Annotated in this window: 44 protein-coding genes and 2 pseudogenes (1 of these 46 only partly in view); 33 read left to right on the forward strand and 13 right to left on the reverse strand. The window is 61.6% G+C overall.

The window, feature by feature from the left end; translation table 11 throughout:
- The 4 genes in view from cobJ to cobG are tightly spaced (each overlapping or abutting the next) and all read right to left on the reverse strand, a layout consistent with a single transcriptional unit that may run on beyond the window.
- Window positions 1-1,193 carry the 5' portion of a precorrin-3B C(17)-methyltransferase gene (gene cobJ, locus Q7C20_RS16485; protein WP_375068771.1) on the reverse strand. It extends 445 nt beyond the left edge of the window, so the window shows 1,193 of its 1,638 coding nt (coding positions 1-1,193); it begins with the start codon at window positions 1,191-1,193; its stop codon lies off the left edge, out of view.
- Window positions 1,193-1,924 (reverse strand): precorrin-2 C(20)-methyltransferase, encoded by a 732-nt coding sequence (locus Q7C20_RS16490; protein WP_348061029.1) that lies wholly within the window; start codon window positions 1,922-1,924, stop codon window positions 1,193-1,195. The genes cobJ and Q7C20_RS16490 overlap by 1 nt, the downstream gene beginning before the upstream one ends.
- The gene (locus tag Q7C20_RS16495) at window positions 1,924-2,550 is read right to left on the reverse strand and encodes a precorrin-8X methylmutase (protein WP_116627269.1); all 627 of its coding nucleotides are present in this window, start codon (window positions 2,548-2,550) and stop codon (window positions 1,924-1,926) included. Before Q7C20_RS16495 ends, Q7C20_RS16490 begins: the two co-directional genes overlap by 1 nt.
- A complete protein-coding gene (cobG, locus tag Q7C20_RS16500) occupies window positions 2,543-3,889 on the reverse strand; it encodes a precorrin-3B synthase (RefSeq protein WP_375068773.1) in 1,347 nt (448 codons plus the stop codon). The genes Q7C20_RS16495 and cobG overlap by 8 nt, the downstream gene beginning before the upstream one ends.
- Window positions 3,890-3,927: 38 nt before the next feature.
- Here cobG and cbiE point away from each other — a divergent pair, with 38 nt between their 5' ends.
- Both cbiE and Q7C20_RS16510 read left to right on the forward strand, forming a co-directional pair.
- The gene (cbiE, locus tag Q7C20_RS16505) at window positions 3,928-5,133 is read left to right on the forward strand and encodes a precorrin-6y C5,15-methyltransferase (decarboxylating) subunit CbiE (protein WP_375068774.1); all 1,206 of its coding nucleotides are present in this window, start codon (window positions 3,928-3,930) and stop codon (window positions 5,131-5,133) included.
- Complete coding sequence (locus Q7C20_RS16510; protein ID WP_375068775.1) at window positions 5,130-5,849, forward strand: cobalt-precorrin-6A reductase; 720 nt, start codon at window positions 5,130-5,132, stop codon at window positions 5,847-5,849. The genes cbiE and Q7C20_RS16510 overlap by 4 nt, the downstream gene beginning before the upstream one ends.
- 119 nt (window positions 5,850-5,968) lie before the next feature.
- Here Q7C20_RS16510 and Q7C20_RS16515 read toward each other — a convergent pair whose 3' ends face one another.
- Complete coding sequence (locus Q7C20_RS16515) at window positions 5,969-6,205, reverse strand: DUF6124 family protein (protein ID WP_375068776.1); 237 nt, start codon at window positions 6,203-6,205, stop codon at window positions 5,969-5,971.
- A 598-nt stretch (window positions 6,206-6,803) separates the two neighbouring features.
- Here Q7C20_RS16515 and Q7C20_RS16520 point away from each other — a divergent pair.
- The 11 genes and pseudogenes from Q7C20_RS16520 to Q7C20_RS16570 all read left to right on the forward strand — a co-directional run bounded on the left by Q7C20_RS16520 (window position 6,804) and on the right by Q7C20_RS16570 (window position 15,894).
- Window positions 6,804-7,112 (forward strand): type II toxin-antitoxin system RelE/ParE family toxin, encoded by a 309-nt coding sequence (locus Q7C20_RS16520; protein WP_375068778.1) that lies wholly within the window; start codon window positions 6,804-6,806, stop codon window positions 7,110-7,112.
- Complete coding sequence (locus tag Q7C20_RS16525; RefSeq protein WP_375068780.1) at window positions 7,109-7,396, forward strand: addiction module antidote protein; 288 nt, start codon at window positions 7,109-7,111, stop codon at window positions 7,394-7,396. The genes Q7C20_RS16520 and Q7C20_RS16525 overlap by 4 nt, the downstream gene beginning before the upstream one ends.
- Window positions 7,397-7,493: 97 nt before the next feature.
- Window positions 7,494-7,889, forward strand: coding sequence for a DUF2946 domain-containing protein (locus Q7C20_RS16530; RefSeq protein ID WP_348059971.1), 396 nt, complete (start codon window positions 7,494-7,496; stop codon window positions 7,887-7,889).
- A gap of 46 nt (window positions 7,890-7,935) precedes the next feature.
- Window positions 7,936-8,418, forward strand: a complete 483-nt coding sequence (locus tag Q7C20_RS16535; protein WP_375068782.1) for a copper chaperone PCu(A)C — start codon at window positions 7,936-7,938, stop codon at window positions 8,416-8,418.
- 10 nt (window positions 8,419-8,428) lie between these two features.
- The gene (locus Q7C20_RS16540; RefSeq protein ID WP_375068783.1) at window positions 8,429-8,830 is read left to right on the forward strand and encodes a DUF2946 domain-containing protein; all 402 of its coding nucleotides are present in this window, start codon (window positions 8,429-8,431) and stop codon (window positions 8,828-8,830) included.
- Window positions 8,831-8,923: 93 nt separating this feature from the next.
- A pseudogene (locus Q7C20_RS16545) lies at window positions 8,924-9,172 on the forward strand (hypothetical protein); the annotation flags it as partial.
- Between the two features lie 202 nt (window positions 9,173-9,374).
- Window positions 9,375-10,757, forward strand: coding sequence for a PepSY-associated TM helix domain-containing protein (locus Q7C20_RS16550; protein WP_375068785.1), 1,383 nt, complete (start codon window positions 9,375-9,377; stop codon window positions 10,755-10,757).
- Window positions 10,758-10,907: 150 nt separating this feature from the next.
- Complete coding sequence (locus tag Q7C20_RS16555; protein WP_375068787.1) at window positions 10,908-13,016, forward strand: TonB-dependent receptor; 2,109 nt, start codon at window positions 10,908-10,910, stop codon at window positions 13,014-13,016.
- 138 nt (window positions 13,017-13,154) lie between these two features.
- Entirely contained in the window at window positions 13,155-13,943 is a 789-nt protein-coding gene (locus tag Q7C20_RS16560) for an ABC transporter ATP-binding protein (protein ID WP_375068789.1), read from the forward strand.
- Window positions 13,940-14,887 (forward strand): ABC transporter substrate-binding protein, encoded by a 948-nt coding sequence (locus tag Q7C20_RS16565; protein WP_375068790.1) that lies wholly within the window; start codon window positions 13,940-13,942, stop codon window positions 14,885-14,887. Before Q7C20_RS16560 ends, Q7C20_RS16565 begins: the two co-directional genes overlap by 4 nt.
- Window positions 14,884-15,894, forward strand: coding sequence for a FecCD family ABC transporter permease (locus Q7C20_RS16570; RefSeq protein WP_375068792.1), 1,011 nt, complete (start codon window positions 14,884-14,886; stop codon window positions 15,892-15,894). Before Q7C20_RS16565 ends, Q7C20_RS16570 begins: the two co-directional genes overlap by 4 nt.
- A 10-nt stretch (window positions 15,895-15,904) precedes the next feature.
- Here Q7C20_RS16570 and Q7C20_RS16575 read toward each other — a convergent pair whose 3' ends face one another.
- The gene (locus Q7C20_RS16575; RefSeq protein ID WP_375068794.1) at window positions 15,905-20,464 is read right to left on the reverse strand and encodes a DUF4329 domain-containing protein; all 4,560 of its coding nucleotides are present in this window, start codon (window positions 20,462-20,464) and stop codon (window positions 15,905-15,907) included.
- Between the two features lie 263 nt (window positions 20,465-20,727).
- On the opposite strand from Q7C20_RS16575, the gene urtA reads away from it, so the two are divergent.
- The 11 genes from urtA to ureC all read left to right on the forward strand — a co-directional run bounded on the left by urtA (window position 20,728) and on the right by ureC (window position 30,874).
- On the forward strand, window positions 20,728-21,993 hold the full coding sequence (gene urtA, locus Q7C20_RS16580) for an urea ABC transporter substrate-binding protein (RefSeq protein WP_375068796.1): 1,266 nt from the start codon (window positions 20,728-20,730) through the stop codon (window positions 21,991-21,993).
- A gap of 156 nt (window positions 21,994-22,149) precedes the next feature.
- Window positions 22,150-23,652: an urea ABC transporter permease subunit UrtB gene (gene urtB, locus Q7C20_RS16585; protein WP_375068798.1), complete on the forward strand. Its 1,503-nt coding sequence runs from the start codon at window positions 22,150-22,152 to the stop codon at window positions 23,650-23,652.
- Window positions 23,652-24,719, forward strand: a complete 1,068-nt coding sequence (gene urtC / locus Q7C20_RS16590; protein WP_375068799.1) for an urea ABC transporter permease subunit UrtC — start codon at window positions 23,652-23,654, stop codon at window positions 24,717-24,719. The genes urtB and urtC overlap by 1 nt, the downstream gene beginning before the upstream one ends.
- Window positions 24,716-25,549, forward strand: a complete 834-nt coding sequence (urtD, locus tag Q7C20_RS16595; protein ID WP_375068801.1) for an urea ABC transporter ATP-binding protein UrtD — start codon at window positions 24,716-24,718, stop codon at window positions 25,547-25,549. The genes urtC and urtD overlap by 4 nt, the downstream gene beginning before the upstream one ends.
- Before the next feature lie 132 nt (window positions 25,550-25,681).
- On the forward strand, window positions 25,682-26,380 hold the full coding sequence (gene urtE / locus Q7C20_RS16600) for an urea ABC transporter ATP-binding subunit UrtE (protein ID WP_375068803.1): 699 nt from the start codon (window positions 25,682-25,684) through the stop codon (window positions 26,378-26,380).
- Between the two features lie 31 nt (window positions 26,381-26,411).
- On the forward strand, window positions 26,412-27,251 hold the full coding sequence (locus Q7C20_RS16605) for an urease accessory protein UreD (protein WP_375068804.1): 840 nt from the start codon (window positions 26,412-26,414) through the stop codon (window positions 27,249-27,251).
- Between the two features lie 145 nt (window positions 27,252-27,396).
- Entirely contained in the window at window positions 27,397-27,699 is a 303-nt protein-coding gene (locus Q7C20_RS16610) for an urease subunit gamma (protein ID WP_375068806.1), read from the forward strand.
- 9 nt (window positions 27,700-27,708) lie between these two features.
- Complete coding sequence (locus Q7C20_RS16615) at window positions 27,709-28,221, forward strand: N-acetyltransferase family protein (protein WP_348061986.1); 513 nt, start codon at window positions 27,709-27,711, stop codon at window positions 28,219-28,221.
- Window positions 28,222-28,226: 5 nt separating this feature from the next.
- Window positions 28,227-28,760 carry a GNAT family N-acetyltransferase gene (locus Q7C20_RS16620; RefSeq protein ID WP_375068807.1) on the forward strand — a complete coding sequence of 178 codons (534 nt, stop codon included), beginning with the start codon at window positions 28,227-28,229 and terminating at the stop codon, window positions 28,758-28,760.
- Complete coding sequence (locus tag Q7C20_RS16625) at window positions 28,757-29,062, forward strand: urease subunit beta (protein ID WP_375068808.1); 306 nt, start codon at window positions 28,757-28,759, stop codon at window positions 29,060-29,062. Before Q7C20_RS16620 ends, Q7C20_RS16625 begins: the two co-directional genes overlap by 4 nt.
- 111 nt (window positions 29,063-29,173) lie before the next feature.
- Entirely contained in the window at window positions 29,174-30,874 is a 1,701-nt protein-coding gene (gene ureC / locus Q7C20_RS16630; protein WP_375068811.1) for an urease subunit alpha, read from the forward strand.
- 60 nt (window positions 30,875-30,934) lie between these two features.
- Here ureC and Q7C20_RS16635 read toward each other — a convergent pair whose 3' ends face one another.
- Window positions 30,935-31,876, reverse strand: a complete 942-nt coding sequence (locus Q7C20_RS16635) for a DnaJ C-terminal domain-containing protein (RefSeq protein WP_348062217.1) — start codon at window positions 31,874-31,876, stop codon at window positions 30,935-30,937.
- 239 nt (window positions 31,877-32,115) lie between these two features.
- Here Q7C20_RS16635 and Q7C20_RS16640 point away from each other — a divergent pair, with 239 nt between their 5' ends.
- Window positions 32,116-33,384 (forward strand): Hsp70 family protein, encoded by a 1,269-nt coding sequence (locus tag Q7C20_RS16640; protein WP_375068816.1) that lies wholly within the window; start codon window positions 32,116-32,118, stop codon window positions 33,382-33,384.
- Between the two features lie 133 nt (window positions 33,385-33,517).
- On the opposite strand, the gene Q7C20_RS16645 is transcribed toward Q7C20_RS16640, so the two are convergent.
- The 3 genes and pseudogenes from Q7C20_RS16645 to Q7C20_RS16655 all read right to left on the reverse strand — a co-directional run.
- Window positions 33,518-34,531 carry an AI-2E family transporter gene (locus Q7C20_RS16645; RefSeq protein ID WP_375068818.1) on the reverse strand — a complete coding sequence of 338 codons (1,014 nt, stop codon included), beginning with the start codon at window positions 34,529-34,531 and terminating at the stop codon, window positions 33,518-33,520.
- A gap of 131 nt (window positions 34,532-34,662) precedes the next feature.
- Window positions 34,663-34,965: a PsiF family protein gene (locus Q7C20_RS16650; RefSeq protein ID WP_375068820.1), complete on the reverse strand. Its 303-nt coding sequence runs from the start codon at window positions 34,963-34,965 to the stop codon at window positions 34,663-34,665.
- Window positions 34,966-35,093: 128 nt separating this feature from the next.
- Window positions 35,094-35,231: pseudogene (locus tag Q7C20_RS16655) on the reverse strand (AraC family transcriptional regulator); the annotation flags it as partial.
- Between the two features lie 76 nt (window positions 35,232-35,307).
- On the opposite strand from Q7C20_RS16655, the gene Q7C20_RS16660 reads away from it, so the two are divergent.
- Window positions 35,308-36,195, forward strand: coding sequence for a DMT family transporter (locus Q7C20_RS16660; RefSeq protein WP_348061539.1), 888 nt, complete (start codon window positions 35,308-35,310; stop codon window positions 36,193-36,195).
- A 102-nt stretch (window positions 36,196-36,297) separates the two neighbouring features.
- Here Q7C20_RS16660 and Q7C20_RS16665 read toward each other — a convergent pair whose 3' ends face one another.
- Complete coding sequence (locus tag Q7C20_RS16665; protein ID WP_375068822.1) at window positions 36,298-37,188, reverse strand: esterase/lipase family protein; 891 nt, start codon at window positions 37,186-37,188, stop codon at window positions 36,298-36,300.
- A gap of 176 nt (window positions 37,189-37,364) precedes the next feature.
- Between Q7C20_RS16665 and Q7C20_RS16670 the strand changes: the two genes are divergently transcribed.
- Window positions 37,365-37,895, forward strand: a complete 531-nt coding sequence (locus Q7C20_RS16670; protein WP_348061543.1) for a ferritin-like domain-containing protein — start codon at window positions 37,365-37,367, stop codon at window positions 37,893-37,895.
- Between the two features lie 180 nt (window positions 37,896-38,075).
- On the opposite strand, the gene Q7C20_RS16675 is transcribed toward Q7C20_RS16670, so the two are convergent.
- Window positions 38,076-40,145 (reverse strand): AsmA family protein, encoded by a 2,070-nt coding sequence (locus tag Q7C20_RS16675; protein ID WP_375068824.1) that lies wholly within the window; start codon window positions 40,143-40,145, stop codon window positions 38,076-38,078.
- Window positions 40,146-40,514: 369 nt separating this feature from the next.
- Between Q7C20_RS16675 and Q7C20_RS16680 the strand changes: the two genes are divergently transcribed.
- Both Q7C20_RS16680 and Q7C20_RS16685 read left to right on the forward strand, forming a co-directional pair.
- Window positions 40,515-40,886 carry a hypothetical protein gene (locus Q7C20_RS16680; RefSeq protein WP_348061547.1) on the forward strand — a complete coding sequence of 124 codons (372 nt, stop codon included), beginning with the start codon at window positions 40,515-40,517 and terminating at the stop codon, window positions 40,884-40,886.
- 150 nt (window positions 40,887-41,036) lie between these two features.
- Window positions 41,037-41,669, forward strand: coding sequence for a TetR family transcriptional regulator (locus Q7C20_RS16685; RefSeq protein ID WP_348061548.1), 633 nt, complete (start codon window positions 41,037-41,039; stop codon window positions 41,667-41,669).
- Between the two features lie 5 nt (window positions 41,670-41,674).
- Here Q7C20_RS16685 and Q7C20_RS16690 read toward each other — a convergent pair whose 3' ends face one another.
- Window positions 41,675-42,148: a C40 family peptidase gene (locus Q7C20_RS16690; RefSeq protein ID WP_348061550.1), complete on the reverse strand. Its 474-nt coding sequence runs from the start codon at window positions 42,146-42,148 to the stop codon at window positions 41,675-41,677.
- A 327-nt stretch (window positions 42,149-42,475) separates the two neighbouring features.
- On the opposite strand from Q7C20_RS16690, the gene ureE reads away from it, so the two are divergent.
- Genes ureE through Q7C20_RS16710 form a run of 4 tightly spaced genes read left to right on the forward strand, consistent with a single transcriptional unit; the run spans window position 42,476 to window position 44,871 of the window.
- On the forward strand, window positions 42,476-42,976 hold the full coding sequence (gene ureE / locus Q7C20_RS16695; RefSeq protein WP_078740442.1) for an urease accessory protein UreE: 501 nt from the start codon (window positions 42,476-42,478) through the stop codon (window positions 42,974-42,976).
- Complete coding sequence (locus tag Q7C20_RS16700) at window positions 42,973-43,647, forward strand: urease accessory protein UreF (RefSeq protein ID WP_375068827.1); 675 nt, start codon at window positions 42,973-42,975, stop codon at window positions 43,645-43,647. Before ureE ends, Q7C20_RS16700 begins: the two co-directional genes overlap by 4 nt.
- 11 nt (window positions 43,648-43,658) lie before the next feature.
- The gene (gene ureG, locus Q7C20_RS16705) at window positions 43,659-44,273 is read left to right on the forward strand and encodes an urease accessory protein UreG (protein ID WP_375068829.1); all 615 of its coding nucleotides are present in this window, start codon (window positions 43,659-43,661) and stop codon (window positions 44,271-44,273) included.
- A gap of 25 nt (window positions 44,274-44,298) precedes the next feature.
- Window positions 44,299-44,871: a HupE/UreJ family protein gene (locus Q7C20_RS16710; protein ID WP_375068830.1), complete on the forward strand. Its 573-nt coding sequence runs from the start codon at window positions 44,299-44,301 to the stop codon at window positions 44,869-44,871.
- The last annotated feature ends 143 nt before the right edge of the window (window positions 44,872-45,014 follow it).

A 45,014-nucleotide genomic window follows, 5' to 3' on the forward strand; every position in this document is an offset into this window, starting at 1 on the left:
AGGTCGACCTGATGCCAGGCCGGGTCGCTGGATTCGTGCAGCGCCTCGATCACCGCCGCTGCCATGGCAAACACGCCGGGGTCGCCGGACGACACCACCACCACCGAGCGGCCTTGCGCGGCCAGCTCGAACGCATGGCGCGCGCGTTGCATTTCTTCGCGGTTGTCGGTGCAGTGCTGCACTTGATCGTCACGGAACGGCCCGGCCATGCGCACGTAGGTTTCGTAGCCAAGCACGTCAGTGCAGCGTGCCAGTTCGGCCTTCACCGCCGGCACTATCAGCTCGGCGGCGCCGGGGCCCAGGCCAATTACGGCGAGTCGGCCACGGGCACGGCCGACACGCGACACGTCCAGCGGTTGCTCGGCGACGCTGATCAAGATATCGGCGTCTTGCGCCACCTGAGCAAAACGCAGCGGCACCGCCAACTCCAGCGCGGCTTGCTGCAACGAGGCTTGCGCCATTTGCGTGTCGCTGGCCAACAGGCACGCCAGGGATTGCACAGCAATGCCCGCCTCACGCAGCGCCGTTCGCACCCGCTCGGCCAGATGCTCACCCGGCTTGCAAGTGACGCACACCGTCTTCGGGTAAATCATCAGCTCATTGGCCGCTGGTTCACGCGCGGCGCTGCCCACATGAATGGCCAGGCGCGCGTGCTGATCCTGCGGCAGATTGGCCTGGTCCAACCACGGCGCGGCGCCTTCGATGCGCACACGCTCGCCGGCCAACAGGTCGGAAACGAAACGCTTGCCCAGCTCCAGGTCACCCAACTCATACCCCTTCGGCGGGTTAAGCAGGCAGGTGCCGAATCGCAACTCGCCACTGGTGGTAATCGCCGCCGCCACGCCCAATGCAGCGGCAATCTCGCGGGCCATGACGTTCACACCGCCCAGGCCACCGAGCAGCGGCACCACGGCGCTGCCGTCTTCGGCCACGGCCAGCACGGCAGGTTCTTCGCCTTTCTCCAGCAACAGCGGCGCCAGCGTGCGGATCACAATGCCGGCCGCACACAACGCAATCAGCGGCGTGCCTTGCGCGTACAGCTGGCGCAGGGTCGCGCCGAATTCGTCGTAAGCCCTGTCGGCCCCTTCAACACGCCCGAGCAAACCGTGAATCAAGGCGCCGGGATACACCTGCTGGACCTTGCGCGCCGTCGCCAGGCTGCCCTGGCCCAAAATAACAATCGCCGGATTCATCACCCTTGCCACCGTTCGCCGGGCACGATGATCAGCGAGAAGTACGGCGACGAAGCCGGGTCCACCTGATCCAGCGGTACGATTTTCTGGTTGGCCATGGTCGCGCGTTCCACATACAGCGCGCGCTCGGCCAGGCCGAGTTCTGCCAGCACCTGTCGCACTTTCGGGAAGTTGCGACCGAGCTTCATGATTACCGCCGCATCGGCATCCGCCAAACGACGCTTGAGGTCGTCATGCGGCAACACACCCGACAGCACCGACAAACTCTGGTTGCGATACACCAACGGCGCGCCGAGTACCGAAGCGCCGCCCAGCATCGAGCACACGCCGGGAATGACCTGGGCTTCGTAGCGTTCGGCCAGACGGTCGTGCAGGTACATGTAGGAGCCGTAGAAGAACGGGTCGCCTTCGCAGATCACCGCCACATCGCGGCCAGCGTCCAGATGCGCGGCCACATCGGCACTGGAGGCGTCGTAGAAATCGCTGATCACTTGTTCGTACGACATCGGCGCCGGCAGCGCTTCGGTGGTCACCGGGTACACCAGTGGCATCAGCGTCTGTTGTGGCACCAAGTGGTCTTCGATAATGCCGAAGGCGTTGCCCTTTTTGCCCTTGGCCACGAAGTACGCCACCACCGGCGATTCGCGCAGCAGGCGCAGGGCCTTGAGCGTGATCAGTTCCGGATCACCGGGGCCTACGCCCAGGCCAATCAAACGTCCGCGTGCCGGCATTATTCGACCTCCGTGGCCAGGGCGTTGACCGCAGCGGCAGCCATGGCGCTGCCACCCAGGCGCCCTTGCATGATCACGAACGGTACGCCACGGCTGTCCGCCGCCAGCATCGCCTTGGATTCGGCGGCGCCCACGAAACCCACCGGGAAGCCGAGGATCAACGCCGGTTTCGGCGCGCCGGCATCGAGCATTTCCAGCAGGTAGAACAAAGCCGTCGGCGCGTTGCCGATCACCACCACGCTGCCTTCCAGGTGCGGCCGCCACAGTTCCAGAGCGGCAGCGGAACGGGTGTTGCCCAGCTCCCGCGCCAGCTCTGGCACGCTGTCGTCGCGCAGGGTGCAGATCACCGGGTTGTTGGCTGGCAGGCGCGTGCGGGTCACGCCTTCGGAGACCATCCGCGCATCACACAGAATCGGCGCGCCGGCGGCCAACGCATCGCGCCCGGCCTTGCCGGCGCCTTCGGAAAACTGCAGGCCGTCGATGGCATCGACCATGCCGCACGCATGAATCACCCGCACCGCGAGTTTTTCCAGGTCGGCCGGGATGCGGTCCAGCTTGGCTTCCGCGCGAATAATGGCGAAGGAGTTGCGATAGATCTCCTGACCGTCGCGGATGTAATCAATCATCGGTGTTGCTCCGTGGGCGAGCGCGTAGCAGGGCGCCCGCCGCTTCAATGGAAAGGGTGCGCGCGTGCAGCCGGCCGAAACCTTTGTGGGCTGCGTCGCGAAAATAGAGGTCGTAGTGGCCCGGGCCGACGGCCAGCAAGGTGACCGGCGCCACGTGCGCGGCGGCGCAGCTACGTGAGCAGCCGGACAGGTGCACGGCGTGTCCCGGTTCCAGCGCGGCCAGTTGCACCGCGTCGGCCTTGGTGTCGGCCAGGCCTTTGCCGCAGCCGCTTGAGCCAGTGCAGGCGATCAGGCGCGCCAGCGGTTGGTCGGCTGAGCAGAGGAAACCCAGCTGTTGCAGGCCTTGAGTCACGGCGGCGTGATTTTTAACATCTGGCAGCAGCACGCCCTGCCACGGCGTGACGCGCAGTGTGCCGTCGCCCTGCTCGCGGGCCAGTTGCGCGGCGCCCTTCAGCATCGTCGAATCGAGGCGGCCCAACGGCGCAACGGCAGCCACGTAATACAGATTTTTTGTGTGCTGTGGATAACTGCCCAGGTGCAACAACGCGCCACTGGCCGGGCGTTTGAAGCCGTCGACCGGCAACAGCGGCAGGCGCAGATGGCTCAGCAAGTTATCCACAGGCAAATGACGCATGCGGGTTTGCTCGGGCGTGGCGAGGTCGAGAAACGCTTCGAGCACGGCCACTACCAGTGCGTGGCCCTGGTGCAGCGGCACCGCTGCCAGCGGCGCATCCAGCGCCGGGCAACCGGCCAGGCCGAACGCCAGCAACGTTTCGCCGTCGCGTTTAAACGCCGACAGCCACAGGTCGTGGTGATGTTCGAGCATGGCCAGGGCTTCCCCGCCATCGAGTTGCACGGCGAACTTGGCCGACAGCTCATGGAAACGCGGGTGGTTTTGCAGGGTCGCGAGGATCTGCCCGGCCAACGGGCGCGTGTCGAACAGCATCTGCGGGTCGATGCCGGCGCTGGGGCTGAGCATCAGGTTGCGCACGTCGTCACCGGCGGCGTTGTTCGGGCCGAGGCCTGCGGCCAGCAGCGTCGCGATCAAGGCATCGCTCTGGGCGCCGATCCCGCGAATCTGCAGATTGGCGCGGTTGGTCGCCTCGATCACCCCGCCCGCATAGGCCTGGGCCGCGTCAGCCACGGCAATCGCCTGGGCGGCAGTGATCGAACCACCGGCCAATTTGATCCGGCAAATACCACCGTCCAACGCCTGGACGATACGCAGCAACCCCGGGCAAGCCGAGGGGCGTAAGGTATTCGGGGCGGGCGTCTGGTTCACGGGGCTACCGGTTGACGGGTAAAGGCGCGGTATTATGCCTGCTTTGTCCGGCGGCATGAAAAGCCTGCCCGTCGGATGTCGTTCAAGGAATTGATATGTCGCCCTGGCTGACGGTAGTAGGCATCGGTGAAGACGGCTTCAAGGGCCTGGGCAAAAACGCCCGGCACGCCCTGTTGCGCGCCTCGCGGATTATAGGGGGCCAGCGCCAGTTGGACCTGCTGCCGGTGTGTATCCGGGGCGAGCGTCAGCTGTGGCCAAGCCCGTTTTCGCTGGAGCCGGTGCTGGCGCGGCGAGGTGAACCTGTCTGTGTGCTGGCCAGCGGCGATCCGATGTTTTATGGCGTGGGCGCCAGTTTGTCGCGGCAGGTGGCGGCTGAAGAACTGTTGATTTTGCCGGCGCCTTCGTCGGTGTCCCTGGCGGCGGCGCGGTTGGGCTGGCCGTTGCAGGACGTGGTGACGTTGTCTGTGGTGGCACGGCCGTTGGCGGCGCTGAACGCGCATCTGGCCAGTGGCGTGCGGTTGTTGGTATTGAGCAACGATGGCCGCAGCCCTGGGTTGATGGCCGCGTTATTGGCTGAGTCCGGGTTTGGGCAAAGCCGGTTAAGCGTGTTTGAGCACGTGGGCGGCCCAGATGAACAGCGCATCGACGGGCTGGCGCACGCGTGGGCACACGCCTCGGTTGCCGATTTGAACCTGGTCGCCATCGACTGCGTGGCGGACGCCACTGCACCGCGCCTGTCACGCCTGGCGGGTTTACCCGACTCGGCATTCAAGCACGACGGCCAATTGACCAAACGCGATGTGCGCGCCATGACCCTTGCCCGCCTCGCCCCGATGCCCGGTGAATTGCTGTGGGACGTGGGCGCGGGCAGCGGCTCTATCGGGATTGAGTGGATGCGTACCCACCCGAGCTGCCGCGCGTTGGCAATTGAGGCGGATGAAGGCCGCCAAGGATTGATCGAACATAACCGCGATGCCCTTGGCGTACCTGGCTTGCAGCTGATTCGCGGCAAGGCACCGGACGTGCTGCACGGGCTGGAAGCACCCGATGCGATCTTTATCGGCGGCGGCGTTACGCGTAACGGCGTGCTCGACACCTGCTGGCAACACCTGCGCCCCGGTGGTCGCTTGGTCGCCAACGCCGTGACCCTGCAAAGTGAAATGACCCTGATGAACTGGCGCGCGCAGCACGGCGGCGAACTGACGCGCATCCACGTCGCGCAGGCTCAGCCGCTGGGCGAATTCGATACGTGGCGCCAGGCGCTGCCGATCACCTTGCTGGACGTGGTCAAGCCACTATGAAGCGCATCTTGTTGTTGGGCGGCGTGACGGAAGCGCTGGCCATTGCCCGCACGCTGGGCCCGGAGCATGTCTACAGCCTGGCCGGTGTAGGTCGCGTGCCGACTGACCTGACCTGCCAGGTGCGTGTTGGCGGTTACGGTGGGGCTGAGGGCTTGGCGCGGTTTATTCAGGATGAGGGTATTAGCCTGATCCTCGACGCGACTCATCCGTATGCGGCGCAGATCAGCCAAAATGCCGCCCAGGCGGCGCGCCTGTGCGAGGTTCCGTGCTGGGCCCTGCGCCGCCCGGCGTGGCAGCCGCAGGTTGGGGATGACTGGCGCGAGGTCAGTGATTGGGCTGAGTTGATTGAAGCGTTGAAGCCTTTCAAGCGCCCGCTGTTCACGCTGGGCCGCGAGCCGTTGCAGCACCTGGATGAAATCCCGCCGGAGCAGTTCTGGACACTGCGCGCGCTGGAGGTGTATCCGGGAAATGAGCGCTGTGAAGTGATCTGCGCACGCGGGCCGTTTGTGATCGAGGATGAGCGCGCGTTGTTTGAGCGGCGACAGATTGATGTGCTGATCAGCAAGAACAGCGGCAGTACGGCGACCGAGCCGAAGCTGGAAGTGGCCAAGGAGCGCGGGGTGCCGGTGTTGGTGTTGAAGCGGCCAGCGCTGGCGGCTGTAGATCGAGAGTTCACCAGCGTGGCCGCGGTGCTGCAGGCAATCAACACCTTCTAAACGACGACTATCCCCTGTGGGAGCGGGCTTGCTCGCGAAGGCGGTGTATCAGTCACCTGATGTATTGGCTGACACTGCGCTTTCGCGAGCAAGCCCGCTCCCACATTTGACCTGTGTAGTTAGCTGCTGGCGGTGGTCGCCTGCACACGATCAGCCAGCAACTTCGCCAGCTCAATCAACTGCACGACGCCCAGCAACGCATCTCGCTTCGAACCATCCAGGTCAAATGCCAGGTCGCAGCTCAGCGCATTCGCCGAGGCGAGGGTTTCGCTGAGGTTGACCAACAGGTCTTCGGTGCTGATGCCATCGGCCACGGTGAATAGACGAATGGGGGGATTTGGGGTGGGTTTGATCATTGTGAAGTTCCTAAGGAAAAAATGGAGCTGCCACTGATCGCCGCGACGCGATGGGGGTGGCAGCTGTACGCAGGTTCGCGGACCGGTCCTCAGGAAACCCGGCATACCCGAAGGTATCCCGCGCACAGCCGCCATAGCGCTGCACAGTAGACGACAAAAAGGCATCAACTGAAAGCAGACAATGACGCTTAGCATCCATAGAAATCCAGGCCGCGACGCCCGACCGCTGAATGTTCAGCGGTGCCCGGAGACTAGAGATTGAGTGTCCTAGGGACAACCTTAAAGACTTGTCGGAAATTTCTGTTTGCTGCTTGCAGGCATTGCACCAGCAACCAACAGCCTCAAGCCAAACACAGCCCGCTCCCACAGTAGAAACTGCGCCGGCAGTTCGCAGTGCGGCCGTCCTGCATACGGTCTGCCAGCAAAGCAATTGCCTCTGTCGCTTCTTCCCTAAAAGCCGAAACCCCCTACAAACACTTCCGAACCAGCTGGCTGGTTCAACCAAAACCCCCGCCCTAACCTTCCCGTTCACGGTTTCGCACTGCTCATGCAGCGCGTCGCATCTTGCCAGCCCGTATCCCAAGGAATACGATCAGCGATGATTCATTTCAAAAAATCAAAGGAATTTCAGGAATGGCTCGTTTCATTACGCAGCAACGCTGCCCGCGCACGTGTGATTACACGGTTAGATAACGCAACATATGGAAATTTTGGAGACTGTGAGTCAGTCGGAAACGGCATATCAGAAATGCGCATCCATCATGGTCCTGGATACCGGATTTACTTCACGCGCAAGGGCGATGTGGTTTACCTGCTGTTGATAGGCGGCGACAAATCAACCCAGAAGCGTGACATCCAGCACGCAAAAAAAATCGCAGAAAACTTTGAAAAAGGGAGTACCCCATGACTGAATTTACAGATTTCGATGTCGCGGACTACCTCAAGACACCCGAGGACATGGCTGAGTATCTTAAAGCCTCGTTCGAAGAAGATTCCGGTGACGGGTTACTTATTCGTTCGGCACTTAACAATATCGCACGCGCCCAAGGCATGACCCAAATCGCCCGAGACGCTGGCCTTGGACGAGAAAGTTTATACAAAGCTCTCTCCGCCACTGGCAATCCCGAATTCGCAACTATCATGAAGGTTATGAAAGCTTTGGGCCTCAAGCTCCACGCCACCGCAATTTGATAGCACTGCGACACCAAACCACACCGCCCCTTTTTACTTATCCCCCTCGATCAGGCTAAATACCCACCTGATCGTTTAACCCTACGGATTGTCCGCCATGGCCCGTCAACGCTTCGCAATCGCCTGGATCGCCTGCCTTGCAGTGCTGTTCAACGCCTTTGCCATGCCGATGGCCAGTGCGATGCAGCAGTCGGATGACCCGGCTAAAAGACTGTTGTGGGGCAGCTTCTGTTCATCCAATGGCGCCAGCCTGAAAACCATTGCCCTGGGCACGCTGGAAATTCCGTCGCCGCAGCAGGACGATCACTCCAGCATGCAGCATTGCTGGTGCTGCTCGGGCTCGGCGCCGGTGGTGGCATTGCCGGGGCATGTGCCGCAGCTGTATGTCACCCGTTTTGATGCGGTGCCAGGCCTGTCGCCGCCTGCGTTGCAAGCCCCTACCCCGCGCCAGCAATGGCCGAGCCTCAACCCCCGCGCCTCTCCAACGGTCTGATGTGTTCGCAAGTGAACTGCGTTTAGAACCGTTCTGGAGAACTGCCATGCTTAAATCTTCCCTGCTTCTGGCTGCGTTGCTGTTGCCGGTGTTCAGTGCTGCCAATGCCGATGACTACAAGGCGGGCGACCTGCTGGTCAGCGACCCGTGGTCCCAGGCATTGCCGCCCAATGCGCCGACGGTTGCGGCGTACTTTGTGATTCATAACACCGGTGAAGCCCCGGACCGCTTGCTCAGCGTGGAAACGCCGGTGGCGGACAAGGCCGAGATGCATGAGAATGTGATGCAGGGCGACTTGATGAAAATGCAGCGCGTCACCAGCGTCGCCGTGCCGGCCAAGGGTGAGCTGACGTTCGCGCCGATGGCCTATCACGTAATGCTGCTGGGCCTCAAAGACCGCAGCCTGTTGGCTGACGGCAAGCAATTTCCGCTGACACTGACCTTTGAAAAAGCCGGCAAGGTAGACATCGAAGTCTCGGTGCAGAAAGTGCCGCCAGTGGCCACTCACGAGCATAAGCACGCCAGGTAGGCCAACCTCGATGGGCGCTCCTCGCGCCAGGTTTTCTCGACACGCCCGCGTAAGACGCGGCGGTTGGATCAGCCTGTTCGCAATGCTGATGATCTTTATCGGTCCGCTGATTTCCCAAGCGATGCCGATGGACCATCACGCCGGTATGTCGATGAGCATGTCCATGGACATGCCGATGGACCACGGTGACTCCCATCACCCAAAAGCCGCTGACGAACACCACGCCCTCTGGTCCAAGTGCGGCTATTGCGACTTGCTCTATAGCTGCCCGGCCCTGCCCGGCGGCAGTTCAACCTTCACCCTCAGCACCCCGCCACCGGCCAACGCCCTCACCCCCGCCACTCGCCTGGGCCACGCCCGGCAGAGCATTTTCCCCGGCGCCCGCAGCCGCGCACCGCCCGTCATCGCGTAAGCACTTCACAGCGTTACTTCACCCCGGCCGACGTTAGACAGACAGCCGCAGGCTGCTGGCCGTGTTGTTTACGATTGATTGATGGAATTTGTCATGTCCAGGTTTTCTGCTGACACCCGTTTGGGAAGCACCCCCGTGTTCGCCGTTCTGTGCGGCGCTTTGTTGGTTGCACAGGCCCACGCCGACGAACACGAACTGACCCCCACAGTGATCAAAGGCCCGCAAACTGTGCTCTGGGGCCCAGGCGCGTCGGCAGGCACCGTGTTGTTCGAACGCGAGCCGGAGCAGTTCGGCGAGCTGGGCACGCGGGTCAATGCCAGTGTGCTGGCCGGCAACGCCGGGTTCGGCTACCCGGCCAATGACCCGCAAGCCATCAAGGAACCGGGGCGAACGCTCTGGACCAAGGTGGACATGAGCTTCTAAACAGCATCGCAGGCAAGCCAGCTCCCACATTTGAATGTGTTCACACATCAAATGTGGGAGCGGGCTTGCTCGCGAAAGCGGCGTAACTGACAACGATTTTTAAAGCCTTGCGGAGCACCTGATGACCACTCAAAAAGTTTCCTTCTACAACCTCGCCTGGCGCTGGCACTTCTACGCCGGCCTCTTCGTCGCCCCCTTCATGGTGCTGCTGGCCCTGACCGGCATCATCTACCTGTTCAAACCCCAGCTCGACCCGCTGATGTACGGCCACCTGCTCACCGTGCCCGCCGCCGAACACGCCCTGAGCGCCGACGAGCAACTGCAACGGGCCAAAGCCGCCTACCCACAAGGCACGATCAGCAAATACCTGCCGCCTGCAGACGCCACCGGCAGCGCGCAATTTGTGATGCACAACGGCGGCCGCGAGGTGACGGTATTTGTCGACCCGTATCGCGGCACCGTACTCGGCGAGCAGGACGCGAAATACAACCTGCAAGCCATCGCCCGCGCGCTGCACGGTGAGCTGATGATCGGCACCGTGGGCGATCGCCTGGTGGAACTCGCCGCCGGTTGGGGTGTGATGCTGGTGGTGTCCGGCGTGTACCTGTGGTGGCCGCGCGGCAAGTCGTCGGCGGGCGTGTTGTGGCCTCGCTTCAACACCCGTGGCCGGGTGTTCTGGCGCGATATGCACGCGGTCGCCGGCTTCTGGGGCGCGGCTTTTTTGCTGGTGATGCTGCTCAGCGGCATGACCTGGACCGGCTTCTGGGGCAAGCAATACGCTGACCTGTGGAATACGTTTCCGGCGGCGATGTGGAACAACGTGCCGCAGTCCGACCAGCAGGCACGCACCCTCAACACCGCCAGCCAACAAACCGTGCCGTGGGCCATGGAAAACACGCCGATGCCGATGTCGGGCGAGCACGCCGAACACATGAACCACGGCGCCGCGCATGCAGGCCCGGCAGCGCCCACCGTGAGCCTGCAACAGGTGGTGGACCTGGCAAAGGCGCGCAACGTCGAGCCGGGTTACAGCATCACGCTCCCGACCACCGCTGAAGGCGTATTCACCGTGGCGGTGTTCGCCAACGACCCGCGCAATGACGCCACCCTGCATGTGGATCAGTACACCGGCAAGGTCCTCGCCGATGTGCGCTGGGCGCAGTACAACACCGTCGCACGCGCCACCGAGACCGGCGTGATGCTGCACGAAGGCAAGATGTTCGGCTGGATCAATCAACTGATCGTGCTGGTTATTTGCCTGATGATTCTGCTCAGCGCGGTGAGCGGCGTGGTGATCTGGTGGAAGCGTCGGCCGGTTGGCGGGCTGGGTGTTCCGCCGCTGCGCCATGACCTGCCGAAGTGGAAAACCGCGATGGTGATCATGCTCGGCCTGGCGATCATTTTCCCGTTGGTGGGCGCCTCGTTGATCGTAGTCTGGGCGCTGGATCGCCTGGTGCTGTCGCGCCTGTTTGGCAGACATGAATCTGCCTCAGGTTCCGCATGAGGCAGGCGAGATGCGCCACGACAGAGGCCTTCTGTAGCCTTGCGCGACTTTTGTCCCGCAGCCAATAAGTGTTAACTTATAACACTTTCTGCGTTATCGTTGCTCGCCGCGCCCTGCGGCGAGCAACCCTCCAAGAAGACTGATCGACCGATGAACAAGTACTTCGCGTCCGGCCTGTGCCTGCTCGCTTTGCACACCAGCGCCCAGGCCCTGACCCTGCCCGCCAGCCCCGTCACCGCACCTGCCGTCGATGAAGAACGCATCGACCTGGACACGCCGACGACGGCCGGCTCACGCCTGAACCTCACGGCGCGGCAGACACCGGGCAGTGTCGAAAGCCAGACCGGCGAGAAAATCCGCGAGCGCGGCGATGCCAGCGTGCAGGACGCCATTTCCCGTGCCACCGGCATCACCCGCACCGGCACGCCGGGCGACGGCGGCACCTCGTTGCAGGCGCGCGGCTTTACCGGGCAGGGTTCGGTGATGCAGCTCTACGACGGCAACCGCATGTACATGGGCATGGGCACCTCGACCTTCCCGGTGGACACCTGGGCGGTGGAGCGCGTGGACGTGCTGCGCGGCCCGGCGTCGGTGCTGTACGGCGAAGGCGCTACTGGAGCTGTGATCAACACCGTGCCGAAAAAGCCGTTCAGCGGCGAAATCGAAAACCACATTCGCCTGGGCTATGGCTCCTATGATCGTCAGCAGGAAGCCCTCGACAGCGGCGGCTCGCTGACCGATACCCTGAGCTACCGTTTAAACCTCAACCGCCTGCGCAGCAACGGCTTCATCGACCGCGGCGATTCAGCCAGTGACTTCGTCAGCGGCGCCCTGCGCTGGCAGGCGGCAGACAACCTGAGCGTTACCCTGGCCAGCGACTACGGCGACCAGCGCCCGCAGAATGACTTCGGTACGCCGCTGCTCAACGGCCACTTGTACAACAGCCTGCGCGACAAGAACTACAACGTCAGCAACAACACCCAGCACTACAACGACCAGTGGACGCGCCTGACCAGCGAGTGGCAGATCAACGAGAACATCAGCGCCACCAACGAGCTGTTCTACCTCAAGAACCAGCGTCGCTGGCAGAACGCCGAAAACTATAATTTCACCGATGGGCAGTTAACCCGCAGCGGCAACTTCAGCATCAAGCACAACCAGGAGCAGGTCGGTGATCGCCAGACCTTCACCTTCAAGCACACGCTGTTCGGCCTCGACAGCCAGACCGTGGCGGGCGTGGAGTACAACCGGATTCGCTTTCGCCTGGCGAGCAACTCGCCCTTTGACGACGTGTTGAGCAATGGCCAACCCATCGACATCAACTACCCGGCACCCGCGCCGTTTACCAGCCAGGACCCGTTCAAGCCGTTGTTCGCCACCACCACCAAAACCGTCGCCGGCTTCGCCGAAAACCGTCTGCAACTCACCGACAAGCTGGCGCTGGTCACCGGCATCCGCCGCGACTACGCCCACGTCGAGCGTGATGACTTGCGCGACGGCAGCCAGACCGACAAAACCCTCACCGGCAATAACTGGAAGGCCGGGCTGGTGTATGCGATCACGCCGGACACCACGGTTTACGGCCAGTACGCGACCAGCACCGACGGCGTCGGCGGCTTGATTTCCCTGAGCCCGAGCCAGCAGCAATTCGACCTGTCCAGCGCCAGGCAAACCGAAATAGGCCTCAAGCAATCCTTCTGGCACCAGCGCGGCGAATGGACCCTGGCGGCTTATCACATTGTGAAAAAGAAACTGCTGACCGATGTGCCGGGCAACCCCGACCTCAAGCAGCAAGTCGGCCAGCAATCCTCCAACGGCCTGGAAGCCAGCCTGGATCTGCAATTGCCACACGCCTGGCAACTGCAAGCCAACGCGGCGATCGTGCGGGCACAGTACGACGACTTCAAACAGGACGTCGGTGGTGTGCAGGTGTCGCGCGACGGCAACCGCCCGGTGGACGTGCCGCGCCGCACCGCCAACCTGTGGCTGAGCAAGGCGGTGACGGACGACATCCGCGCCGGCGCCGGCGTGCGCTACGTTGACGCACGCTATGCCGACATGGCCAACACCCGCGAAGTACCGAGCTACACCGTGGTCGACGCCAGCGTGTCATGGAAGGCGATGCGCAACACCACACTGGGCCTGCAATTGAATAACCTGTTCGACCGCACCTACGCCATCAGCCAGTACAACGACGGCCAACAGTGGATCCTCGGCGAACCGCGCTCGTTCTTCGTCACGGCGGACTACACCTTTTAACTGATACAACACCGACCAATGTGGGAGCGGGCTTGCTCGCGAAAGCGGTGGGTCAGTCGGCACATCTTTCACTGACGCACCGCTTTCGCGAGCAAGCCCGCTCCCACATTTCGACCGGCGTTACACCAGAGAACATTAATGACTTCACTCACCCTCACCCGCCTCACCTGGACACCTCAGGATCACGGCCACTGCCTTCACCAGTTTCACCTGTGTGACGCCAGCCTGCAGGTCGGTGCGGGGGAGTTTGTGGGGCTGATCGGGCCTAATGGCAGCGGCAAAACCAGCCTGCTGCGCTGCGCCTATCGGTTTACCAAACCCGATCAGGGCGACGTGTCGCTCGCCCACCAGAACGTGTGGAAGCAAAGCTCGAAATGGTGCGCGCAACGCATCGCCGTGGTCCTGCAGGAATTCCCGGATGCTTTCGGTTTGCGCGTGGATGAAGTGGTCGCCATGGGCCGCACGCCGCACAAAGGGCTGTTCGACAGTGACACACCCCACGACCGGCAGTTGATCAGGCAAGCGCTGCAATCGGTCGGTATGCAGGGCTTCGAAGACCACGCCTTCGCCACCCTTTCCGGCGGTGAAAAACAACGCGTGATCCTCGCCCGTGCCCTGGCCCAGCAACCCGAGTTGCTGGTGCTCGACGAGCCGACCAACCACCTCGACCCGCGTTACCAGCTTGAACTGCTGCGGCTGGTCAAGCGCCTGAACATCGGCACCTTGGCGAGCATCCACGACTTGAACCTGGCGGCCGCGTTCTGCGACCGCCTGTACGTGATCGACCACGGGCGCATCATCGCCAGCGGCACGCCCCATGCAGTACTGACCGTCGAATTGCTGCGCGACGTATTTGGCGTCGAGGCACTGATCGACACTCATCCCCTGTCCGGCTACCCCCGAATCACCTGGATAACCCAACCATGATCCCGCGCGCCTTTCTCGCTGTTGCCCTGCTGCTCTGTGCCTCCCACGCATTCGCCGAGGCCACCCATTACCCGGTCACCATCAAAAGCTGCAACCGCGACGTGACCTTTCAGGAAGCGCCAAAACACGCGGTCAGCCACGACATCAACATGACCCAAATGATGCTTGCCCTGGGCCTCAAGTCGCACATGGCCGGCTACAGCGGCGTGACCGGCTGGAAGTCAGTCACGCCACAAATGACCGCGATTCTCGACGGCCTGCCGGAGCTGGCGAGCAAGTACCCGTCGGTGGAAACCCTGCTCAATGCAGAGGTGGATTTCTTCTTCGCCGGCTGGGATTACGGCATGCGCGTGGGCGGCGACCTCACCCCACAAACCCTGCAACCGCTGGGCATCAATGTGTATGAGCTGACCGAGTCGTGCGCCTTTGTGATGAAACGCCCGGCGGCGACCCTGGACGACACCTATAACGACCTGCGCAACCTCGGCAAGATCTTCGACGTGCAAGACCGCGCCAACGTGCTGATCGCGCAGATGCAAGCGCAGGTTGCCGAGGTGCAAAAGGACCTGCCCGCCGACAAGCCGCGCGTGTTCCTGTATGACAGCGGTGAAGACCGCGCCATGACCTCGGGCCGCCTGGGCATGCCCGAAGCGCTGATCAACGCGGCCGGCGGGCGCAACATTCTCGATGACGTCGACGCCAGCTGGACCCGCGTCAACTGGGAAACCGTGGTGGAGCGCAACCCGCAGGTGATCGTCATCGTCGACTACAGCGAAATCACCGCCGAACAGAAGGAGCAATTCCTGCTCAACAATCCCGCGTTGCAAGCCGTCGACGCCATCCGCAATCAGCGCTTTATCGTGATCCCGTATGTGCAGGCCACGCCGGGCATCGATAACGTGCTGGCGGTTGAAACCCTGGCCAAGGGGTTTCACGGCGAATGATCACCCGTCGCTACGCCTTGTTGCTGGCCGCCCTCGGCGCGGTGCTGCTGGTCTCTTGCGTTATCTCGCTGGGCTTCGGCCCGGCGCGGGTGCCGGTGGAAGTGGTGTGGCGAATCGTGTTGTACAAGGCCTTCGGCTTGGGTGAGGTGAACTGGTCAGCCGGGCAGGAACATATCGTCTGGCTGATTCGTGTGCCGCGCATGTTGCTCGGTGCATTGGTGGGCGCCGGGCTGGCGCTGATTGGCGCGGTGTTGCAGGCGGTCACGCGCAACCCGCTGGCAGACCCGCACCTGCTGGGCGTGACGTCCGGCGCCACCCTCGGCGCGGTGATCGTGGTGCTGCATGTGGGTGAAATTATCGGCCTGCTGACGTTGCCCATCGCAGCGTTCATCGGCGCGCTGGTGAGTATGTTGGTGGTGCTGGCGGTGGCCAGTCGCAATGGGCGGCTGGAGAGTGATCGCCTGTTGCTGTGCGGCGTGGCAGTGTCGTTTGTGATGATGGCGGCGGCCAACCTGTTGCTGTTTATGGGCGACCACCGCGCGGCGTCGGCGGTGATGTTCTGGATGCTCGGCGGCCTGGGCCTGGCGCGCTGGGAACTGTTGGCCATTCCCGCCGCTACCGTGCTGCTGGGGTTGTTGGTGCTGGTGGGCATGGCGCGCCTGTTGAACGCATTGATGGCGGGCGAACAGACCGCCGTGACCCTCGGCCTGAACGCGCGCAACGTGCGGCTGAAAGTGTTTCTGGTGGCCTCGTTGATGACCGGCGTGCTGGTGTCCATCAGCGGCTCCATCGGCTTTGTCGGGCTGATGGTGCCGCACATTGCCCGGCGCCTCGTAGGCGCCGAGCATCGTCGGTTGCTGCCGGTGTGCGCATTGCTTGGCAGCCTGTTCCTGGTGTGGGTGGATGTGGCTGCGCGCACGCTGATCGCCCCCGAGGACTTGCCGATTGGCGTCGCCACGGCGGCGATTGGCGGGTTGTTTTTTATCGGGCTGATGCGCAAGCGCTGAGCCGCATCACTCAGAGTTCGTCCTTGTCCGGCCGCTGTGTCGAACGGGTTGGCAATTTCAGGTCTGCGCCGACCAGTGTGCGCACTGTCCAGAAGGCCCCTTTGCGCAGCACTCGCAACTGGCCAACACGTGCCAGTTCGGACAGCACCTGCGATGGCGCGGGTGCCAGCGGTGTATAGCCGCCCTCGGCGGTCCATCTGCCGGGGGCGGTCAACAACTCGGCTTCTTCCTGGCCGAACGTAGGGGTATAGCTCAGCAACGCACCGTCCCGGGCGGACAGGTAAAAACCCGTGATGGAAAACTTCTGTTTTTTTAACTCATACAGATAAAAACCCAGCTCGCGCCACGAGACGAAAAACTCGGCAAACAGGCGCTCACTGCCCACTTGCACCTGATCCCGCCCAGCGTGAAACACCACGTGGGCGGCGCTGACTTGATAACCTGTCGGCCACACCGCAGCGGCGGAAAACAGATGCGTACTGACGCTGGAAGGAAAACCCTCGTCAGGGGTTGCCAGCACCGGTAAGTAAGCGCTGGTCGCGGTTTTTTCCAGCAAGGCACTGATCGCCTGTTGGCCGGTGTAAGCGCCCGCGCGATCGTGAACGAAGCCTGCGGCGTCGTCACGGTGGGCATGCACCGGCCCCAGTTCCCAGCGCCGCTCATCAGCCGGCAGCACGCCCCGCGAACGCCCCGGCTGCCATTGCGCATCTACCACACCAACGCCCGGCCAGTTATCGCTGGGCACAAGGATGCGCAATTCACCGGCCGCCGCCATGCGACGGATGTAATCGCGTGGGCTGAGCAGGCGCAGTTTCAATTTCAGGTCGTCCTGATAATCGACGAAGCGATCATTGCGCACGGTGAACTTCAACAAAGCGCCATCGGCACACGACAAGTACAGAGGGAACGCTGCGCGGCTTGCGGTGGCGCTCACTTGGTACATCGCCTGTATCAACCGCGTGGGTGAGATCAACCCCCGATAAATCGAGTCCAGGCTGATTATTTGGCCAGCCGGTTGAATGTCACCCCATTGCAAGCCGCACAGGTACAGCCCCGCCATCTGATAACGATAGGGGAAGCCGGCATCGGCAAAAACCCGCCGGTGAGAGAGGTCCGAACCGCCATCGGTAACCGGCAGCGTGGCAACAAAGTGCCCGTTGCCGGTGGATTGGAGCACATAGCCAAACTGCGCCTCATCCCTGCGCCCGGCGTGTTCATGGGCATGGCGCGCGGCATCGTCCGCGCGGGTGTGCAGCGGGCTGCACGCAGGGTCGACAGTTGCCTCAAGGTAACGTCGACCGCGCAAGATCACGCTGGAAAACGGGCTCCACCCGGCAACTGGGCCTGGTGCGCCCCACAGGGTGCTGCCGACAACCACCTGCAGTTCAAACGTTTTACTCACACGGGTCACGTATTCTTCGGGGGCCAACTCACCGTTGCGTAGCTGCCGTTCAAGTGGCCCGCTCAGCCAATCGCGGCGATTGCGCGGCCGCATAATGAACGCTGAGGCCGGAATGGGCGGGTACTTCAACTCCGGTCGCGGTTTCAACCGAATCAACGCGCCGTCGGGCGCCAGCAAATAGTGGTAGTGAGGCGTCTGAGCAGTGGACAGCGCCTGGGCCAGCACACGTGTGGAAAACATGTTGCTGTACACCGCCGACTCGGCCGGCGAGAGCAGAAACGGCCATTGCGTGGCCGGCCTTGAGTGATAGCTGGCAACCACCTCCGTGCACTGCGGGTACAGCCCACGGGTGACCATTTCATCGGGAAAGATGCTTTTCATATCGAACACTTCGTCCGGCACCCGCACCGGCTTGGTGGCAACAAACCAGCCATCGTTACGACGCAGGATAATGCCGCCATAGGGCTGATCCAGGCTCGGCGAGACACGACGGCGGATGTACTGCGCAACGTCATCCATGGCCAGAAACGCCGGGCTGAGGCGACGCCGCTGCAGGTTTTCGTACGGCTTCCACTGCCCCGTCACATCGCCGGCAACGTCCCAGCAATGGCTGGTCTGAACCACCTGCAAGTGGCCGGAGGACGCTACGCGTCGCACAAACTGAAGCGTTTGCAGGGTGCCTGCATTCAGTTTGTTTTGTACCGTTTCAAACGAATCCGCCTCACTTTGCGCCTCGAACATGGCTTGAGTAGAGGGCGACTGATACCGCAACAAGGCACCTTCCGGCGTGGCGATGTACAGCGGGGCGCCGTGTGGCGGCATGATCGTCTGGATGCGCGCTTGGGCAATGCCCTCACTCAAGTCCTCGGGTTCGATAAACACACGCTTCAACCAGGCTGTCGCGCCATTCCCGACAAACTGGTTGGCGTAGTAGAGGCTGTGACAAGCAAAGCCGTCGGGCAGCGTGGGCCCATAGAGGCTGGCGAGGGACAGCAGCGGGGATTTCCCGGTGACGGGAATCAGCTCACTGGCCACATATTCTTCGAGGCTTTGGTGCCGGAGGATGAACGCAAAGTAGCGGTTGGCGAAGTGTTGCGCGTGGTCCTGAGGGTCGCGTCGGTATAGATCACGGGCAGCGTCGTCAGCATTGCCGAAAATCGGCCCGTGGCTCACCGTCGCCGGGCGCTGGAACTGCAGGGCTCGCACCCACGGGCCCCAATCCATTTCAACAAAGCCAGCCGGGCCCCACAGCGCGTTGCCGATGACCACCCGCAGCGTGCCGGACTCGGCGAGGGTCCTGACCACGTCAGCGGGTTTCATCACCGCGTCGGCCAGGCGTTTGGCAATCGCGCTGTCGCCCTTGGCGGCATCGCCCATCCACTGCAGGCGCCACTGCGGCGAGGTGGTGGACGGCCCCCACGCGATCACGCTGTCTTGAGAACCCGACAGATACCCCGTGACGCCCGCAGCAAGCAGGTCGGCCACATCGTCCGGGTGGAACATCTGGCCGCTCAATTCGGCTTCCTGGCGGGTCCATTTGAAACGGGCGACGTAGGCCGGGTCGGTCGTCGACAACGCAGGCCGCGTGCCGTAGCGGGCATGCAGGCGATGACCCGCATTGAGGATAATCGGCGTGTTCTGGCGATCCACCGGGTAGAGGCCATCGAAGGCAAAGGGCCGCGGCCCCGTGGCCACCGGTTGAGTCACCACGAAGCGACCGTCGGGTTGTTGCAGAATCATCCCGCCGAGTACCTGCTCGCGCCGCCCGCTGATGTTCCCGTGGATATAGCGAGCGGCGTCGTCGGCGGTCAAAAAGGCCGTGCTCAAGGAAGGCAGGGTGAAACGCGAATAGGGAGCCCACTGCGCATCGACAACGCCACTGCGGTCCCACAGGGCACTGGTTTTCTCCACGCTCAGTTCACCGGCGGCGGCCACTTTGCGCACGAAATCCCGGGTCAGCAGTGAACCGTTGGCTAGCGCGGCTTGCCAACCATTGTCGGTTACCTGGCCGTCTGCGGCCTGGGCAAACAGCTGGGATTCGAGCGCCGAGCCGGAGAAGCGATAGCGCAGTAATGCATCATCGCGCTGTCGAATGTAGAGCGACGACCCTCCCCGGGGCTGTGGGCTGTAACGCCGAAACTGCGCAATGTGCTTCGCCAACTCGAGTGGGGTAATGAAGTTCTTGTACAGCCACGATTCGAGTGTGGGGAATTGAACGGGCAAGGGACGGGCGTGAAAGTAGACGCCGTCCACATGAAAACCAGGCGGCAACCGAGCAAGCAGCCCCCCGCTCGGCCAGTCGGTGATGTCGGTCAAAAGCGGCTCGCAGGTGGTGTACTGCCCTTGCACGCCCTGAATAATCAACACGTGCTGATTGGTATTGGGGTTGCGCCTGATGCGCGTGGCTGCGTGATTAAGCGCCAAATCCCTTGAGGGAAACACCGGCCCGCAGGGCAATTGCATGAGTGGGGCCTTGAACGGCTTGTACGGTTCCCAATCACCCGGCACGTCCCCCACCGATCCACCCCATACAGGGCTGGACAACACAAATCGTATCGAGCCCACCGAAGCCAAAGCCTTGTAAGCGCCCTCCTCAGTTCCTTCAGCATCGTAGACAGAGGTCCATCCGCCCTCTCGATTAAGCCAATGCACCCGCTGGTCTTCGGCGCTGGAATAACTGGCTTGGTACCTGAGCAATTCTCCATTGGGACCGGACAAATAGGCGAACGGCATGGCCGCGCTAACCCGATGATTGACGATGATGTCATCGGTAGAGAAAAAGCCCAGGAAGGCCTTTACTTGCTGGGCTGACCACGTTGGGTTCTCACGCTGAGTTTCGTCAAAAAACCCGGGATGAGAATGCAGCCCCCCGATGAGTTGATAACCCTCAGGATTTATAAGCTGGCCAGTATTGCTGTCACGCTCGAGTATCAGGGTCAGATCAAAGTTTTTTGCCTGATCCAGAGCGGGTTCAGTGGCCACGTACAACTGGTCCGAGAGGCGTTGCATGATCACACTGCCGTACTCCGCATCGCGCTTGGCGCCGATGCGCTCATGAACATAACGCGCAGCGTCGTCGGCGCTGATAAAAGCCGGTGTCAGGCGGGGCAGTTTGGCGTGGCCAGGGGGAAGCGGTGCGCGCTTTTCGCGCAGGGGTTGCTCGTCCATGATGAATCCTCGGTACATGTTCGGATGTCCTGCCATCCTGAACACCCGCTGATTCAGAGGGGGCTACATAGTTAGTCAGGCCCTCGCACCAAGACAGTGCCCTGCCGCTGCCACCCTTTCCATCCGGCGCTTATTCAGTGCGTCGCCAACTAGAAGCGCCACCCGTTTGCCCTTGATTACGGCCGATTCCAAAGCAGGCACAGCCTTTGCAAAAGCCTTGGTATCTGTCCAATAACAACACTTGGGTTCTCGGAGATCGCACCATGAAGCGTCGCAGCTTGATCAAGGCTTTCACACTGTCGGCATCCATTGCCGCCATGGGCATGACCTGGACCATCCAGGCCGCCGAAACCATCAAGGTCGGCATCCTGCACTCGTTGTCCGGGACCATGGCCATCTCCGAAACGTCCCTCAAGGACATGGCGCTGATGACCATCGACGAGATCAACGCCAAGGGCGGCGTGAACGGCAAGATGCTTGAGCCGGTCGTAGTAGACCCTGCATCAAACTGGCCGTTGTTCGCCGAAAAAGGCCGTCAGCTGCTGACCCAGGACAAGGTCGCCGTGGTGTTCGGCTGCTGGACCTCGGTGTCGCGCAAATCCGTGTTGCCGGTGTTTGAAGAACTCAACGGCTTGCTGTTCTACCCGGTGCAATACGAAGGCGAAGAGATGTCGCCGAACGTGTTCTACACCGGTGCGGCGCCGAACCAACAGGCGATCCCGGCGGTGGAATACCTGATGAGCGAAGAAGGCGGCAGCGCCAAGCGCTTCTTCCTGCTGGGCACCGACTACGTGTACCCGCGCACCACCAACAAGATCCTGCGTTCGTTCCTGCACTCCAAAGGCGTGGCGGACAAAGATATCGAAGAGGTCTACACCCCGTTCGGCCACGCCGATTACCAGACCATCGTGGCCAACATCAAAAAATTCTCGGCCGGTGGCAAGACCGCTGTGATCTCCACTGTTAACGGCGATTCCAACGTGCCGTTCTACAAAGAGCTGGCCAACCAAGGCTTGAAGGCCACCGACGTACCGGTGGTGGCGTTCTCCGTGGGTGAAGAAGAATTGCGCGGCATCGACACCAAGCCGCTGGTGGGCAACCTTGCCGCCTGGAACTACTTCCAGTCGGTGGAGAACCCAGTGAACCAGAAGTTCGTCGCCGACTGGAAAGCCTACGCCAAGGCCCACAACCTGCCGGGCGCAGACAAAGCCGTGACCAACGACCCGATGGAAGCCACCTACGTGGGCATTCATATGTGGGCGCAGGCGGCGGAGAAAGCCAAGTCCACCGACGTCGACAAAGTGCGCGAAGCCATGGCCGGGCAAACCTTTGCCGCGCCGTCGGGCTTCACCCTGACCATGGACAAGACCAACCACCACTTGCACAAGCCGGTGATGATCGGCGAGATCCAGGCCGATGGGCAGTTCTCGGTGGTGTGGCAGACCAAGGAGCCGATTCGCGCCCAGCCATGGAGCCCGTACATTCCTGGCAATGACAAAAAGCCGGATTACGCCGTGAAAAGTAACTAAGCCCTAACACGGATCAAATGTGGGAGCGGGCTTGTGTGGGAGCGGGCTTGCTCGCGAAAGCGGTGTGTCAGGCGACACATCCCTCACTGGCCCACCGCATTCGCGAGCAAGCCCGCTCCCACAGTTTTGACCGCGCATGATCAGGACACTTTAGTTATGCCTACTGCCCTCCATCGCTATTTCCTGGCCTTGCTGCTGTTGCTGCCTTTCGCCGCACACGCCAGCGACGCCGAAGACTTTCTCGCCGCTAACCCGATGCAACAGGCCAAGCTCCTCCAGGACTGGGCCGCCACGCCTGACCCGGCGCGCATCGAGTTGGTGGACGCGCTGCAGCAAGGCCAGCTCACGGTCAACGGTGAAACCAAAACCGTACGCCTGAACAACCGCCTGCGCGGCCTGATCGATAACGTTCAAGCCAGCCAGCAACTACTCGCCGCCGACCCCAAGGTGCGGCTTGCGGCCGCGCAAACCCTGCAAAAAAGCGCACAACCTGCGCAGCTGAAATTTCTCGATCAACAAGTCGCCGCCGAGACAGACGAAGCCGTACACACCGCCCTCAGCCTGGCGCTCGCCAACCTGCAACTGGTCGACGCCGACCCGGTAGTGCGCCTCGCCGCTGTGCGTTTGCTCGGCGGCACCGGCGACCCACTGGCCCGCACACGCCTTGAAGCGTTGCTCGCCCCCGGCGTTGAAACCGATGCCGCCGTGCACACCGCCGCTGAAACCAGCCTGGCCCAGGTCAAACGCAAATTGATGTTCGGCGAGATCCTCGGGCAGGCCTTCAGCGGCATGTCCCTGGGGTCGATTCTGCTGTTGGCGGCCCTCGGCTTGGCGATCACCTTTGGCCTGCTCGGCGTGATCAACATGGCCCACGGCGAGATGCTGATGCTCGGCGCTTACTCCACCTACGTGGTGCAAATGCTGATGCAGCGCTACGTGCCCGCGGCCATCGAGTTCTACCCGCTGATCGCGTTGCCGGTGGCGTTTTTTGTGACCGCAACCATCGGCATGGCGCTGGAGCGCACAGTGATTCGTCACTTGTATGGCCGCCCGCTGGAAACCCTGCTCGCCACCTGGGGCATCAGCCTGATGCTGATTCAGTTGGTGCGTCTGGTGTTCGGTGCGCAGAACGTTGAAGTGTCCAACCCCGAATGGCTGTCCGGCGGTATTCAAGTGCTGCCCAACCTGGTGCTGCCGTACAACCGCATCGTGATCATCGGCTTCGCGCTGTGCGTGGTGGTGCTGACCTGGCTGCTGCTGAACAAAACCCGCCTGGGTCTCAACGTGCGCGCCGTCACCCAAAACCGCAACATGGCCGCCTGCTGTGGCGTGCCAACCGGGCGCGTGGACATGCTCGCCTTTGGCCTCGGTTCCGGCATCGCCGGGCTTGGTGGCGTAGCGCTGAGCCAAATCGGCAACGTCGGCCCGGACCTGGGCCAGAGCTACATCATCGACTCCTTCCTGGTGGTGGTGCTCGGCGGGGTCGGCCAGTTGGCCGGTAGCGTCATGGCGGCCTTCGGGCTGGGCATCGCCAACAAGATTCTTGAACCGCAGATCGGCGCCGTACTCGGCAAGATCCTGATCCTCGCGCTGATTATTCTGTTTATCCAGAAACGCCCGCAGGGACTCTTCGCACTGAAAGGACGGGTGATCGACTGATGAACCAGCCATTGATGCTTACGGCCACGCAAAAAGTCGGCCCCAAGGTCACGATTGCAGTCGGCGCGCTGACCCTCGTCGTGCTGCTGGCGCTGCCCTTGCTGTCGCTGTTGCCAGCGGATAACGCCTTTCATATCTCGGCCTACACCCTGACGCTGATGGGCAAGATTCTGTGCTACGCCATCGTCGCCCTCGCGCTGGACCTGGTCTGGGGTTACGCGGGCATGTTGTCGCTGGGCCACGGCTTGTTCTTCGCCTTGGGCGGTTATGCGATGGGCATGTACCTGATGCGCCAGGCGTCCGGGGATGAATTGCCGGCCTTCATGACCTTCCTGTCGTGGACCGAATTGCCGTGGTACTGGGTCGGCACCGAGCATTTTCTGTGGGCCATGTGCCTGGTGGTGCTGGCGCCGGGCTTACTGGCGCTGGTGTTCGGGTTCTTTGCCTTCCGTTCGCGGATCAAGGGCGTGTATTTCTCGATCATGACCCAGGCCCTGACCTTCGCCGGGATGCTGCTGTTCTTTCGCAACGAAACCGGGTTTGGCGGCAATAACGGCTTCACCAACTTTCGCAGCATCCTGGGTTTTGGCATTACTGAACCGGGCACGCGGGCGGTGCTGTTTTTCGCCACGGTGCTGTTGCTGGTTGCCAGTTTGTACACGGGTTGGCGGCTGGCGCAGAGCAAGTTCGGCCGGGTGTTGACCGCCCTGCGCGACGCCGAGAACCGCCTGATGTTCTGCGGCTACGACCCGCGCGGTTTCAAGCTGTTTGTGTGGGTGCTGAGCGCGGTGCTGTGTGGGTTGGCGGGCGCGTTGTATGTGCCGCAAGTGGGCATCATCAACCCCAGCGAAATGTCGCCGACCAACTCGATTGAGGCCGCCGTGTGGGTGGCGTTGGGCGGGCGTGGCACGCTGATCGGCCCGTTGCTGGGTGCTGGCGTGGTGAACGGCATGAAGAGCTGGTTCACCGTGGCGTTCCCGGAATACTGGCTGTTCTTCCTTGGGGCGTTGTTCATCATCGTCACCCTGTACCTGCCCAAGGGCGTTATCGGCCTGTTGAAGAAATGAGGAACGTCATGCTTGAACCTATTTTCGATGCAGGCAGCGGCCGTGACGCCATCGGCATTGGCCAGGCTGCCGGCCCCGGCCTTAACACCCGCCACGGCACCATCCTGACCCTGGAAGATATCAGCGTCAGCTTCGACGGTTTCAAGGCGCTCAACAACTTGAACCTCTACATCGGCGTCGGTGAATTGCGCTGCATTATCGGCCCCAACGGCGCGGGCAAAACCACGCTGATGGACGTGATCACCGGCAAGACCCGCCCCAGCCACGGCACCGCCTGGTTTGGCGAAAACCTCGACTTGACCGGCATGAGCGAAGTGCAGATTGCCCAGGCCGGTATCGGCCGTAAATTTCAAAAACCCACCGTGTTCGAAGCCCTGAGCGTGTTTGAAAACCTGGAGCTGGCGCAGAAAACCGACAAGTCCGTATGGGCCAGTTTGCGCGCGCGCCTGAGCGGTGAGCAGAAAGACCGTATCGACGAAGTGCTTGAGACCATCCGCCTCACCGCCTCGGCACAGCGCCCGGCCGGGTTGCTGTCACACGGCCAGAAGCAGTTCCTGGAAATCGGCATGCTGCTGATGCAAGACCCGCAACTGTTGCTGCTGGATGAACCCGTGGCGGGCATGACCGACGCCGAAACCGAATTCACCGCTGAACTGTTCAAGCGCCTGGCGGGCAAGCATTCACTGATGGTGGTGGAACACGACATGGGCTTTGTCGGCGCGATTGCCGACCACGTCACCGTGTTGCACCAGGGCAGTGTGTTGGCCGAAGGGTCGCTGGAGCAGGTGCAGGAAAACGAACGGGTGATTGAGGTCTACCTCGGTCGTTAATGCTGCTAAGGACTGCTTTATGTGGGAGCTGGCTTGCCTGCGATGGCGGTGTATCAGATACACCGCCATCGCAGGCAAGCCAGCTCCCACAGTTGATCCGGTTCCAATCAGGGAATTGAGGAGAATTTAAACATGCTGCAAGTCGACACGCTGCACCAGTACTACGGCGGTAGCCACATCCTGCGCGGGCTTTCATTCGACGTGAAAATAGGTGAAGTCACCTGCTTGCTCGGCCGTAACGGCGTGGGCAAGACCACCCTGCTAAAGTGCCTGATGGGCCTGCTGCCCGCCAAGGAAGGCGCAGTGAACTGGGAAGGCAAGGCGATCACCGGGCTCAAGCCGCACCAGCGTGTGCACGCCGGCATCGCCTATGTGCCGCAAGGCCGTGAGATTTTCGGGCGGCTGACCGTGGAAGAAAACCTGCTGATGGGCCTGTCGCGGTTTCCGGGTTCAGAGGCCAAGGAAGTGCCCGCGTTCATCTACGAACTGTTCCCGGTCTTGCTGCAAATGAAACACCGGCGTGGCGGCGACCTGTCTGGCGGCCAGCAGCAACAGCTGGCGATTGGTCGCGCCCTGGCCAGCCGTCCGCGCCTGTTGATCCTTGATGAACCCACCGAAGGCATTCAGCCGTCGGTGATCAAGGAGATCGGCGCAGTGATCAAAAAACTCGCCGCACGCGGCGACATGGCGATTTTGCTGGTGGAGCAGTTCTACGACTTTGCCGCCGAACTGGCCGACCACTACCTGGTGATGTCACGCGGCGAAATCGTGGCGCAGGGCCGTGGTGAAAATATGGAAGCAGAGGGTGTACGCGGGCTGGTAACCATCTAATCTCTAGCGTCCTGACGATAAGCACTGAACCATGAACCTGCCCGTTCCCACCGCCCTCTTCACTCCCAGCTGGCACGCCGAGCTGGAACTCGGCTACGCGCGTTTCGGCGACACCACACGCCCGGTGCTGCGTCGCCACCTCGGCCCGCTGCGGGTGCAAAAACACCTGTACGCCGAAGGCCCCGAGGTGTGCCAGCACATCATCGTGCACCCGCCCGGCGGGATTGCCGGCGGTGATCGCCTGGACATCAGCGCCCACGTTGGCGAAGGCGCCTGGGCGCAATTGACCAGCCCCGGCGCGGCCAAGTGGTATCGCGCCAGCGGCCCGGCGTTTCAGCAACTCGAACTGACCGTGCAAGCCGGTGCCACGCTGGAATGGCTGCCCCAGGAAACCATCGTATTCAGCGCGGCCCAGGCCGAGCTGACCACGCGCATCGAACTGAAGGGCGATGCCCGCTTGTTCTACTGGGACGTGGTGGCCCTCGGTCGCCCGGCCAGTGGCGAGCGTTTCGACCTCGGTCACTTTCAATCGCACCTGGATATTCGCCGCGACGGCCAGTTGCTCTGGCATGAGCGCCAGCGCATTGTGGGCGCCGACGGTTTGCTCGACTCGCCCATCGGGCTGGACGGGCAACCGGTGTTTGCCACGTTGCTGCTGACCGGTGACATCGAGCCGGAATTACTCGAACAGTGCCGCGCCCTGCCCCACACGGTGCGCGGTGACCTGACTCAATTGCCGGGCTTGCTGGTGGCGCGTTGTCTGGCCAGCGAGGCGTTGCATGCTCGGGGTTGGTTGATTGATTTATGGCGGCTTTTGCGACCGGCCGTACTGGGCCGAGAGGCCGTAGCACCAAGAATCTGGAGCACATGAAATCGGTTTATGTGGGAGCTGGCTTGCCTGCGATGCAGACGACTCGGTTAAACAGGACACTGAGTTGATGCCATCGCAGGCAAGCCAGCTCCCACATTGGATCTCTGGTGTATTTGAAAAATGTATTTATGAAGGATCTTGAACCATGGACCTGACCCCACGGGAAAAAGACAAGCTGCTGATCTTCACCGCAGGCTTGGTCGCCGAGCGCCGGCTGGCACGCGGTGTGAAGCTCAATTACCCGGAAACCATCGCCTACATCTCCGCGGCCTTGATGGAAGGCGCACGCGATGGCCGCACCGTGGCCGACCTGATGCACTTTGGCACCACCCTGCTCAGCCGCGAGCAGGTGATGGACGGCATCCCGGAAATGATCCCGGATATCCAGGTGGAAGCCACTTTCCCCGACGGCACCAAACTGGTCACTGTCCACCAGCCCATCGCGTGAGGTGCGAGCATGATTCGTGATGCAACCGAGCACGACCTGCCGGCAATCCGCGCGATCTATAACGACGCGGTGCTGAACACCACAGCAATCTGGAACGAGCAACCGGTGGACCTGGCCAACCGTCAGGCCTGGTTCAACGCGCGCCAGGCCCAGGCCTATCCGATCCTCGTGTCCATCGACAACGGTGAAGTCACCGGCTACGCCTCGTTTGGTGACTGGCGGCCCTTCGAGGGTTTTCGCTACAGCGTCGAACACTCGGTATACGTGCGCAACGACCAACGCGGCAAGGGCCTAGGCCCGCGCCTGATGGACGCCCTGATCGAGCGCGCCCGAACCTGCGGCAAGCACGTGATGGTCGCCGCCATCGAAAGCGGCAACGCGGCGTCGATCCGCCTGCATGAGCGCCTGGGTTTTATCACCACCGGGCAGATGCCCCAGGTGGGCATCAAGTTCGGCCGCTGGCTGGACCTGACCTTTATGCAACTGACATTGAATCCGGGCGCCGAACCGCCCAAGGAGTGAGGCCGATGAACGCCGCGCATTTGCGTCGAGTCAATGCTGAAAGCTTTGCCCACTACCGCCTGGGCCTGATCGAGCTGTTGCTGGACGCGGTCAAGCACGGTGCGTCGGTCGGCTTCATGGCTGATTTTGACGAGGCCCAGGCCCGCACCTACTTGAACGGTGTGCAGGCGAGCATTGAAGACGCGAGCCTGCTGCTGTGGGTGGTGGTGCGCGACGAGCAGGTGATCGCCAGCGTGCAATTGGCGCTGTGCCAGAAAGCCAACGGGCTGAACCGCGCCGAGGTGCAAAAGCTGTTGGTGCACAGCACTGCGCGGCGCCATGGCCTGGGTCAACAACTGATGAACACCCTGGAACTCGCCGCGCGCCAACACAAGCGCGGCCTGCTGTACCTCGACACCGAAGCCGGCTCCGGTGCCGAAGCGTTCTACCAGTCGCTGCGCTACACCAAAGTCGGTGAATTGCCCGACTACTGCCAAAGCCCGGACGGGCGCTACACCCCGACCGCCATCTACTTCAAGACCCTGGGGCAACCCTCATGATTCCTGGTGAATATCAGATCCAGCCTGGCGAGATCGAACTCAACGTCGGCCGCCGTACCGTTTTCCTCAGTGTGGCCAACAGTGGCGACCGGCCGATTCAGGTGGGCTCGCATTACCATTTTTTCGAGACCAATGACGCGCTGACGTTTGATCGCGCCGCAAGCCGTGGCATGCGTTTGAATATTCCAGCGGGCACGGCGGTGCGGTTTGAGCCGGGGCAGAGTCGTGAGGTGGAATTGGTGGATTTGAGCGGCGCAAGGCGCGTTTTCGGGTTTGCCGGGAAGATCATGGGCGACCTTTAAGGCCTCTTCGCGAGCAAGCCCGCTCCCACATTAGGAATGCGTTCCCCTGTGGGAGCGGGCTTGCTCGCGAAAGCGGACTCACACTCAACAAATATTTTTCAGGGCAACCACATGAAAATCAGCCGCCAAGCCTACGCCGACATGTACGGCCCCACCGTCGGTGACAAGGTCCGCCTGGCCGACACCGAATTGTTTGTCGAAGTCGAACAGGACTTCACTGTCTATGGCGAAGAAGTGAAATTCGGCGGCGGCAAGGTTATCCGTGACGGCCAGGGCCAGAGCCAGCTGCTCGCCCACGAAGTGGTCGACACGGTGATCACCAACGCGCTGATCATCGACCACTGGGGCATCGTCAAGGCCGACGTCGGCCTGAAAAACGGTCGCATCCACGCCATCGGCAAAGCCGGTAACCCGGACATCCAGCCCGGCGTGACCATGTCCATCGGCGCCAGCACCGAAGTAATCGCTGGCGAAGGCATGATCCTCACCGCTGGCGGCATCGACAGCCACGTGCACTTCATCTGCCCGCAGCAGATCGAAGAAGCGCTGACCAGCGGCGTCACCACCATGATCGGCGGCGGCACCGGGCCGGCCACCGGCACCAACGCCACCACCTGTACCTCCGGCCCGTGGCACCTGGCGCGCATGCTACAAGCCAGTGATTCGTTCCCGATGAACATCGGTTTCACCGGCAAGGGCAACGCCAGTTTGCCGGAACCGTTGATCGAACAGGTCAAGGCCGGCGCCATTGGCTTGAAGCTGCACGAAGACTGGGGCACTACCCCGGCCAGTATCAATAATTGCCTGAACGTTGCCGACGACTACGACGTGCAAGTGGCGATTCACAGCGACACGCTCAACGAGTCCGGCTTCGTCGAAACCACCCTGGCCGCACTCAAGGGCCGCACCATCCACACCTACCACACCGAGGGTGCCGGTGGCGGTCACGCGCCGGACATTATCAAGGCCTGCGGCTTCGCCAACGTGCTGCCCAGCTCCACCAACCCGACGCGGCCATTCACGCGCAACACCATCGACGAACACCTCGACATGCTGATGGTCTGCCATCACCTGGACCCCAGCATTGCTGAAGACGTGGCCTTCGCTGAAAGCCGCATCCGCCGCGAGACCATCGCCGCCGAAGACATCCTGCACGACCTTGGCGCGTTCTCGATGATCAGCTCCGACAGCCAGGCCATGGGCCGCGTCGGCGAAGTGATCACGCGCACCTGGCAGACCGCCGACAAGATGAAAAAACAGCGCGGCCCGTTGCCCGGCGATGGCCCTGGCAACGATAACTTCCGCGCCAAACGCTACATCGCCAAGTACACCATCAACCCGGCGATCACCCACGGCGTGAGCCATATTGTCGGCTCCATCGAAGTCGGCAAATGGGCCGACCTGGTGCTGTGGCGCCCGGCGTTTTTTGGCATCAAGCCGACCCTGATCCTCAAGGGCGGCGCGATTGCCTCAAGCCTGATGGGCGACGCCAACGCCTCGATCCCCACCCCGCAACCGGTGCATTACCGCCCGATGTTCGCAAGCTTCGGCAGCTCGCTGCACGCCACCAGCCTGACCTTTATCAGCCAGGCCGCCGAGGACGCCGGGTTGCCCGAAGCGCTGGGGTTGAAGAAGCAGATCGCCGTGGTCAAGGGTTGCCGCAACGTGCAGAAAACCGACTTGATCCACAACGATTACCTGCCGGACATCGAGGTTGACCCGCAGACCTATCAGGTCAAGGCCGACGGCGTGTTGCTGTGGTGTGAACCGGCCGAGGTGTTGCCGATGGCGCAGCGGTATTTCCTGTTCTGAGCGGGTTGCGCATGGCCGCCTCAGAGGCCCGCGCTGGCTAGTCAGCGCGGGCCTTTGTTTTCAGAAGTTTTCCCGTGGGTTGAACGCGGCCTTTTTCGCCAGTTCCTGCCACAGCGCGATGGTCTCGTCATCGGCCTGCTTGGGCATCACAGCCTTGAGCTGGATGTACAGGAAGCCGCGTTCACCGGCCTTGTTCAACAAACCATGGCCCTTGGCGCGCATGCGCTGGCCGTTCTGGCTGCCAGCGGGCACCTTGAGGTTGATTTTGCCGGTCAGCGTGGGCACGGCCACTTCAGCCCCCAGCGCCAGTTCCCACGGGGCCAACGGCAGGGTGATCACCAGGTTTTCGCCTTCGACTTCAAATCTGGAATGCCCCGCAAACTTGATGATCAGGTACAGGTCACCGTTGGGGCCGCCGCCAATGCCCGGCGCGCCCTGCCCCTTGAGGCGGATGCGCTCACCGTCGGCCACGCCAGCGGGAATCTTCACATTCAAGCTCTTGGTGGTGTTGCTGACATGCCGGCCCGAGCCGTCGTATTGCGGCACCTGGAAGCTGATCTGCTTGGACTCGGTGGACAGCGTTTCTTCGAGCGCCACGGTCAGCTGCATTTCCACGTCCTGGCCTTTACGCCCGGCAGGACGGCGCTGAGCGCCTTCAAAACCGCCGCCGCGCGAGCCGAAGATCGAGCTGAAAAAGTCCGAGAAGTCGCCCGTGTCCTGGCCGCCGCCGCCAAAGCCGCCACGGCTCTGCCAGCCCGGTGGCCCCTGGAACGGCTGGCCATGCTGGCCGTATTTGCGCAGCTCGTCGTATTCGGCGCGCTTGTCGGCGCTTTTAAGCGCCTCATAGGCTTCGGACGCGTCCTTGAATTTCTCTTCGGCGTCTTTTTCCTTGCTTACATCCGGATGATATTTGCGTGCGAGTTTGCGATAGGCGGCCTTGATCTCCTTGTCATCGGCGCTCGGCTCGACACCCAGTATCTTGTAGTAATCTTTGAAATCCATCGGCGGTTCACCTTCCTGAATCGAGATCGCACAGCCCGGGGCACAACGTGCGCTGCTTTGCACCTGTTGAGTGATGTGGCCTGGGGGGTGCGTCAAAGTGTTATCGGCACTTGCCGTATGCAGCAGATGTGGGGGCAAATCCCCAGGTTTCAAGCACGATTTAACGGATGGTCGGCCTACGCATCCGGCCTCGACTGGCATACACTGCGCGGCCGTTTTTCAACCGGAACCTGATTGTCATGGAAAACTCATCCCCAGCCCGTGCCTGCGGTATCGACTTCGGCACGTCCAACTCCACCGTCGGCTGGATTCGTCCCGGCATGGAAACGCTGATCGCGCTGGAGGACGACAAAATCACCCTGCCGTCGGTGGTGTTCTTCAACTTCGAGGAGCGCCGCCCGGTGTACGGCCGCCTGGCGCTGCACGAATACCTTGAAAACTACGAAGGCCGGCTGATGCGCTCGCTCAAGAGCCTGCTGGGTTCCAAGTTGATCAAGCACGACACCAGCGTGCTCGGCACCGCGATGCCCTTTACCGACCTGTTGGCGCTGTTTATCGGCCAACTCAAGAGCCGCGCTGAAGCCACCGCCGGCCGCGAGTTCGAAGAAGTGGTTTTGGGCCGCCCGGTGTTTTTCGTCGATGACGACCCGATGGCCGACCAGGAAGCCGAAAACACCCTGGTGGACGTGGCGCGCAAGATCGGCTTTAAAGACATCTCGTTCCAGTACGAGCCGATTGCGGCAGCCTTCGACTACGAGTCGACCATCCAGAAAGAAGAGCTGGTGCTGATTGTCGACATCGGCGGTGGTACGTCCGACTTCTCCCTGGTGCGCCTGTCCCCGGATCGTCGCCACAACGACAACCGCCAGGACGACATCCTCGCCACCGGCGGCGTGCACATCGGCGGTACCGACTTCGACAAACAGCTCAGCCTGCAAGGCATGATGCCGCTGTTCGGCTACGGCAGCCGCATGAAAAGCGGCGCCTACATGCCCACCAGCCACCACATGAACCTCGCTACCTGGCACACCATCAACTCGGTGTATTCGCAAAAATCTCAGCTGGCCCTGGGCAGCATGCGCTACGACATCGAAGACACCGGCGGCATCGACCGCCTGTTCAAATTGATTGAACAGCGCGCGGGCCACTGGCTGGCGATGGAAGTGGAAGAAACCAAGATCCAGCTGACCCACGAAGACAGCCGCCATGTGCTGCTCGATCGGGTTGAGCCGGGGCTGAGTGTTGAACTGAGCCGGGCGCTGTTTGAGTCAGCGATTGATGGGTTGCTCGAACGCATACGCGCCAGTGTTACGCAGTTGCTCAACGATGCAACGGTGAGTGTCGAGCAGGTAGACACGGTGTTCTTTACCGGCGGTTCCAGCGGGATTCCGGCACTGCGCCACAGCATCTCGGCGATGTTGCCGAACGCGCGGCATGTGGAAGGGAATATCTTTGGCAGTATTGGCAGCGGTCTCGCTATCGAAGCCAGCAAGCGGTACGGCTGCTGAGTTCTATCTAGAACCGCGCCGCGCCCTTCGCGAGCAAGCCCGCTCCCACATTCGACCGAGTTCCATCGATGGAATGCGGGCGAATGTGGGAGCGGGCTTGCTCGCGAAGGGGCCGGCCCAGTCAGTACAAGCCTTAAACCATCCCGCCGAGCTTCAGCTCGCTCTTGAGATACGCATAGTAAATCGGCCCGGCCACCACACCCGGCAGGCCGAATGCCGCCTCAAACACCAGCATTGCCAGCAGCAATTCCCACGACTTGGCACTGATCTGCCCGCCGACGATCCGCGCGTTGAGGAAGTACTCGACCTTGTGGATCACAATCAAATACCCCAACGCCGCCACTGCCACCCAGATCGACAGTGACAGCGCGACGATGGTGATCAGCGTGTTGGACATCAGGTTGCCGATCACCGGCAGCAGGCCGAGCAGGAAGGTCAGCACGATCAGGGTTTTGGTCAGCGGCAGGTGAATCCCGCACAGCGGCAGCACCACGGCCAGGAAGATCGCAGTAAAGGCGGTGTTGAGCGCGGCGATCTTGATCTGGGCGAAGACGATGTTGCGAAAGGCCTGGACCAGCAGGTGCAGGCGGTCGAACAAGGCGGCGGCCAACGGTTTGCGTTTGGTCAGGTCGGGCACGCGCTGCAAGGCGATGATCGCGCCGAGCACCATGCCGATCAGCAAGGTGACGAACATGTGCGCGGCGTCCTTGCCCACAAGCTGCAGTTCGCTCAGGTGCTTGCTCAGCCAGTCGCCGATGGCCACGCGGAATTCGGCGGCGCTGGCCGGCAGGTAGGCGTCGATGAACGGCGGCAGTTGCCCGCGCGCGCGGTCGACCACCCCCATGAATTTGTCGAGGGACGCTCCGGGATTTTCGGCTTCGTGAAGCAGAAAGCTGATGGCGCCGGCGAAGATCAGGGTCAGCACGCTGACGATCAAGGTGCCGAGCAAAGCCACCGCCAGCCAACGCGCACGCCGGCCTTCGATCAGGCGTTGCAACTGCGGGGTGAGCATATTGACCAGCTCATACACCAGCAGACCGGCCAACAGGCTAGGCAACAACTTGAGCGGCAGGACCAGCAGTAATCCACCGAAAATAATGATGCAACTGACCAGCAACAACACGTGACGCTGCGAAAACGTTGGCATACAGCCTCAAAACGAACGGCGTTAAAGGAAGGGCAGTCTGCCAGCCTTGAGGGAATCAAGCGAGAGTATCGGCTGCGAATGCAATCAATTGTGGCAGCTGGCTTGCCTGCTCCCACAATTGATCTCCGGCGTCAGCCACCTTTGAGGCAAGTGCTCATAAAGGTTTTACGCGCGTCGCCGGTCAGCGCCTGTGTTTTCGCCGAGGCATTGCAGTCTTTCATCTTCTGTTGCTGCGGGGGCAGGGTCTTGGCGTCGTTGGCCGCTGGTGCCGACAGGCAGGTTTTCATAAAGGCTTTACGGTCGTCGCCTTTGAGGGTCTTGGTGGTGGCTTCAGCGTTGCAGGTGGTCATTTTGTTTTGCTGGGCGGTGGCGGCAAACCCTTGGGAACATAACAGCAGGCCCATCATCAACAGCGGAATTCGCAGCATCTTCATGGAGTTTTCTCCCTGTTACCGTGCCGAAGGGGCACGGCCTACACGGCAGTGTAGTCAAAGGCTGTTACATCTCTAGCGGCTGCGAATATTCGACCGACGGTATTGCTCCGGGGTGCAGCCGGCGTGGCGCTGGCCGAATAATCCAGCGCCCCCCAGAAGTGCTGATGCGGCGTGCACTCGGTATCAGGGGCCAAATCGGAATAGCGGAAATACACGGGGCTTGGCAGCCTGAGGAAGTCCTCGAGGCGTATGGTGTGTCGGGGCATGTTATCTGGTTCGCAGTATGAGCTTCGATCCAGACAAGGGATAATCCTGGCTCAACACCCTATCTGGTTTCCTTCAATGCAATACGCGTATCCCCTGCTGGCCATTTTTATCTGGGCCGGCAACACCGTGGTCAACAAACTCGCCGTGGGCTCGATCTTCCCCGCCGAGATCGGCTTTTACCGCTGGGTGCTGGCGGCGCTGCTGTTCACCCCGTTCATGCTCAAACCGGTAATTGCCAATTGGCCGTTGATCCGCCCCAACCTGGGCAAAATCTTCATTCTCGGCGTGCTTGGCATGGCGGTTTACCAGAGCCTGGCCTACTACGCGGCGACGGTCACCACGGCGACCAACATGGGCATCATCCTGTCGCTGATGCCGTTGATGGCCCTGACGGCGGCGATCATCAGCCTCGGCCAGCGTCTGACCTTGGGTGCGCTGACCGGTGCAGTGCTGTCGTTTGCCGGCGTGGTGGTGGTGGTTTCAGCCGGTAGCCTCGGCGCCTTGCTGCAACATGGGGTCAACCTAGGCGACGGCATGATGTTGATCGCCACCCTGGCCTACGCGGTCTACAGCACCCTGCTGAAAAAATGGCAGCTGCGCCTGCCGCCGTTGGTGTTGCTGTATTTGCAGATACTGGTGGCGGTGGTGGTGCTGTTTCCGCTGTTCCTGTTTTCGGCGAAAGCGGGGTTGGGCTGGGCGAATATTCCGCTGATTCTGTACGCGTGTTTGCTGGCGTCGATGCTGGCGCCGCTGGCGTGGATGCACTCCATCAAAACCCTGGGGCCGAGTCGGACCACGCTGTTTTTTAATTTGCTGCCGCTGATCACCGCGCTGATTGCGGCGGTGGTGTTGAAGGAGGAATTGGCGCTGTATCACTTGGTCGGCGGGTTGCTGACGCTGGGTGGGGTGATTTTGTCGGAGCGCTGGACTACGCCGGTCAGGCAGAAGGTTAGCGTGGCCTGAACCACCGCCATCGCAGGCAAGCCAGCTCCCACATCTGATTGGGTTTCCACATCACCATGTGGGAGCTGGCTTGCCTGCGATGAACGATAACGCGGTCCCCGGCTAAACCCCGGCAGCCTTCAACCGCTGCGCATGCTCGACAAACAACCGAATCGGCTCCGCGCCCTTGCCCACCAGCCCCAGCGACTGGTTGACGATATCGAAGTGGTCCAGGGCGTAGTTATCGCCGATGACCGTGCCCAGATGAGAGCTGTAGCGCCCAACCATGCCGTCGCACTGCCCCTTCTCGCGCACAAAACTGCGCGCAAACAGCCGACAACTGCGATTCGTGCCATCCAGCAGGTTGCGTCCACGGTCGGTCTTGCCCGGCTGCAACGTGCCAGACCACGAGTAATAGCGCACGCCGTTGACCTCCTCCAGGCCTTGCCCGCCCCAGGTGTGCGGCAAGCCTTGGGGATATTGGCGGTTGAACAACGCCACGCCGGCGCTGGTCAGGGAATGATGCGAGGCCTGCAAATCCGCCTTGAAGCGCGGCCCGCGATAGCCGGTTTCGAGCAGGGCCATCACCCAGGCGACCCAATGAAACAGCGCGCTCATGATTCGGCCCTTCACGCTGTCTGCCGGGTGGTGGACGTGGATATGGTCCGCCAGCTCCGAGCCGTGATTGGGCCCGGCCACCGAGGTCACGGACGCCACCCATTCCGGGCGTTTGGCCGCCGCGTAACGTGCGGTCAAGGCACCCTGGCTGTGGCCGATCAGGTTGACTTTGTCGGCGCCTGTCTCTCGGCGAATCTGCTCAATCTGGATCAGCAATTGCTCGCCGCGCACTTCACTGGAGTCCAGCGGCGCCACCTGCACGGGATACACCTGCGCCCCGCCTGCGCGCAGGGCCGGCACGATGCCGTACCAGTAGGGAAAGAACCCGACGCGCACAAACCCGAGCATGCCAGGCACCAATACCAGCGGGTAACGTGTAGCTAACGGCTGCGACATGAAGCAAACGTCCGTGATCCAAAGGCGGTGAGATGAGGTTAGCCCAGCTGCGCGACTAGGTTGTGACACATCCGGGCAAATCCAATAAAACTTTTTGCCGCGCGCAGCACTCACAACTTGGAGCGATCACGCCAGCAGAGCGTGGCGTAAAACCGGATTAGCACCAGGAGATTGAGATGACTGAAGCACATTTGACTGACGTTGCGACCCTGCGCGAACGCGCCCGCCAGAACGTCGAAAACGGTGCCGTGACTGAAGGTTACGACGCTGACCGCGAAGAAATCATTCGCCTGCTCAACGCTTCGCTGGCCACTGAACTGGTCTGTGTATTGCGTTACAAGCGCCACTATTTCATGGCCTCCGGCGTGAAAGCGCATGTGGCGGCTGAGGAATTCCTTGAGCACGCGACCCAGGAAGCCGAGCACGCCGACAAGCTGGCCGAGCGCATCGTGCAACTGGGCGGCGAGCCGGAGTTCAACCCGGACCTGTTGTCGAAAAACTCCCACGCTCAATACGTGGCCGGCAACAACCTGAAGGAAATGGTCTACGAAGACCTGGTAGCCGAGCGCATCGCAGTGGACAGCTACCGCGAGATCATTCAGTACATCGGCGACAAGGACCCAACCAGCCGCCGCCTATTTGAAGAAATCCTCGCTCAGGAAGAAGAGCACGCCGACGACATGGCGGACATTCTCAGCAGCTTGTAATTGGCGGTACAAAAAGGGGGGCCTGATTTATCAGGCCCCACTTTTTTGTCTGCAACACCGCCAATCAAATGTGGGAGCGGGCTTGCTCGCGATAGCGGATTTTCAGTCACCGAAGATATCGACTGATCTACCGCCTTCGCGAGCAAGCCCGCTCCCACATTCGGTTACTGGTTTAGTCAGTTAGCCCTTCACTGTTTTCGGCGCCTTGCCTTCCTTCATCTGTTGCAGCAGCGGCGCGCATTCGTTCGGCTCTCCGCCGCTGGGGGCAACCAGTGCCAGCAGGCCAGCGGCCGGGCCGGCAATCACGCCCAGCGCCACCATGCCCGCGCCGCGCAATGCCAAAGGAATGGCTTTCACACCGGCATTGGGCTTGATGAACGGGCCGTTGACGTACAGCGGCGAGCGCAGAGAGAACAGGCGAAAGCCCTTGGATTCCGGCGTGATGGTGAGGTCAAGCTGCTCGCTGGCCATGTTCGCGGTGCCATCGATGTAGATGATCGCGTTCTCGGTATCGAACACAAACAGGCGAGTGGTCGCCAGGCCGGTCTTGATGCCGAAGTCTGCCGCTGCGCAGTTGATCTTCACTTCCTTGTCGCCGAACAGGCGGCCCACCACGTAGTTGCCCACGTTGAGCCCGGCAATTTCCATCAGGCCACGGCTGATGGCGCCGTCGTTGATGAGCATTTTCAGGTCACCGTTGGAGGTGCCCAACAGTGCGGCCACGGAGTTGCCACGCCCGGAAATATCCGCGTCACCGTTGAGTTCACCAAAGCTGGTTTTCATCGGTTCGAAGGTTGGGAACAACTGCTTGAGCTTGAAGTTGCGCGCGGTGAGTTTGGCGCGGCCTTCCATCGGCGTGGTGCGGCCATTCAGACGAATCTGCGCGTCCAGCTTGCCGCCCGCTACACCAAAGCGCAGGGGTTCCAGGCTCAGCGTGCCATCGTTGAGCACCAAGTGGGTGTAGAGGTCGGTGAAGGGCAGCTCGGCGCTGTGCACGATGCGCTTGCCGGTGAACTCCACGTCGGCGTCCATATCGCGCCAGCGCTCGGTACGGAACTCTTCCACCGGCAGCACTTTTGTCGCCGGTTGTTTGCTCTCGCCGCCACGGGCTTTTTGCTTGGCGTTGGAGTCGGCACCGATGAGGGGCGCAAGGTCAGCCATCAGCAGTTGGTTGGAGACCAGAGCGCCGGTGAGCTTCGGCCGTGGCTTGCTGGCGACGTAGCCCAAATCGCCATGGATATCGCTGTTGCCGATCTTGCCGTTGAAGTTTTCGTAGGTGAACGACGCGCCATTGGCGTCATGCAACTTGGCGATCAAGTGGCCATCGGTGGAGTACGCCGGGGAGTCCGGCAGGGTAACGCCCGTCAACGGGTAGAGGTTGCCCAGGCTTGCGCCCGCAAGTTTCAGGCGCAGGTCCAGGGCACCCAGGTTCAGTGGGTCGGTCAGGGTGCCGGCGATGGCGATGCTGGTGTCGGCAATCTTGACCTGGGCTTGCAGCGGGAACGGTTTGGCCGCGTCCTGCAGGGCAAGCAGGCCGCCAATTTTGCCGGTGCCGTCGAGTTTCTGGCCGTGGTACTGGCCTTTGACCTTGAGGGCAAACGCGTAGTCCTGAGGCGCCGAGCCTTTTTCCAGGGCTTTTTTGGCATCGGCGTCGCCGACGATTTCGCCGAAGGGAATCGGCTTGCCCAGCGGGTCGATGATCACATCGAGTTGGGTCTTGAGGGTTTGGTCGTCGAGGGTCACGTGGCCTTTGTCGAAGCCGATGGCGCCGATGTCCACCACCCAGCTGGAAGGCTCGGCGTTGGGGTCTTTGGGGTCGAATTTGAAGGTCCAGTTGGCGCGGCCATCGGCCAGGCGCTGCAGGTCGGCGCTCGGCTCGGTGAGGTCGATGCGCGGAATCACCACGCGCTGCAGCAGTAACGCCAGGGGCGAAATGCGCAATTCGACTTTTTTCAGCGTGACCATTTGCGGCTTTTTCGACCACTCGGGGTTGCCTAGGGTCAGGTCTTCAGCAATCACGTGGGGCCACGGCACCCAGGAACGCCAACCGCCTTCCTCGGGCTCGCGCGCCCACACCACCGCCAGGTTGCCATTGATGGCGAAAGGGCGATGCAGCTCTTCGGAAACCTTGGCATTGAGCGGCGGCTTGATGCGGTTCCAGTCAAAAAACACCAGCACCAACACCGCTAAGGCGATTAACAGAACGAAGCTGGCGCAGCTCCAGGCGACGATTTTACGAGTGCGCGTCATTGCACATGACTCCTGATTACGACTGAGGGTGCACGCTGCGGCGCACCTTGTGACTACAGCTTATAGGGCTACGACTGGCAAACGGCGCCGGGGTTTAGCCAGAAACCGAATTAACCGTAAAAAAAGCAATTTTTCCTACAGCCCTGATCGTCCGAACCCTGAACACTGCACCAGTGTTACCCACGAACGGGTCGAAAATACCCACCTTGGTGCAAAACCGCGGGCTTGAGAGGTCCGGCCTAGAGCCTCTGCCGAGAACAATCAATTCTGTTGATTATTACCATTGTGTTTATGAACTTTCATATCGACTTATCGAGAGTAGCATTAGCCCTGTACCCACTTTATCGCCCTCCCAAGGAGCAACCCATCATGAAACGCCAAGTACTCGCTGTCGCCCTGTTGTCTGTTCTCGCTTCCAGTGCCTTTGCCCTGCCAGCCGCTGAACAAGCTACCCCACAGAACAAGGCTCAAGCCGTTGAATCCAGCCAGACCCTGGCTCGCAGCGGTTCGCAAGAAGATGAAAACCGTGACTACGCCAAAGGCGCTGTTGCTGAAAATGGTTCGGAACATGCCAACAAACGTGCTTACACCGAAGGCGTTGCTGAAGGTGGCCGTGATCGCCTGGAACAGAAAGGTCTGGTAGAAGGCGGCGCTGAACAAGCCAACAAACGCGCTTACACCGACGGTGTTGCTGAAGGTGGTTCGGACCGTCTGCAAGAACTGCATCAAGCACAGAGCTAACCCGTGGTGGCCCAGAAAAAAGCCCGATCTGCCGATCGGGCTTTTGCTTTTTTATAAACCGCGTCACGCCTGAAGCCTGCCAAGTTCGACGCCGGCAAAGCTGTTTTGCTAGAGTGCGTCGCTGTACTTGCCGACAAAGCCCACCCGCCAATGCTGCCCCGCGCCGAACAGAAGCAACAGACCCGCCTCGCCTTGATGGACGCAGCCCGCCATCTGATGGAGTGTGGCCGAGGGTTTGGCAGCCTCAGCCTGCGCGAAGTGGCGAAGACCGCCGGCATCGTGCCGACAGGGTTCTATCGTCATTTTGACGACATGGACCAGCTGGGTTTGGTACTGGTGAGTGAAGTCGGCCAGACTTTCCGCGCCACGATTCGCCTGGTGCGCCATAACGAATTCGTGATGGGCGGCATCATTGATGCGTCCGTGCGTATCTTTCTGGATGTGGTTTCGGCCAACCGATCGCAATTCCTGTTCCTGGCCCGCGAGCAATATGGCGGCTGCCTGGCTGTGCGCCAAGCCATTGGAGCGCTGCGCGAAGACATCACCCGCGACCTCGCGGCAGACCTGACCTCCATGCCCAAGCTCCAGCATTTGGATGCCGAAGGCTTGCACGTGATGGCCGACCTGATCGTAAAAAGTGTGTTCGCCACCCTGCCCGACATCATCGACCCGCCGGCCGAGGCGCTGCCTCCCCACCTCACGCCTCAGGCGAAAATCACCCAGCAGTTGCGCTTTATCTTTATCGGTCTCAAGCACTGGCAAGGGTTGGGCAGCACTGAGTAAGCCAATCAGCCTGCGGTGTGAAAACGCTTGGCGGTGGTGTAGCTCTTCTTCCAGTAGCTGTTGCTCAACGAATCGATACGCACGCGTTTGCCGCTACTGGGTGAGTGGATGAACTTGCCCTGGCCTATATAAAGGCCCACATGGCTGACTTGACCGCGCCCATTACCCGAAAAGAACACGGCATCGCCAGGCTTGAGCGCACTGCGTTTGATGGTCGCTGCGGTTGAACGGTGCATGTCGGTGGTGGTACGGGGTAACTGGATATTGGCTTGGGTCTTGAACAGATAGACCAGAAAACTGCTGCAATCGAACCCGCGATCCGTTGAGCCCCCGCCCGCTTTATAAGGCGTGCCGAGCAACTCGTGGGCGCGGTCGATCACGTTGTCGATGGAGGTTACGCGCGGCTCGAACGTGGCCGACGCCGAGGGAATGGCGCAGGCCAGGCTGACAATGACTACACACAAAAAAGATTTGAACATGATGGACGTCGCAGTGAATTAAACACGGCGCAAATCCTAATCAAACAGCGCGTAATTTCTGGAAGGGGGAATCCTTGGTGTTCGTAGGACAAATCCGAAAGGAACAGATGAAAGACATTTGACGCCGCAAGTGGCGGATCTCAACGCAAAACGCCCCTATGCGGTGCCATACAATCAATCACGCACCAAATTGAAACACTCTCCGAATAGGCTGATGCCCCATCCGGTGGCGTGTCCGTGCCTGCCTACAGGCATTTCCTACTCGCCTCCAGGGTTGGCAAGCCCCTTGCTCTGGCTCTGTTATCGCTCATAGCTGGAAGCCTTCTGATGCTGGTGATCCACCGCCGAATCGCCCCCCAAGCCCTCTGGGCCGCCGAGTTGCTGCTGAACTTCGAGGCCCGCAGCAAGAGCCGTCTGCGCTGTTTCAGTGCCGACGGTGAAGACGTCGGCCTGTTTCTGGAGCGCGGCCAGCCGCCGCTGCACGATGGCGAATGCCTACAGGCCGAAGACGGACGCGTCGTACGCGTGCGTGCTCGCCCTGAACAACTGCTGCACGTCACCTGCACCAATGCGTTTGAACTGACCCGCGCCGCCTACCACCTCGGCAACCGCCATGTGGCCTTGCAGGTCGGCGACGGCTGGCTGCGCCTGCTCGATGACTACGTACTCAAAGCCATGCTGGATCAGTTGGGCGCCACCACTGAAACCATTGAAGCGCCGTTTCAGCCGGAACACGGCGCCTACGGCGGCGGCCACCACCATTCGCGCCATGGCGATGAAGACTTCAACTACCCGCCCAAACTGCATCAGTTCGGCGTACGCCTGTGAACAAGGCCTGGGCGCTGCTGCGTCTGGCCAGTCCGCAATTGCCGATTGGCGGCTACAGCTATTCCCAAGGCCTGGAAATGGCCGTGGAAGATGGCCGCGTCAACGATGCGGCCAGCGCTCGGCGCTGGATCAGTGATCAGCTGTCTCTCAACCTCGCCCGCTTTGAAGCCCCGTTGTTACTCGCCCACTGCCGCGCCGCGGCGGATGAGGATTGGTCACAGCTGGTGCAGCTATGTGAGGAGCATCGCGCCAGCCGCGAAACCCGTGAGCTGTACCAGGAAAGCCGGCAGATGGGTTATTCCCTGCAACAACTGCTCAACGGCCTGCCCGAACTGGACGATGCCGCGCGCAACTTTCTTGAACAACGCGCCGAACCCCACCTCGCTTTAGGCTGGGCGCTGGCCGCCCGCGCCTGGGCCATCAGCCCCGACGACGCCCTCGCCGCCTGGCTGTGGAGCTGGCTGGAAAACCAATTGGCCGTGCTGATGAAAACCCTGCCTCTGGGCCAGCAAGCCGCGCAACGCTTGACCAGTGAACTGCTGCCCTTGCTGCAACACGCCCAGCAGGACGCCGCCCGCATCGACCCCAACCACGTGGGCAGCGCCGCGTTTGGCCTGTCCCTGGCGTGCATGGCCCACGAGCGCCAGTACAGCCGCCTGTTCCGTTCCTAGGAGAATCAGATATGAACATACAACCCCTGCGCGTCGGCATCGGCGGCCCGGTGGGCTCCGGCAAAACCGCCCTGACCCTGGCCCTGTGCCTGGCGCTGCGCGATCGCTATAACCTGGCGGTGGTCACCAATGACATCTATACCCGCGAAGACGCCGACTTCCTGGTACGCAACCAGGCTTTGGCGCCGGAGCGCATCATCGGCGTGGAAACCGGCGGCTGCCCGCACACGGCGATTCGCGAAGACGCCTCGATCAACCTCGAAGCCGTCGACCAGCTCAACCGCCGCTTCCCCGGCCTGGACCTGATTCTGGTGGAGTCCGGCGGGGACAACTTGTCGGCCACTTTCAGCCCTGAACTGTCGGACCTGACGATCTATGTGATCGATGTGTCTGCCGGCGACAAGCTGCCGCGCAAAGGCGGGCCCGGTATTTGCAAATCCGACTTGCTGGTGATCAACAAGATCGACCTGGCGCCTCTGGTCGGCGCTTCTCTTGAGTTGATGAACAGCGACACCACGCGCATGCGCAACGGTAAACCCTTTGTGTTCAGCAACCAGAAAACCGGCGTCGGCCTGGAAGAAATCGTCGCCTTTATCGAACGTCAGGGCTTGCTGACTGCTGCCTGATTCCACCCTTCTAAGGAGCCTGCTCATGGGTCTCAACAAACTTCTCGCAACCGCCGCTTTGCTGCTGGCTCCCGCCCTCGCCTTTGCTCACCCCGGGCACGGCGATAATGGGTGGGTGGCCGGTGTCAGCCACCCGTTGGGCGGCATTGATCACTTATTGGCGATGGTCGCTGTCGGCTTGTGGGCGGCGCAGCAACAAGGCAATGCGCGTTGGGCGCTGCCGTGTGCGTTTGTCGGCACCATGTTGATTGGCGGCCTGCTCGGTTTTGAAGGGCTGCAATTGCCGGGGCTGGAGAGCGGGATTGCTGCTTCGGTGCTGGCACTGGGTTTGGCGGTGGCACTGGCGGTGCGGCCGCCGTTGTTTGTGGCGGTGGGTGCGACGGCGTTGTTTGCGCTGTTTCATGGTGTGGCGCATGGGTTGGAATTGCCGGACATGTCTAGCCCTTGGGCGTATGCGGCGGGGTTTGTCGCTGCTACGGCCGGTTTGCATGCGGCGGGGTATGCGGTGGTGCGCTTTCTGCCGGGGGCGGCGGCGCCGTTGGTGCGGGTGGCGGGGGCGGCTTCGGCGGCTACGGGGGTTTGGTTGTTGGCGGGGTGAGTTTTTTTGGGGGGCGTTTTTGCCGGGTTTGGGTACATATCCGTTAGCGTCGCAACGGCTTGGATGGGTTCCGCTCTTACAGCGGGTCACTTTTTGAAGAGCGCAAAAAGTAACCAAAAACGCTCCGCCCCACCACTCGGCAC

The organism is Pseudomonas sp. AMR01 (genome assembly GCF_041946035.1).
Classification (GTDB): Bacteria; Pseudomonadota; Gammaproteobacteria; order Pseudomonadales; family Pseudomonadaceae; genus Aquipseudomonas; species Aquipseudomonas antarctica_B.

What these genes read in the sequence shown, in the direction of transcription:
- urtC (WP_375068799.1), top strand. Translation starts at nt 23,652, where the DNA reads ATGAACCAGCCATTGATGCTTACGGCCACGCAAAAAGTCGGCCCCAAG.
- Q7C20_RS16620 (WP_375068807.1), top strand. Translation starts at nt 28,227, where the DNA reads ATGAACGCCGCGCATTTGCGTCGAGTCAATGCTGAAAGCTTTGCCCAC.
- urtA (WP_375068796.1), top strand. Translation starts at nt 20,728, where the DNA reads ATGAAGCGTCGCAGCTTGATCAAGGCTTTCACACTGTCGGCATCCATT.
- Q7C20_RS16525 (WP_375068780.1), top strand. Translation starts at nt 7,109, where the DNA reads ATGACTGAATTTACAGATTTCGATGTCGCGGACTACCTCAAGACACCC.
- Q7C20_RS16680 (WP_348061547.1), top strand. Translation starts at nt 40,515, where the DNA reads ATGAAACGCCAAGTACTCGCTGTCGCCCTGTTGTCTGTTCTCGCTTCC.
- ureG (WP_375068829.1), top strand. Translation starts at nt 43,659, where the DNA reads ATGAACATACAACCCCTGCGCGTCGGCATCGGCGGCCCGGTGGGCTCC.
- urtE (WP_375068803.1), top strand. Translation starts at nt 25,682, where the DNA reads ATGCTGCAAGTCGACACGCTGCACCAGTACTACGGCGGTAGCCACATC.
- Q7C20_RS16515 (WP_375068776.1), bottom strand. Translation starts at nt 6,205, where the DNA reads ATGATCAAACCCACCCCAAATCCCCCCATTCGTCTATTCACCGTGGCC.
- Q7C20_RS16605 (WP_375068804.1), top strand. Translation starts at nt 26,412, where the DNA reads ATGAACCTGCCCGTTCCCACCGCCCTCTTCACTCCCAGCTGGCACGCC.
- Q7C20_RS16520 (WP_375068778.1), top strand. Translation starts at nt 6,804, where the DNA reads ATGATTCATTTCAAAAAATCAAAGGAATTTCAGGAATGGCTCGTTTCA.
- Q7C20_RS16610 (WP_375068806.1), top strand. Translation starts at nt 27,397, where the DNA reads ATGGACCTGACCCCACGGGAAAAAGACAAGCTGCTGATCTTCACCGCA.
- Q7C20_RS16565 (WP_375068790.1), top strand. Translation starts at nt 13,940, where the DNA reads ATGATCCCGCGCGCCTTTCTCGCTGTTGCCCTGCTGCTCTGTGCCTCC.
- Q7C20_RS16510 (WP_375068775.1), top strand. Translation starts at nt 5,130, where the DNA reads ATGAAGCGCATCTTGTTGTTGGGCGGCGTGACGGAAGCGCTGGCCATT.
- Q7C20_RS16615 (WP_348061986.1), top strand. Translation starts at nt 27,709, where the DNA reads ATGATTCGTGATGCAACCGAGCACGACCTGCCGGCAATCCGCGCGATC.
- Q7C20_RS16560 (WP_375068789.1), top strand. Translation starts at nt 13,155, where the DNA reads ATGACTTCACTCACCCTCACCCGCCTCACCTGGACACCTCAGGATCAC.
- Q7C20_RS16665 (WP_375068822.1), bottom strand. Translation starts at nt 37,188, where the DNA reads ATGTCGCAGCCGTTAGCTACACGTTACCCGCTGGTATTGGTGCCTGGC.
- Q7C20_RS16555 (WP_375068787.1), top strand. Translation starts at nt 10,908, where the DNA reads ATGAACAAGTACTTCGCGTCCGGCCTGTGCCTGCTCGCTTTGCACACC.
- Q7C20_RS16645 (WP_375068818.1), bottom strand. Translation starts at nt 34,531, where the DNA reads ATGCCAACGTTTTCGCAGCGTCACGTGTTGTTGCTGGTCAGTTGCATC.
- Q7C20_RS16530 (WP_348059971.1), top strand. Translation starts at nt 7,494, where the DNA reads ATGGCCCGTCAACGCTTCGCAATCGCCTGGATCGCCTGCCTTGCAGTG.
- Q7C20_RS16625 (WP_375068808.1), top strand. Translation starts at nt 28,757, where the DNA reads ATGATTCCTGGTGAATATCAGATCCAGCCTGGCGAGATCGAACTCAAC.
- Q7C20_RS16650 (WP_375068820.1), bottom strand. Translation starts at nt 34,965, where the DNA reads ATGAAGATGCTGCGAATTCCGCTGTTGATGATGGGCCTGCTGTTATGT.
- urtB (WP_375068798.1), top strand. Translation starts at nt 22,150, where the DNA reads ATGCCTACTGCCCTCCATCGCTATTTCCTGGCCTTGCTGCTGTTGCTG.
- Q7C20_RS16495 (WP_116627269.1), bottom strand. Translation starts at nt 2,550, where the DNA reads ATGATTGATTACATCCGCGACGGTCAGGAGATCTATCGCAACTCCTTC.
- Q7C20_RS16660 (WP_348061539.1), top strand. Translation starts at nt 35,308, where the DNA reads ATGCAATACGCGTATCCCCTGCTGGCCATTTTTATCTGGGCCGGCAAC.
- Q7C20_RS16570 (WP_375068792.1), top strand. Translation starts at nt 14,884, where the DNA reads ATGATCACCCGTCGCTACGCCTTGTTGCTGGCCGCCCTCGGCGCGGTG.
- cobG (WP_375068773.1), bottom strand. Translation starts at nt 3,889, where the DNA reads ATGCCGCCGGACAAAGCAGGCATAATACCGCGCCTTTACCCGTCAACC.
- ureC (WP_375068811.1), top strand. Translation starts at nt 29,174, where the DNA reads ATGAAAATCAGCCGCCAAGCCTACGCCGACATGTACGGCCCCACCGTC.
- Q7C20_RS16670 (WP_348061543.1), top strand. Translation starts at nt 37,365, where the DNA reads ATGACTGAAGCACATTTGACTGACGTTGCGACCCTGCGCGAACGCGCC.
- Q7C20_RS16540 (WP_375068783.1), top strand. Translation starts at nt 8,429, where the DNA reads ATGGGCGCTCCTCGCGCCAGGTTTTCTCGACACGCCCGCGTAAGACGC.
- urtD (WP_375068801.1), top strand. Translation starts at nt 24,716, where the DNA reads ATGAGGAACGTCATGCTTGAACCTATTTTCGATGCAGGCAGCGGCCGT.
- Q7C20_RS16635 (WP_348062217.1), bottom strand. Translation starts at nt 31,876, where the DNA reads ATGGATTTCAAAGATTACTACAAGATACTGGGTGTCGAGCCGAGCGCC.
- Q7C20_RS16575 (WP_375068794.1), bottom strand. Translation starts at nt 20,464, where the DNA reads ATGGACGAGCAACCCCTGCGCGAAAAGCGCGCACCGCTTCCCCCTGGC.
- Q7C20_RS16640 (WP_375068816.1), top strand. Translation starts at nt 32,116, where the DNA reads ATGGAAAACTCATCCCCAGCCCGTGCCTGCGGTATCGACTTCGGCACG.
- Q7C20_RS16490 (WP_348061029.1), bottom strand. Translation starts at nt 1,924, where the DNA reads ATGCCGGCACGCGGACGTTTGATTGGCCTGGGCGTAGGCCCCGGTGAT.
- ureE (WP_078740442.1), top strand. Translation starts at nt 42,476, where the DNA reads ATGCTGGTGATCCACCGCCGAATCGCCCCCCAAGCCCTCTGGGCCGCC.
- Q7C20_RS16675 (WP_375068824.1), bottom strand. Translation starts at nt 40,145, where the DNA reads ATGACGCGCACTCGTAAAATCGTCGCCTGGAGCTGCGCCAGCTTCGTT.
- Q7C20_RS16690 (WP_348061550.1), bottom strand. Translation starts at nt 42,148, where the DNA reads ATGTTCAAATCTTTTTTGTGTGTAGTCATTGTCAGCCTGGCCTGCGCC.
- Q7C20_RS16710 (WP_375068830.1), top strand. Translation starts at nt 44,299, where the DNA reads ATGGGTCTCAACAAACTTCTCGCAACCGCCGCTTTGCTGCTGGCTCCC.
- Q7C20_RS16685 (WP_348061548.1), top strand. Translation starts at nt 41,037, where the DNA reads ATGCTGCCCCGCGCCGAACAGAAGCAACAGACCCGCCTCGCCTTGATG.
- cbiE (WP_375068774.1), top strand. Translation starts at nt 3,928, where the DNA reads ATGTCGCCCTGGCTGACGGTAGTAGGCATCGGTGAAGACGGCTTCAAG.
- Q7C20_RS16535 (WP_375068782.1), top strand. Translation starts at nt 7,936, where the DNA reads ATGCTTAAATCTTCCCTGCTTCTGGCTGCGTTGCTGTTGCCGGTGTTC.
- Q7C20_RS16550 (WP_375068785.1), top strand. Translation starts at nt 9,375, where the DNA reads ATGACCACTCAAAAAGTTTCCTTCTACAACCTCGCCTGGCGCTGGCAC.